This window comes from Acidimicrobiales bacterium (assembly GCA_035294085.1).
Taxonomy (GTDB): Bacteria; Actinomycetota; Acidimicrobiia; order Acidimicrobiales; family Bog-793; genus DATGLP01.
In genome coordinates, this window is record DATGLP010000010.1 from 1 (window position 1) to 52,436 (window position 52,436).

The 52,436-nt window shown below is 74.3% G+C and carries 52 protein-coding genes; 15 read left to right on the forward strand and 37 right to left on the reverse strand.

What is annotated here, in order from left to right; all coding sequences use genetic code 11:
- The 4 genes from groEL to VKV23_03855 all read left to right on the forward strand — a co-directional run.
- Positions 1–974: chaperonin GroEL (gene groEL / locus VKV23_03840; GenBank protein ID HLI15171.1), on the forward strand; the 974-nt coding region annotated here is incomplete at its 5' end.
- 88 nt (positions 975–1,062) lie between these two features.
- On the forward strand, positions 1,063–1,761 hold the full coding sequence (locus VKV23_03845) for a chlorite dismutase family protein (GenBank protein HLI15172.1): 699 nt from the start codon (positions 1,063–1,065) through the stop codon (positions 1,759–1,761).
- Positions 1,762–1,767: 6 nt separating this feature from the next.
- Complete coding sequence (larE, locus tag VKV23_03850) at positions 1,768–2,616, forward strand: ATP-dependent sacrificial sulfur transferase LarE (protein ID HLI15173.1); 849 nt, start codon at positions 1,768–1,770, stop codon at positions 2,614–2,616.
- Entirely contained in the window at positions 2,613–2,861 is a 249-nt protein-coding gene (locus tag VKV23_03855) for an NIL domain-containing protein (protein ID HLI15174.1), read from the forward strand. Before larE ends, VKV23_03855 begins: the two co-directional genes overlap by 4 nt.
- 291 nt (positions 2,862–3,152) lie before the next feature.
- Here VKV23_03855 and VKV23_03860 read toward each other — a convergent pair whose 3' ends face one another.
- Both VKV23_03860 and VKV23_03865 read right to left on the reverse strand, forming a co-directional pair.
- The gene (locus VKV23_03860; GenBank protein ID HLI15175.1) at positions 3,153–3,911 is read right to left on the reverse strand and encodes a hypothetical protein; all 759 of its coding nucleotides are present in this window, start codon (positions 3,909–3,911) and stop codon (positions 3,153–3,155) included.
- A 1,747-nt stretch (positions 3,912–5,658) separates the two neighbouring features.
- Positions 5,659–5,838 carry a hypothetical protein gene (locus VKV23_03865; GenBank protein ID HLI15176.1) on the reverse strand — a complete coding sequence of 60 codons (180 nt, stop codon included), beginning with the start codon at positions 5,836–5,838 and terminating at the stop codon, positions 5,659–5,661.
- 59 nt (positions 5,839–5,897) lie between these two features.
- On the opposite strand from VKV23_03865, the gene VKV23_03870 reads away from it, so the two are divergent.
- Positions 5,898–6,587, forward strand: coding sequence for an NUDIX hydrolase N-terminal domain-containing protein (locus tag VKV23_03870; GenBank protein HLI15177.1), 690 nt, complete (start codon positions 5,898–5,900; stop codon positions 6,585–6,587).
- Between the two features lie 25 nt (positions 6,588–6,612).
- On the opposite strand, the gene VKV23_03875 is transcribed toward VKV23_03870, so the two are convergent.
- Positions 6,613–7,497 (reverse strand): PAC2 family protein, encoded by an 885-nt coding sequence (locus tag VKV23_03875; protein HLI15178.1) that lies wholly within the window; start codon positions 7,495–7,497, stop codon positions 6,613–6,615.
- 84 nt (positions 7,498–7,581) lie between these two features.
- On the opposite strand from VKV23_03875, the gene VKV23_03880 reads away from it, so the two are divergent.
- The 6 genes from VKV23_03880 (at position 7,582) to VKV23_03905 (ending at position 13,189) form a co-directional block, all read left to right on the forward strand.
- Positions 7,582–8,028 carry a GNAT family N-acetyltransferase gene (locus tag VKV23_03880; GenBank protein HLI15179.1) on the forward strand — a complete coding sequence of 149 codons (447 nt, stop codon included), beginning with the start codon at positions 7,582–7,584 and terminating at the stop codon, positions 8,026–8,028.
- A gap of 144 nt (positions 8,029–8,172) precedes the next feature.
- Entirely contained in the window at positions 8,173–8,349 is a 177-nt protein-coding gene (locus VKV23_03885; GenBank protein HLI15180.1) for a hypothetical protein, read from the forward strand.
- A 56-nt stretch (positions 8,350–8,405) separates the two neighbouring features.
- Complete coding sequence (locus tag VKV23_03890; GenBank protein ID HLI15181.1) at positions 8,406–10,457, forward strand: MoaD/ThiS family protein; 2,052 nt, start codon at positions 8,406–8,408, stop codon at positions 10,455–10,457.
- Positions 10,458–10,469: 12 nt separating this feature from the next.
- Positions 10,470–11,282, forward strand: a complete 813-nt coding sequence (locus VKV23_03895; GenBank protein ID HLI15182.1) for a phosphoadenylyl-sulfate reductase — start codon at positions 10,470–10,472, stop codon at positions 11,280–11,282.
- Entirely contained in the window at positions 11,269–11,790 is a 522-nt protein-coding gene (locus tag VKV23_03900; protein HLI15183.1) for a hypothetical protein, read from the forward strand. The genes VKV23_03895 and VKV23_03900 overlap by 14 nt, the downstream gene beginning before the upstream one ends.
- A gap of 127 nt (positions 11,791–11,917) precedes the next feature.
- Entirely contained in the window at positions 11,918–13,189 is a 1,272-nt protein-coding gene (locus tag VKV23_03905) for a citrate synthase (GenBank protein HLI15184.1), read from the forward strand.
- 51 nt (positions 13,190–13,240) lie between these two features.
- Here VKV23_03905 and rlmB read toward each other — a convergent pair whose 3' ends face one another.
- The 8 genes from rlmB to VKV23_03945 all read right to left on the reverse strand — a co-directional run bounded on the left by rlmB (position 13,241) and on the right by VKV23_03945 (position 24,009).
- On the reverse strand, positions 13,241–14,125 hold the full coding sequence (gene rlmB / locus VKV23_03910; GenBank protein ID HLI15185.1) for a 23S rRNA (guanosine(2251)-2'-O)-methyltransferase RlmB: 885 nt from the start codon (positions 14,123–14,125) through the stop codon (positions 13,241–13,243).
- The gene (ispF, locus tag VKV23_03915; protein ID HLI15186.1) at positions 14,122–14,604 is read right to left on the reverse strand and encodes a 2-C-methyl-D-erythritol 2,4-cyclodiphosphate synthase; all 483 of its coding nucleotides are present in this window, start codon (positions 14,602–14,604) and stop codon (positions 14,122–14,124) included. Before ispF ends, rlmB begins: the two co-directional genes overlap by 4 nt.
- A complete protein-coding gene (gene ispD, locus VKV23_03920; protein ID HLI15187.1) occupies positions 14,601–15,257 on the reverse strand; it encodes a 2-C-methyl-D-erythritol 4-phosphate cytidylyltransferase in 657 nt (218 codons plus the stop codon). The genes ispF and ispD overlap by 4 nt, the downstream gene beginning before the upstream one ends.
- Before the next feature lie 10 nt (positions 15,258–15,267).
- A complete protein-coding gene (locus tag VKV23_03925; protein HLI15188.1) occupies positions 15,268–15,744 on the reverse strand; it encodes a CarD family transcriptional regulator in 477 nt (158 codons plus the stop codon).
- Positions 15,745–15,867: 123 nt separating this feature from the next.
- Complete coding sequence (gene disA / locus VKV23_03930) at positions 15,868–16,935, reverse strand: DNA integrity scanning diadenylate cyclase DisA (GenBank protein HLI15189.1); 1,068 nt, start codon at positions 16,933–16,935, stop codon at positions 15,868–15,870.
- A gap of 9 nt (positions 16,936–16,944) precedes the next feature.
- Entirely contained in the window at positions 16,945–18,294 is a 1,350-nt protein-coding gene (gene radA / locus VKV23_03935; protein HLI15190.1) for a DNA repair protein RadA, read from the reverse strand.
- 130 nt (positions 18,295–18,424) lie between these two features.
- Positions 18,425–21,319: an FAD-binding and (Fe-S)-binding domain-containing protein gene (locus tag VKV23_03940; protein HLI15191.1), complete on the reverse strand. Its 2,895-nt coding sequence runs from the start codon at positions 21,317–21,319 to the stop codon at positions 18,425–18,427.
- A gap of 233 nt (positions 21,320–21,552) precedes the next feature.
- Positions 21,553–24,009 carry an ATP-dependent Clp protease ATP-binding subunit gene (locus VKV23_03945; protein HLI15192.1) on the reverse strand — a complete coding sequence of 819 codons (2,457 nt, stop codon included), beginning with the start codon at positions 24,007–24,009 and terminating at the stop codon, positions 21,553–21,555.
- Positions 24,010–24,170: 161 nt separating this feature from the next.
- Here VKV23_03945 and VKV23_03950 point away from each other — a divergent pair, with 161 nt between their 5' ends.
- Positions 24,171–25,163 (forward strand): polyprenyl synthetase family protein, encoded by a 993-nt coding sequence (locus tag VKV23_03950; protein ID HLI15193.1) that lies wholly within the window; start codon positions 24,171–24,173, stop codon positions 25,161–25,163.
- A gap of 18 nt (positions 25,164–25,181) precedes the next feature.
- Here VKV23_03950 and VKV23_03955 read toward each other — a convergent pair whose 3' ends face one another.
- The 17 genes from VKV23_03955 to VKV23_04035 all read right to left on the reverse strand — a co-directional run bounded on the left by VKV23_03955 (position 25,182) and on the right by VKV23_04035 (position 38,271).
- Positions 25,182–25,520, reverse strand: coding sequence for a DUF3817 domain-containing protein (locus VKV23_03955; GenBank protein ID HLI15194.1), 339 nt, complete (start codon positions 25,518–25,520; stop codon positions 25,182–25,184).
- Complete coding sequence (locus VKV23_03960; protein HLI15195.1) at positions 25,517–25,897, reverse strand: hypothetical protein; 381 nt, start codon at positions 25,895–25,897, stop codon at positions 25,517–25,519. Before VKV23_03960 ends, VKV23_03955 begins: the two co-directional genes overlap by 4 nt.
- Positions 25,898–25,933: 36 nt before the next feature.
- Positions 25,934–27,349, reverse strand: a complete 1,416-nt coding sequence (lysS, locus tag VKV23_03965) for a lysine--tRNA ligase (protein ID HLI15196.1) — start codon at positions 27,347–27,349, stop codon at positions 25,934–25,936.
- A complete protein-coding gene (locus VKV23_03970) occupies positions 27,346–28,185 on the reverse strand; it encodes a type III pantothenate kinase (protein HLI15197.1) in 840 nt (279 codons plus the stop codon). Before VKV23_03970 ends, lysS begins: the two co-directional genes overlap by 4 nt.
- 53 nt (positions 28,186–28,238) lie before the next feature.
- Positions 28,239–29,132 carry a carboxylating nicotinate-nucleotide diphosphorylase gene (gene nadC, locus VKV23_03975; protein ID HLI15198.1) on the reverse strand — a complete coding sequence of 298 codons (894 nt, stop codon included), beginning with the start codon at positions 29,130–29,132 and terminating at the stop codon, positions 28,239–28,241.
- The gene (gene nadB, locus VKV23_03980) at positions 29,129–30,745 is read right to left on the reverse strand and encodes an L-aspartate oxidase (GenBank protein HLI15199.1); all 1,617 of its coding nucleotides are present in this window, start codon (positions 30,743–30,745) and stop codon (positions 29,129–29,131) included. The genes nadC and nadB overlap by 4 nt, the downstream gene beginning before the upstream one ends.
- Positions 30,745–31,596, reverse strand: coding sequence for a pantoate--beta-alanine ligase (gene panC, locus VKV23_03985; GenBank protein HLI15200.1), 852 nt, complete (start codon positions 31,594–31,596; stop codon positions 30,745–30,747). The genes nadB and panC overlap by 1 nt, the downstream gene beginning before the upstream one ends.
- Before the next feature lie 57 nt (positions 31,597–31,653).
- Complete coding sequence (folK, locus tag VKV23_03990) at positions 31,654–32,193, reverse strand: 2-amino-4-hydroxy-6-hydroxymethyldihydropteridine diphosphokinase (GenBank protein HLI15201.1); 540 nt, start codon at positions 32,191–32,193, stop codon at positions 31,654–31,656.
- A gap of 1 nt (position 32,194) precedes the next feature.
- Complete coding sequence (gene folB / locus VKV23_03995) at positions 32,195–32,578, reverse strand: dihydroneopterin aldolase (GenBank protein ID HLI15202.1); 384 nt, start codon at positions 32,576–32,578, stop codon at positions 32,195–32,197.
- Complete coding sequence (locus VKV23_04000; protein HLI15203.1) at positions 32,575–33,216, reverse strand: hypothetical protein; 642 nt, start codon at positions 33,214–33,216, stop codon at positions 32,575–32,577. Before VKV23_04000 ends, folB begins: the two co-directional genes overlap by 4 nt.
- Positions 33,213–34,022: a dihydropteroate synthase gene (gene folP / locus VKV23_04005; protein ID HLI15204.1), complete on the reverse strand. Its 810-nt coding sequence runs from the start codon at positions 34,020–34,022 to the stop codon at positions 33,213–33,215. Before folP ends, VKV23_04000 begins: the two co-directional genes overlap by 4 nt.
- A gap of 48 nt (positions 34,023–34,070) precedes the next feature.
- Positions 34,071–34,667 (reverse strand): GTP cyclohydrolase I FolE, encoded by a 597-nt coding sequence (gene folE, locus VKV23_04010; GenBank protein HLI15205.1) that lies wholly within the window; start codon positions 34,665–34,667, stop codon positions 34,071–34,073.
- Positions 34,664–35,221, reverse strand: coding sequence for a hypoxanthine phosphoribosyltransferase (gene hpt, locus VKV23_04015; GenBank protein HLI15206.1), 558 nt, complete (start codon positions 35,219–35,221; stop codon positions 34,664–34,666). The genes folE and hpt overlap by 4 nt, the downstream gene beginning before the upstream one ends.
- A gap of 90 nt (positions 35,222–35,311) precedes the next feature.
- Positions 35,312–36,205 (reverse strand): tRNA lysidine(34) synthetase TilS, encoded by an 894-nt coding sequence (gene tilS, locus VKV23_04020; GenBank protein ID HLI15207.1) that lies wholly within the window; start codon positions 36,203–36,205, stop codon positions 35,312–35,314.
- Between the two features lie 11 nt (positions 36,206–36,216).
- Positions 36,217–37,302: a zinc-dependent metalloprotease gene (locus tag VKV23_04025; GenBank protein ID HLI15208.1), complete on the reverse strand. Its 1,086-nt coding sequence runs from the start codon at positions 37,300–37,302 to the stop codon at positions 36,217–36,219.
- A 45-nt stretch (positions 37,303–37,347) separates the two neighbouring features.
- Entirely contained in the window at positions 37,348–37,620 is a 273-nt protein-coding gene (rsrA, locus tag VKV23_04030) for a mycothiol system anti-sigma-R factor (GenBank protein HLI15209.1), read from the reverse strand.
- A 78-nt stretch (positions 37,621–37,698) separates the two neighbouring features.
- Positions 37,699–38,271, reverse strand: coding sequence for a sigma-70 family RNA polymerase sigma factor (locus tag VKV23_04035; protein HLI15210.1), 573 nt, complete (start codon positions 38,269–38,271; stop codon positions 37,699–37,701).
- A 71-nt stretch (positions 38,272–38,342) separates the two neighbouring features.
- Here VKV23_04035 and VKV23_04040 point away from each other — a divergent pair, with 71 nt between their 5' ends.
- Positions 38,343–38,900 carry a hypothetical protein gene (locus tag VKV23_04040; GenBank protein HLI15211.1) on the forward strand — a complete coding sequence of 186 codons (558 nt, stop codon included), beginning with the start codon at positions 38,343–38,345 and terminating at the stop codon, positions 38,898–38,900.
- Here the strand turns inward: VKV23_04040 and VKV23_04045 are convergent.
- Both VKV23_04045 and VKV23_04050 read right to left on the reverse strand, forming a co-directional pair.
- Positions 38,828–39,715 carry a phytanoyl-CoA dioxygenase family protein gene (locus VKV23_04045; GenBank protein ID HLI15212.1) on the reverse strand — a complete coding sequence of 296 codons (888 nt, stop codon included), beginning with the start codon at positions 39,713–39,715 and terminating at the stop codon, positions 38,828–38,830. The two genes, VKV23_04040 and VKV23_04045, sit on opposite strands and share 73 nt — an antisense overlap.
- A gap of 18 nt (positions 39,716–39,733) precedes the next feature.
- Positions 39,734–40,333 carry a class I SAM-dependent methyltransferase gene (locus VKV23_04050; protein ID HLI15213.1) on the reverse strand — a complete coding sequence of 200 codons (600 nt, stop codon included), beginning with the start codon at positions 40,331–40,333 and terminating at the stop codon, positions 39,734–39,736.
- Between the two features lie 223 nt (positions 40,334–40,556).
- Here VKV23_04050 and VKV23_04055 point away from each other — a divergent pair, with 223 nt between their 5' ends.
- On the forward strand, positions 40,557–41,873 hold the full coding sequence (locus tag VKV23_04055; GenBank protein ID HLI15214.1) for a hypothetical protein: 1,317 nt from the start codon (positions 40,557–40,559) through the stop codon (positions 41,871–41,873).
- A gap of 172 nt (positions 41,874–42,045) precedes the next feature.
- Here VKV23_04055 and VKV23_04060 read toward each other — a convergent pair whose 3' ends face one another.
- From VKV23_04060 to VKV23_04090, 7 genes are all read right to left on the reverse strand, one after another.
- Positions 42,046–42,840 (reverse strand): ABC transporter ATP-binding protein, encoded by a 795-nt coding sequence (locus tag VKV23_04060; GenBank protein ID HLI15215.1) that lies wholly within the window; start codon positions 42,838–42,840, stop codon positions 42,046–42,048.
- Between the two features lie 8 nt (positions 42,841–42,848).
- A complete protein-coding gene (locus VKV23_04065) occupies positions 42,849–43,916 on the reverse strand; it encodes an ABC transporter substrate-binding protein (GenBank protein ID HLI15216.1) in 1,068 nt (355 codons plus the stop codon).
- A 162-nt stretch (positions 43,917–44,078) separates the two neighbouring features.
- Positions 44,079–44,954 (reverse strand): ABC transporter permease, encoded by an 876-nt coding sequence (locus VKV23_04070; GenBank protein ID HLI15217.1) that lies wholly within the window; start codon positions 44,952–44,954, stop codon positions 44,079–44,081.
- 36 nt (positions 44,955–44,990) lie between these two features.
- Positions 44,991–46,028 carry a phosphate acyltransferase gene (locus VKV23_04075; GenBank protein HLI15218.1) on the reverse strand — a complete coding sequence of 346 codons (1,038 nt, stop codon included), beginning with the start codon at positions 46,026–46,028 and terminating at the stop codon, positions 44,991–44,993.
- A 157-nt stretch (positions 46,029–46,185) separates the two neighbouring features.
- On the reverse strand, positions 46,186–47,925 hold the full coding sequence (xsc, locus tag VKV23_04080) for a sulfoacetaldehyde acetyltransferase (protein HLI15219.1): 1,740 nt from the start codon (positions 47,923–47,925) through the stop codon (positions 46,186–46,188).
- Between the two features lie 74 nt (positions 47,926–47,999).
- Positions 48,000–49,118, reverse strand: coding sequence for an alanine dehydrogenase (gene ald / locus VKV23_04085; GenBank protein ID HLI15220.1), 1,119 nt, complete (start codon positions 49,116–49,118; stop codon positions 48,000–48,002).
- 26 nt (positions 49,119–49,144) lie between these two features.
- On the reverse strand, positions 49,145–50,512 hold the full coding sequence (locus VKV23_04090; GenBank protein ID HLI15221.1) for an aspartate aminotransferase family protein: 1,368 nt from the start codon (positions 50,510–50,512) through the stop codon (positions 49,145–49,147).
- A gap of 143 nt (positions 50,513–50,655) precedes the next feature.
- Between VKV23_04090 and VKV23_04095 the strand changes: the two genes are divergently transcribed.
- Positions 50,656–52,158 (forward strand): PLP-dependent aminotransferase family protein, encoded by a 1,503-nt coding sequence (locus VKV23_04095; protein HLI15222.1) that lies wholly within the window; start codon positions 50,656–50,658, stop codon positions 52,156–52,158.
- Positions 52,159–52,436: the final 278 nt, after the last annotated feature.

Here is a 52,436-nt window from a genome sequence, read left to right on the forward strand (position 1 = left end):
TGTTCGTCGGCTCCAAGATCACCGCCGTCCGTGACCTGCTGCCCCTCCTCGAGAAGGTCATGCAGTCGGGCAAGGCCCTGGTCATCGTGGCCGAGGACGTCGAGGGCGAGGCCCTCGCCACCCTCGTCGTCAACAAGATCCGCGGCACCTTCAAGAGCGTCGCCGTCAAGGCTCCCGGCTTCGGCGAGCGCCGCAAGGCCATGCTCCAGGACATGGCAATCCTCACGGGCGGCCAGGTCATCTCCGAGGACGTCGGCCTCAAGCTCGAGAACGTCACGCTCGACCTGCTCGGCCGGGCCCGCAAGGTCGTCATCACGAAGGACGAGACGACGATCGTCGAGGGCGCCGGCAGCGAGGAGGAGATCAAGGGGCGGATCAACCAGATCAAGACCGAGATCGAGAACACCGACTCGGACTACGACCGGGAGAAGCTCCAGGAGCGCCTGGCGAAGCTCTCGGGCGGCGTCGCCGTCATCAAGGTCGGCGCGGCGACCGAGGTCGAGCTGAAGGAGAAGAAGCACCGCATCGAGGACGCGGTGTCGACGACGAAGGCGGCCATCGAGGAGGGCGTCGTCCCGGGTGGCGGCGTGGCGCTGCTGCGCTCGCAGCAGGCGATCCTCGACCTCGCCGAGAAGCTGGAGGGCGACGAGGCCACCGGCGCCCGCATCGTGGCGAGGGCGGTCGAGGAGCCGCTGAAGCAGATCGCCGTGAACGCAGGGCTCGAGGGCGGTGTCGTCGTCGACAAGGTGCGCCACCTCTCGAACCCCGCCGAGGGGCTGAACGCGGCGACGGGCGAGTACGAGAACCTCTTCGACGCCGGCGTCATCGACGCGGCCAAGGTCACGCGCTCCGCGCTGCAGAACGCGGCGTCGATCGCGGGCCTCTTCCTCACCACCGAGGCGGTCGTCGTCGACAAGCCGGAGGAGAAGCCCGCCACGCCGACGCCGGGCGGCGGCGGGATGGAGGACTTCTAGGCCGGCCGAGGCCGGGACCGCACGGCAGGGGGCGCCTCTGGGCGCCCCCTGCTCGCGCCGGGGACGAGGTCACCTAGACTCCGAAGCGATGGGAGCCGACGCGGTCCCGCAGGCACCCGAGCAGCCGGGCTGGGCGGTCCTCCACCTCTTCTGCCGGGTGCACCACGAGACGAGCGACGCGAGCGCGATCGAGGACGTCCTGAAGGGCTGCGAGGCGAGCGGCCACCAGGTGGTCACCGTCGCGTGCCTCGGGCACAAGGGCTCGCTCGGCGTGATGGCGCTCGGTCCGTCCTTCGAGCGCCTCCGGCTGCTCCAGAGCGGCCTCGAGCGCGCCGGCTGCGAGGTGGCCTCCTCGTACGTCTCGCTCACCGAGGTCTCCGAGTACGCCGCGGGCCTGCCCGAGGCCACGAAGCAGGCTCGTCTGCGCCCGGTGCTGCCACCCGAGGGCATGCCGGCCTTCTGCTTCTACCCGATGTCCAAGCGGCGCCTCGGCGCCGACAACTGGTACCGGCTGGGCTTCGAGGAGCGCCTCGAGCTGATGCGCGGCCACGGTGCCGTGGGGCGGCGCTTCCACGGGAGGGTCCTGCAGCTCGTGACCGGTTCGACCGGGCTGGACGACTTCGAGTGGGGGGTGACGCTCTTCGCTCGCACCCACGACGACCTCAAGGCCTGCGTCTACGCGATGCGCTACGACGAGGCCTCCGCCCGCTTCGCGGAGTTCGGCCCGTTCGTCACGGGTACGGTAGGCACGCCGTCCGAGGTGCTGCACCTCCTCGGGCTGGGCTGACCGGCCGTGGACACGGCCCGAGCCCGCGAGGCCGACGTGCCGGAGGACCTCGAGCGCCTCGCCGCCGTGCTCCGGCGGTACGGGCGCCTCGTCGTCGCCTTCTCGGGTGGGGCCGACTCGTCGCTCCTCGCCTACGTGGCGAGCACCACGCTCGGGCGCGAGGCCGTCCTGTGCGCCACGGCGGACTCCCCCTCGCTCGCCGCAGAGGAGCGGGCCGAGGTCCTCGAGCTCGCAGCCGAGTGGGGGCTGCGCCACGTCCTCGTCGAGACCGACGAGCTCGACAACCCCGCCTACGTGGCCAACGGCCTCGACCGCTGCTACCACTGCAAGCGCGAGCTCCTCGACGTCCTCGGGCCGCTCGCGAAGGCCGAGGGCGCGCGCGTCGCCCTCGGCGTGAACCTCGACGACCTCGCGGAGCACCGGCCTGGCCAGCGCGCCGCGGCGGAGCGCGGCGCTGTCTTCCCCCTCGTCGAGGCGGGGCTCTCGAAGGCGGCCGTGCGCGAGCTGTCACGCCGGCTCTCGCTGCGCACGTGGGACAAGCCGGCGGCAGCCTGCCTCGCCTCGCGCGTACCGCACGGCACCCCCGTCACCCTGGGCGTGCTCGAGGCCGTGGGGCGCGCCGAGTCGGCGCTGCGTCGCCTCGGGTTCTCGGAGCTGCGGGTGCGCCACCACGGCGAGTGCGCCCGCCTCGAGCTCGGTCCCAGCGAGCTCGAACGCGCTCTCGAGCTTCGCGAGGAGATCGTCGCCGGCGTGCGCGCCGCCGGCTACCGCTTCGTCGCGCTCGACCTCGAGGGGTTCCGATCGGGGAGCCTCACGCGCGCCGCGCTCGAGGCGGCTCGAGCGAGGGCACGGTGAACGACCGAGTCGCGGTGCGCGTTCGGCTCGTCTTCCCGGACCGCCTCGTCACCGAGCCGATCATCGCCCGGCTGGCACGCGAGCACGACGTGGAGCCGAACATCCGGCGCGCGAGCGTCGAGGAGCACTCAGGCTGGGTGGTCTGCGAGCTCGCCGGGCGCGCAGCAGCCGTCGAGGCAGCCACCCGCTGGCTCGCCGAGACCGGTGTCGAGGTCGAGCTGCTCGGCGACGTGGTCGAGGGCTAGGACCGCGTCGGGAACTCGCTGCGCCCACTCGAGTGGTACGACGCGCTTCGTTGTCCTTGTTGCGGTTGCGTCACGCGATGGAGCGGCGAATCATCGAGTTCTGCTCGTCGTGGCTCGGGTGGTCGGCGCCGTTGGGGCGAAGCAGTGCGCGAGCCTGACAGACAGGGGGCGTGGCGACGGATACCGCCGCCACTGCGAGCTGCGTCACGTCATCGTGGCCCGAGGAGGCCTTCGAAGGTGACTGCCATCGGCTGAGCCCGCGCTGACACGACGGCAGGGGCAACGATGCTCCTACTCGTCCGTTTCGTCGTCCTTCTTGCGTTGGTTGTTGGCATCAACTTGCTGTGCGCCGGATCCGAGACCTTGGCTCTGCTTCTCTCCGAAGAGCCGGCCGACTCGACCCCGCCACAACTTCTGTCGCGTTATCGCGCGCTGGGCTTTCTCGAATGACGGGTCAGTCTTAAACCGTGCGAAGCTATCGCTCAGATTTACTTTGATCTGCGTGAAGACAGCGTCGAAGGCAGAGAGAGGTACCTCACCTGACTGCGTCATCGCTTGCTGCGCCTCAGCTCTGAACTTCTTCAGTGTCGATCCCGGCAAGTTGAGGTCCCCAGATTCCACCAGTGCATGGAGCTCACGGGTGTCAGCGCCTCCGCCGCGTGCCTTCGCGCGTTGGTACCTGTCGTAGAAGTCCAAATTTTCGGTGGAGTATTCCTTCGTACAGTACTGCCTGAAGTGCTTCCACGCTGTCCGATTGTTCGCAAATTCGTCGATAACGTCCTCTGCCTTGTTCTGCGACCCGAAGATGCGGTCCAGCACGCCGCTAATGCTCAGCCGCTGGACGGTCGGCGTGGTTCGACCAGCCATTGCCAACGCGATGGCCCGGTTGCCAACCATCCGCTGCATCGTGAGGACCGCCCGTTCAGGAGCCTCCGGCGCCAAGCTGCCGGAACGTAGGTATCGCTCGACGCGCTCGTCCTCTCGCGCGGGACGTCGAGCCGGCACTCGGTCCTTCCACACGTCGTCTCTGAAGCGGTACGCACGATGCACGCCGACGACACTACGGCACCGATCCGTCGCCGCGGAAACGCCACCGCGGGCACCGCCGTGGCCCGAGTTCGACCGTGCCCGGGGCATGCGGTGGCCCGACCAGGCCGTTCACCAGGTGCGACGCGATGGGGGGCGGCGACGTGCAGTGCCGAGGCGGGCCGCTCGGCTCCACCGCGGGGCCTCGAAGCAGAGTCGATCTCGCGCACGAGCGGTGGCTCGGCGACGTCGAGCGCCTTGAAGATCTGCGTCTCCCGGCATGACGGTGGGTACCGGTGAGGGTCCCGCGAGCAAGGACCCGGAACCACGACTGGCAGCTCTTGCTGGAGGACGGAGGGGCGGCCGGCTCCACGTCGGCGTCACGGCGCTTCGTCCTCGGCCCGGCCGCCAGGCGCTCCACCTCGACCTCGACCCGCCGGCTGCTCGAGGCTCTCCTGCAGGCCGACGGAACAGCGTGCCGCAGGGCACGGCCAGGGTCGATCGTGGGGTGCCGCGCACGGGACCGTCTCCTCGGAGCTGCGCAGCGAGCCGAACGATCGACGGACGCCCGTGCGCCTCACCGTTGAACGGTCGCGCCTCCACGCCCGCCGGGGTCTGGGCTCGCGAGGTGGCCGTCGAGTCCACCGCGGCCGTGGTCACCGTCGTCCTCCGCCGTCGGCACCTCGTCTGGCCATCTCCTGCGCTGCGACTGCCACCCGCTACGACACCCGGCCGACGCCGTACCTGGCGGCACCTCGACCGCGGGATCTGGCGCCCGGAGGTCCGAGCGCCCGTCGTCCGGCTGCGCTGGCCCACCCACGGCGTCGAACCGAGGGGTCCTGTTCGCCCGGGCCGAGGCCCGCTCCGCCCGGGACGTCGAGGGCCTGGCCGGTTGCCTGCCACCACGGCGGACGAGACGAGCGTCGGGCGGACCATCACCGGGGTGACGGGCGAGCGGCTCGACCCAGCTCGGCTCGATCACCTCTTCCGTGTCGGCGTGGACGAACTCTCCTGGCGCGAGCAGGCCCGGTTCTCGACCCTGGTCTCGCAGGGCCGGAGGCGCTGCATCGTGTGGGGAGGCGGCCGGTGCGAGCGGCCCTCGAACGCTTCTTCACCGAGCTCGGGACCGAGCGCTCGACGCCGCTCGGTGCGGTCTCGATGGACAGCTCCGCCGACTGCGCCAGGTCCGTGAAGCAGGAGGGCCACGCTCCCCGAGTTGGGACCTGCTGCGACCCGCTCCGCCGACAGCGGTGCGCGACGATCCCCACTGCCCGAGGATTCCTCGCTTCCTGCCCGACGGTCCCACGGTGAACGGCGAGCGACGCGGCATCGACGCCCCCCTGGCGGCAGCCGAGCCGTCCGGAGGTCACATCGACGTACGAATCGGCAGGGCCACGAGCGACTGCCCGCCCATCACGCCCCGAGCGGACGAAGCGGACCCTCCCCGTTGCAGCCGGCTGACCTCGCCGTGCACCCGAAGGGCCCACCCGACGGCGCGCAGCGTGCCGTCAGCGCCTCGCGTGCCTCCCGTCGCGTCGCCTGGGCGCCGGTGCGTCGAGCGAGAGCGAACGACCACGGCCTCCCGGCCCGCGGCAAGCCCTCCTCGGCCTTCGGTCGGTGCTCGTGCTAGCGATGATCTCCGTCTCGCAGCACGCGAGAAGCGCCGCGGCCGTCCGACGTTCGGACGTCGAGGTCGAGCCCGGCATGCTCCACGCGCTCGTCGCGACCTCCGTCCCGGTCCGCGCCCGAGCCCGAAGGACGCACCGGCCGGTCAGCGCCGGTCGCCGACGATCCAGCCCGCGCTCGACGTCGAGCGCGGCTCGTAGAACACGCATCCCTCTGGGCAGGCGAAGGGCACGGCCTCGTTGGCGCCGAGACGGCAGCGCTCAAGACGCTCGCCGGTTCGCGTCGTCTGCATCACGTAGTGACGGCAGTCCTCGCGCACGGCCATGGCCCATCGTCGCGCGCGCGTCGCGGCAAGCCGGCGCGCCCCGACGGTAGGTTGGCGGCGTGGGACGCCCGGGCGACCCCGAGCTGCTGCGCTGGGGCGAGACGCTCGCCGCGATCGCTCGCACCGGCCTCGCCTTCTCGGCGAGCGTCTTCGAACGCGAGCGCTTCGAGGAGGTCCTGCGGGTGGCGGGCGACATCCTCGCCGCGGCCGACGGGAACGTGCGCAGCGACGAGCGCGTCGTCGAGTGGCTGCGGGGCGTGACCCCCGGGATGGCTGGCTACGTGACGCCGCGCGTCTCGGTGGGCGCGCTCGTCGGCAACGACGCCGGCGAGCTCCTCCTCGTGCGGCGCCCCGACTCGGGTGCCTGGCTCTACCCCACCGGCTGGGCGGACGTCGGCTACTCGGCCGCCGAGGTGGCGGTGAAGGAGGTGGCCGAGGAGACCGGGCTCGCCGTCGAGCCCGAGCGGCTCGTCATGGTGCTCGACGGGCTGCGCATCGGGCAGAACCGCTCCCCGATCTACTCCCTCGTGTTCCACTGCCGCCTCGTCGGCGGCGAGCTCGTCTCGCACCCCCTCGAGTGCCTCGACGCGGGCTTCTTCGCCCGCGACGCGCTGCCCGAGCCGCTCGCCGGGGCGGGCACGTGGGCCGACCACGCCTTCGCAGCGATCGCTGGCGAGCCCGTCGAGGTCCTCTTCGACCGTCCCCGCTCGCCCACCTGGCGGCGCCCCGAGCGGGCGCCGACCGCGTGAGCGACGTCGGCCTCCCTGCGCAGCCTCAGCTGCGCCCCTCGAGGAAGCGCTCGATCTCCTCGGCGAGGCGCTGCGAGAAGGCGTCGCCCGCGCCGAGCTCGTCCATCTCCTCGATGCGGGCGACGTAGGCGGCGAGGTTCTCGTCCCTCGCCACGAGCTCGTCCATGCGCCGCTCGTAGGCGCGCGCCTCGGCCTCGAGGTCGCTCGCGTCGACCTCGCAGCCGACGAGCTCGCTCGCCGTGCGCACGAGGGCGAGCGCCGCCTTCGCCGAGACGGGGGGGCCGTAGCAGGGGACGCTCGCCCACGCCGAGATGCACGGGACCCCGGCGGCAGCGAGCTCGGCGCCGAGCACGCCGACGATGCCCGTCGGACCCTCGTAGCGCGCCGGTGCCACGCCGGCGCGCCCGAGGCGCGAGTCGCTCGAGGTGGTCGTGACCGGGACGGCGCGGGAGTGGGTGACCTCGGCGAGGTGAGCGCCGAGGGTGACGACCGCCTCGACGCCGAGGGTGCGGACGAGCTCGAGGATCGCCGCGCAGTAGGCGCGCCAGCGCAGGTGCGGCTCGGGCCCCGAGAGGAGGAGGAGGTCGCGCCCGCCGGCGGCGCCGCGCGCGAGGCGTAGCGCGGTCGCCGGCCAGGCGATGCGCCGCTCGCCCGAGGGGCCGAGCAAGACCTCCGGCCGCTGCACGGTGAAGTCGAAGAACTCCTCCGCCTCGATCTCGCCGACGCGGTCGGCGCCGAGCGAACGCGACAGGAAGGAGACGGCCGTCGAGGCGGCCTCGCCGGCATCGTTCCAGCCGCTGAACGCCACGACCATGACGGGCCGGCGCACGTCGCGCGCTGCGAGGCGCACCAGCGGCGACCGCGTCGCCCGGCGCGCTGCGGCCCACCTCGCCAGCCGCTCGATCCTCACCGCACCTCCTCCGGCCCGATCCTACCGGCGCTCGCCGGGCCGCAGGCGGGCGACGGGCACCCCCGCCGCTACACTCACGGCCCGGTGAGCGGGGAGGTGGTCATCGAGGCCGTCGAGACCGTCACCGGCGAGCACGTCGCGGCGGTCGCCCGCCTGCTCCCCCAGCTCTCGTCGAGCCCGCCGCCCGGGCGGGCCGAGCTCGAAGCGATCGTCGCCCAGCGCGAGGCGACCCTCCTGCTCGCCCGCGGCGGCGCCGAGGGCGAGATCGTCGGCATGCTCACCCTGCTCGTCTACGCCATCCCGACGGGCCGGCGCGCGGTCATCGAGGACGTCGTCGTCGACGGTGCAGCCCGCGGCACGGGCGTGGGCGCCCGCCTGGTGACCGAGGCCCTCCGCCTCGCCGCCGCGCGCGGCGCCACGAGCGTCGACCTCACCTCCCGGCCGAGCCGGGAGGCGGCGAACCGCCTCTACCAGCGGCTCGGTTTCGAGCGGCGCGACACGAACGTCTACCGGTTCGACCTGGCGCACTGAGCCGGCACCCCCGGCGCGCCGGCCTGGCCCGGGCGAGCATGGCCTCGAGCGCGCCGGCGCGCCCGACGCGACGACCCGCGTCCGGCGCCGCGAGGCGCGGCCGATCGCGCCGTGCCGGCTCGTCGACCGCCTCGCCGCGCGAGCGTGCCCGAGCCTGCTCGCCCACGGCGCGACCCTCCCCGGATTCCCGACCTGATCGGCGTCGACCTGGGCGGAGGTCGCGCCATCGCCTCCCAAGACCCCTCGGCGAGGGCGCCCGACCTCGGCATCGGCGCCACCGAGCGCCGGCGCGCCGGCGACCGACAAATATATAAAAGTTGATCCAGATACTCAGCAATTGCTACCATCGCACCCGTCCGAGCAGGAAGGGCAGCGCCATGACGATCACGACGGATTCGAACAGCCAGCTCGGCGACACGGCGCGCCCGACGGGCGTCCCCGTTGGCGACGGGGGCGTCGGCCGGCGGGGCATCGGCCGGCCGGGCAGCGCCCGTGGGCACTCGAGCGGCCCGGGCCCCGAGCCGACCTGGGACCTCGTCGTCAAGCGCAACGCCATCGAGCGCCGAAAGCGCGAGAAGTTCCCCCTCGACATCATCGACGAGCTCCCCGAGATGATCGCCCGAGGCTACGAGGCCATCCCCGAGGAGGACATCGTCTTCCTGTCGTGGTGGGGCCTCATGCACGACAAGCCGAAGGTCGGCACCTTCATGGTGCGCGTCAAGGTGCCCGGTGGGCGCATCCTGCCGTCCCAGCTCGACGCGCTCGGACGCCTGTCTCGCGACTACGGCCGCAACTACGGCGAGCTCACCACCCGCCAGGGCATCCAGCTCCACTGGGTACGCCTCGACCAGCTGCCGGAGGTCCTCGGAGCCATCGAGGCGGCAGGGCTCACGACCGCCGGTGGCGAGGGGGACACCGTCCGGAACGTGACGAGCTGCCCGGTCGCCGGCATCGACCGCGCCGAGCTCTTCGACGTCTCGCCGCTCGTCGCCGAGGTGGCGCGCTTCTTCTCCGGCAACCGCGACTACTCGGACCTGCCGCGCAAGCACAAGTACACGATCAGCGCCTGCCCCGCGCAGTGCAACGCCCCCGAGATCCACGACGTCGCACTCGTCGGCACGCTGCGAGACGGCCGCCCCGGGTTCGGGGTGCGCGTCGGCGGCGGCCTCTCGGCGACCCCGCGCCTGTCACGCGACCTCAAGGTGTTCGTCCCGGCCGCGCCGACCGAGGGCGTCATCGAGGTGCTGCGGGCGATCACCGACGTCTGGCAGACGAACCTCCGCTACCGCGTCAGCCGCGTGAAGGCGCGCATCAAGTTCATGGTCGACGACTACGGCCCCGACGGCGTGCGCGCCCTCGTCGAGGAGCGCCTCGGGCGCCGCCTCGAGGACGGCGAGGCGCCGCCCGCGGCCTTCGACGACGACCACCTCGGCGTCCGGCCCCAGCGCCAGGAGGGACTCGCCTACGTCGGCGTGCCGGTGCCCATGGGCTGGGTGCGCGGGGACCAGCTCGTCGCCCTCGGGGACCTCCTCGGGTCCTTCGGCGGCGAGGCCCGCTTCACACGTGCGCAGAACCTCATCGTGGCGAACGTCCCCGAGGGGCGCGTGCCCTGGCTCGTTCGCGAGCTCGAGGCGATCGGCCTCGAGCCCAACCGCTCCAAGCTCTACGCCCGCTCGGTGGCCTGCACCGACCACCAGTTCTGCAACTACTCGGTGGCCGAGACGAAGGGGAAGCTGCGCGAGCTGCTCGCCGAGCTCGAGCGGCGCTTCGGCGCGGGGGCGGTCGAGGAGCTTCGCATCCACATGGACGGCTGCCCGCACGCGTGCGCACAGCACTGGATGGGCGACGTCGGCCTGCAGGGCACCACCGCGACCGACCCGGCCACCGGCCGACGGATCCAGGCCTACAACCTGCGCCTGCGCGGCGGGATGGGCACGAGGGCCGCGATCGGCGTGCCGGTCCTCCGGCGCATCCCCGAGGAGGAGGTGACCGAGGTCGTGGCGCGCCTCGTCGGCGCCTGGCTGGCCGAGCGCGACCGCTCGGGGGGGTCGCTCGACTTCGCCGAGTTCCTCGCGCGCCACGACGACGACGAGATCCGCACCATCTGCGCCGCGGGCGAGGACGAGCGGCCGGGCGAGACGGCGCGGCCCCGGGCGCAGGTCCGGGTGCCCGGCATGCTCATCGAGGCGACCGGCGGCGCCGACGTCGTCGACGTCGAACCCGCCACGATCGGTGCCGTCCTCGCCGAGCTCAAGGCCCGCTACCCGGCGCTCGTCGCGCAGGTCCTCGGCCCCGACGGGGAGGTGGCGGCCTCCATCAACCTCTTCATCGGCGAGGAGGACGTCCGCGCCCTCGGCGGCATGGACGCCAAGCTCGCCGCCGGCCAAGAGCTCACGATCCTGCCAGCCCTCTCGGGCGGCGCCTGGTAGCGAGGAGGGACGATGCACGCGCTCGCGTCCAGCGAGGAGGCGACCGACCGGGTCGTCTTCGACGACCTCGAGGTGGGCGAGCTCGCGATCGAGCTCGACCCCTGCGAGCCCGAGGAGGTGATCGCCTGGGCGCTCGAGACCTTCGCGCCCGAGCGGGTCGCCGTCGTGACGGCGCTGCAGGCCGAGGGCATGGCGATCCTCGACATGGCGGCCGCGATCCGCCCGGACGTGCGCGTCCTCACGGTCGACACCGGCATGCTGCCCGAGGCGAGCTATCGGGTGATGGACGAGGTGCGCGCCCGCTACCCCTCGGCGCGCTTCGAGGTGCACCGACCCGACGAGGCCGAGGTCGCGGCCCTCGTCGCCGAGCACGGCGAGGACCTCTTCTACCGGTCGGTGCCCCTGCGGCTGCGCTGCTGCGAGGTTCGCAAGGTCCGCCCGCTCGTCCGGGCGCTCGAGCACCTCGACTGCTGGATCACCGGGCTGCGGCGCGACCAGTGGGCCTCGCGCGCGGCGATCCGCAAGGTCGAGCTCGACCACGACCACCTCGGGATCGTGAAGCTCAACCCCCTCGCCGACTGGACGAAGGAGGAGGTCTGGGCCTACCTCGCCGCGAGCGGGGCGCCCGTGCACCCCCTCTACGCCGAGGGCTACACGAGCATCGGCTGCGCTCCCTGCACCCGCCCGATCCGTCCCGGCGAGGACGAGCGCGCCGGGCGCTGGTGGTGGGAGGAGAACGCCCCGAAGGAGTGCGGGATCCACTGCCCCATCGAGACCGGCGGCTTCGAGCACGAGGCGAGCGCCATCATCGGTGACCGGCACTGAGGGGTCCGGCGGCGGGGAGCCCGCGAGGGCCCCGGGCGGGTCGGGCGCGCCGACCGGTGGCCCCCTGCTCCTCGACGAGGAGGAGGCAGAGCTCGTGACGGTCGAGGCCGAGGCGGCCGCGCGCGTCCTCCCCGAGCCGCGCCGGAGCGAGGCGGCGCGCATCGCCGAGGCGGCGCGCCGGGGCGAGGTGCCCGCGGCCCTCGGCGCGGCGCTCGGCGAGCTGCTCGAGGCGTCGCTCGCGGGCGGCCGGGCCCGCCGGCTCCACCTCGCCGAGGGCGAGCGGGTGCTCACCGGAGTGCTCCGGCGCACCCCGGTGGGCCGCGCCCTCGCCGAGCGCCTCGAGGAGCTCAACGAGGCGCTCGGCGCACTCGTCGGCAGGCGCCTCGAGGCGGTCGCCGCCGGCATGCGCACGGCGGGGCACTACACGCTCACGATCCGCTGCGACGGGGTGGGCGTGACACTCGCCGTCGGCCCCCGCGGCGTCGAGCTCGAGCACCTCAGCGCCTAGCCCGAGCGCGCCCTCGCCGGGCGCCTGCAGCGGGGCCCCCGGTTGGGACTGGGGCGGGACCGCCTTCTAGGATCGTCCCGTCGGGGCATCGAGTGTCGGGGACCCCGCCCCAGGGGAAGGCGCAGTCGTGGCTGAGAGCATCACCATCACGGACAACCGGACCGGCCAGTCCATCGAGGTGCCGATCGTCGACGGCGGCGTCTCGGCGGCTGAGTTCTCGAAGCTCCTGCCGGGGATCTGGTTCTACGACCCGGGCTTCTCGGCCACGGCCGAGTGCGAGAGCGCGATCACCTTCATCGACGGCGACGCGGGCATCCTCCGCTACCGCGGCTACCCGATCGAGCAGCTCGCGGAGCGCTCGACCTACCTCGAGGTCGCCTACCTCCTCCTCAACGGGGACCTGCCGACGCGCGAGCAGTACGACGCCTGGGTGCGCGAGATCACCTACCACACCTTCATCCACGAGAACGTGCGCAAGCGCTTCCTCGAGGGCTTCCACTACGACGCGCACCCGATGGGCATGCTCGTCTCGGCGGTCGCCGCGCTCTCCACCTTCTACCCCGAGGCGAAGAACATCTTCGACCCCGAGTCGCGCCACAAGCAGATCGTCCGGCTCATCGCGAAGATGCCGACCCTCGCGGCAGCCACCCACCGCTTCAGCGTCGGCATGCCCTTCGTCTACCCGGACAACTCGCTCGGGTTCGCCGAGAACTTCCTGTCGATGATGTGGAAGGTCGCCGAGCCGCGCTTCGAGGCCAACCCGGTGCTGGCACGGGCCATCGACGTCCTGTTCATCCTGCACGCCGACCACGAGCAGAACTGCTCGACGACGACGATGCGCGTCGTCGGCTCCTCGCACGCCGACCCGTACTCGTCGTGCGCCGCGGCGACCGCCGCCCTCTACGGGCCGCGCCACGGCGGGGCGAACGAGGCCGTGCTGCGCATGCTCACGAGCATCGCCTCGATCGACAACGTGCCGGCCTTCATCCAGGCGGTGAAGGAGGGCAAGGGTCGCCTGCAGGGCTTCGGGCATCGCGTCTACAAGAACTACGACCCGCGGGCGAAGATCATCCGTCGCATCGCCTACGAGGTCTTCGAGGTCACCGGCAAGAACCCCCTCCTCGACATCGCCCTCAAGCTCGAGGAGGCGGCGCTCGCCGACGAGTACTTCACCTCGCGCAAGCTCTACCCGAACGTGGACTTCTACTCCGGCCTCATCTACCAGGCGATGGGCTTCCCCGTCGAGATGTTCCCCGTGCTCTTCGCCATTCCCCGCACGTCCGGGTGGCTCGCCCACTGGGTCGAGATGCTCGACAAGAACACGAAGCTCGCCCGGCCGCGCCAGATCTACAACGGGAGCCCCGAGCGACCCTACGTCCCGATCGAGCAGCGCTCCTAGCGCGCCGGCCAGGGGCGCGGCGCGATCGCTGGCGCCTATGGCGCCGATGCGCTAGACAGATCGGACGCCGCGCGAAGGGCGCGGCAGGGATCGGGGGGGATCCGCGCGACGGCCCGCCGCCTCGGCGTGCGGGCCGTCGCCGCGTGCGCCGCCCCGGCGGCGGGCCGCCTCGAAGCAGGCGATCGCCGCAGCGGCGGCGACGTTCAGCGAGGGGATCGGCCCCGCGAGGGGGATGCGGACGAGGAGGTCGCAGCGGGCCCGCGTGAGAGGGGCGAGGCCGCGGCCCTCGGCGCCGAGCACGACGGCGAGCGGCTCGGCGAGCACCTCGACGTCCCAGAGCGAGCGGTCCCCCGACGCGTCGAGCCCGACGACCCACACCCCGGCCGCCCGCAGCGCGCGAAGCGCGGCGGGGATCCCCGCCACGAGGGCGATCGGCAGGTGCTCGACGGCTCCCGCGGCGGCCTTCGCCGCGCTCGGCGTGACGTGGGCACCCCGCCGACGGGCGAGGACGGCGCCGGTCGCCCCGGCGCACAGGGCGCTGCGCAGGACGGCACCGAGGTTCCCCGGGTCGGTGACCGAGTCGAGCACGACGAGGAAGGGCGGGTCGCCACGCTCGCCGGGCGCCGCGAGGTCGGCGAGCGGCGCCGGCACGAGGGGGGCGGCGAGGGCCACGACCCCCTGGTGCGCCTCGGAGCGGGCTCGGCGCGCGAGCTCGGGCGCGCCGACGCGCCGCACCGGGACGCCGGCCGCGCCCGCCAGGGCGAGCAGCTCCCGGACCGGCCCCGCCCCGTCGCGTCCCGCCGCGACGAGGACCTCGTGCACCGGCCGCCGGCCGGCGACGAGCAGCTCGCGCACCGCCTGCAGCCCCTCGACCTGCTCGCCGCCGAGCCGCCCGGGCGCGTCCGGCGAACCCCGTCGGCGCGCCCGGGGCGTCACCGCTCGAGGAGGGCGACGGCGAGGCAGGCGAGGCCCTCGAGCCGGCCGAGGCTGCCGAGGCGCTCGGCGCGCGTCGCCTTCACGTGGACGGGCCCCCCCGCCGCAGCCGACAGCCGCGCCGCCATCTCGGCGCGCGCCGGGGCGAGGCGCGGCGCCTCGGCGACGACCGTGCAGTCGGCGTTCACGAGGCGCCAGCCGTCGCGTCCCAGGAGGCGGGCGCAGGCGCCGAGGAGCTGGAGGCTGTCGGCGCCCCGCCAGGCCTCGTCGGTGTCGGGGAAGTGACTCCCGATGTCGCCGAGGCCGGCAGCGCCGAGCAGCGCGTCGGCGAGCGCGTGGGCGAGGGCGTCGGCGTCGCTGTGCCCCGAGAGGCCGCGCTCCTCGGCGAAGCAGACGCCGCCGAGGACGAGCGGGCGGGGGGCCTCGCCCTCGGCGAGGAAGCGGTGGAGGTCGACCCCCAGGCCGATCCGCTGCTCGCTCACGGCACGCCGCCGCAGCCAGCGAGGGCGGCGGCGCGCTCGAGGTCGCCCGCCTCGGTGAGCTTCAGGTTGCGTGCCTCGCCGGGCACGACGACGACGCGTCCGCCCACGCCCTCGACGAGGCAGGCGTCGTCCGTGCCCTCGCCCCCGCCGGCGTGCGCGAGCCGCAGGACCGCCGCGGCGAAGGCCTGGGGGGTCTGCACGGCGACGAGCTCGTCGCGTGCGAGCGTCTCGACCACCTCGCCCCCGCGCACCCGCTTCACCGTGTCGGCGAGGGCGAGGCCCGGGACGGCGCCGTCGGCCCCGGCGCGCACCGCGGCGACGACGGCACGGAACAGCGACGGCGAGGCGAGGGGGCGCGCCGCGTCGTGCACGACGACCACCTCGGCCTCGGCGGGCACGAGGGCGAGGCCGGCGCGGACGCTCGCGGCACGCGTGGCGCCGCCGGGGACGACGAGGCGGCAGCCCGCGTGGCGGGCCGGCTCGCCGAGCGCCTCGGGCGGCAGCACGAGGACGACCTCGTCAGCGACGCTTCGAGCCGCCTCGACCGCCCACTCGAGCACGGCTCGCCCCTTGAGCGAGGAGAACTGCTTCGGGCGCCCGAAGCGCCGGCCGGAGCCGGCGGCGACGACGATCGCCCAGACGCCGCCCGGCACGGACGGGCCGCTAGGGCAGGGCGGCGTTCAGCCGCTCCTCGGCCTCCGCCTCGCTCACGCCGATGGCGAAGGTGAGCTCGGACACGAGGATCTGACGGGCGCGGTTCAGCATCCGCTTCTCCCCGGCCGACAGCCCCTTGTCCTTGTCGCGAATCGAGAGGTTCCGCACGACCTCGGCGACCTGGTAGATGTCCCCCGACTTCAGCTTCTCGACGTGGTTCTTGTAGCGCCGGGACCAGTTCGTCGGCATCCGCGCCTCCTTCTTGCGGAGGACGGCGAACACCTCCTCGACCTCCTCGTCGTTGATCACCTCCCGCAGGCCGACCTCGTCGGTGTTGTCGGCCGGCACCATCAACGTGAGGTCCCCGTAGGCGAGGCGCAGGACGAGGTACTCGCGCTTCTCGCCGAACGCCTCGCGCACCTCCCGCCGCTCGACCACCGCGGCGCCGTGGTGGGGGTAGACGACCTTGTCGCCAACGTCGAACACTGCGCGGCTCCTTCGACTACGGGCGGGAAGCAGGCACCGCCCAGGCGGCGCGCCGAGCAACGAGGAGTGCCGGCGCAGCCGCTCCAGTGTACCGCCTCGGCGAGCGCCCCCTCGCCACCTGCGCTAGGCGAGGTGGTCGAGGATGCTCGTCTCGGTGAGGCGGGCGATGCCGCTCTTCACCGCGCGCGCCCGATCCTCGCTCATCCCCGCCGCCACGGCGAGGTCCCCGACCGGGGCGCGCACGAGGCCGTGGAGGTCGCCGAAGCGCCCGACGAGGCCGCGCACCTCGTCGCTCGAGAGCTGGGGCAGGCGGTGCAGGAAGCGCAGCCCCCGCGGGGAGACCGGGGCGTCCAGCGCCACGGGGGCACCCGGCGGCGCGAGGACGGCGGCGACCCGCTCGAGCGAGGCGAGGTCGTCGGTCCCCATGTCGGCGAGGCGCTCCAGCACCTCGTCGACGCTCGGGCCACTGGACGGGAGGTAGTCCTCGAGGAGCAGGCGCCGCTCGCCGTACACCCCGGTCGCGAGCTCGTCGAGCTGGATCTGCACCAGGCGGCCGTGCGGGCCGAGCTCCTCGAGCAGGTCGCCGATCTCCCCCGCGACGCGCAGCACCATCTCCATCTGCTGGAGCACGCCCGCCACCTCGCCGACGGTGACGACGTCCTCGACCTCGCAGCGCCCGAGCGTGGCGCGCTCCTCGTCGAGGCGGGCCTTGAAGCGCTCGAGGGTGCGCAGGAGGTGGCTCGAGCGGGCGATGAGGAGCTCGGGCGGCTGCAGCTGGCGCCGGGCGTCGCGCCGGTAGAGGGTGATCGTGCCCATCTCCTCGGACACCGCGATCACCGGCACGTCGAGCGCCCGCGCGACGCGCTCGGCGGTGCGATGGCGCGTCCCGGTCTCGCTCGTCGGCGTCGAGGGGTCGGGCACGAGGTGGACGTTGGCCCAGGCGATGCGCGTGCCACGGCGGTCGAGGATGATGGCGCCGTCCATCTTGGCGAGCTCCGAGAGCCGCTGGGGGCTGAGCTCGGCGTCGATGTGGAAGCCGCCCGAGGACACGGCGAGCACCTCCGGCCCGTCGCCGAGGACGATGAGCGCCCCCATCCTCGCGGCGAGGATGCGCTCGAGCCCCTCGCGCATCTTCGACCCAGGCACCACCTGGGCGAGCAGCTCGCGCAGCGCGCCGTCCGGGCGGTCCACCCGCCCAGCCTACCCAGGCGCCGGGGCGCAGCCCGCCGCGGCGATCGCCTCGGCGAGCGTGGCGGCACGCACGAGCTCGATCGCCCCGCACGGCGCGGGCGTCGACGCCGGCACGACGGCCCGGCAGAAGCCGCGGCGCGCCGCCTCGGCGAGGCGGCGCTGCACGTGGGTGACCTGCCGCAGCTCGCCGCCGAGGCCGACCTCCCCGAAGGCGACGAGGTCGCCGCCGAGGACCGCGCCCGCGGCGGCCGAGGCGAGCGCGAGGGCGAGGGCGAGGTCGACCGCCGGCTCGGCGACGCGCAGGCCGCCGACGACCGACGTGAACACGTCCGCACCCGACAGCGCCACGCCGGCGCGCTGCTCGAGCACGGCGAGCACGAGGGCGAGGCGCCCCCCCGGCAGACCTCCCGCGACGCGCCGGGGGAGCGCGAGCTGGCTCGGGGTGACGAGCGCCTGCAGCTCGACGAGCAGCGGCCGGTGCCCCTCGAGCACCGGGACGACGACGCTGCCCGGCACCGACGGGAGGCGGTCGGCGAGCAGGTGCGCGCTCGGGTCCGCCACGCCCTCGAGGCCGGCCCCCGTGAGCTCGAACACGCCGACCTCGCCCGCCGGGCCGAAGCGGTGCTTGAGGACGTGGAGCACCCGGAGGGCGTGGTGGCGGTCCCCCTCGAAGCGCAGGACGGTGTCGACGAGGTGCTCGAGCGCGCGCGGCCCCGCGAGGGCGCCGTCCTTCGTCACGTGGCCGACGAGGATGGTCGCGGTGCCCGACGCCTTCGCGTGGGCCGCGAGGCGCGCCGCGCACTCGCGCACCTGCGCCACGCTCCCGGCACCCGCCGCCGCGGCGGGATCGGCGACGGTCTGGATCGAGTCGACGACGAGGAGGTCGGGGCGCAGCTCCTCGGCGACCTCGAGCGCCGCGGCGAGCGAGGTGGTCTCGAGCAGGTGGAGGCCGGCGACCACCGCCCCGAGGCGCGCCGCCCTGCGACGCACCTGCTCGGCAGACTCCTCCGCGGAGACGATGAGGCAGCGCCGCCCCTGGGCGGCGAGCGCCGCAGCGCCCTGCAGGAGCAGCGTCGACTTGCCGATCCCCGGCTCGCCGCTCAGCAGGCTCACCGAGCCGGGCACGAGGCCGCCGCCGAGCGCCCGGTCGAGCTCGCCGAGGCCGGTCGCGTACGGCTCGCCGGCGCCGCACGGGATCGCCTCGATCGGCACCGCCTGCGCCGCGAGACCGACCGCGCGGCGACGGCCGGCGTGCTCGAGGACGAGCGTCCCCCAGCTCGCGCACTGCGGGCACCGCCCGGACCAGCGGGCGAAGCTCCCGCCGCAGGCGCTGCAGCGGTGCTGCGTCCGGTCGCGCACGCCCGGCACCTAGGCGCCCGGCCCGCGTCGAGCGCCGCCTCGGGCGCGCCGAACGCCCAGCCACGACGAGACGTCCTGCACCCGCGCGACGCTACGGCCGAGGTGTCTCGCCCCCCGACCGGCGCAGCGCTCAGCGAGCCGACACGCGCGGAGGGCGGGCGAGGGGCAGGAGGAGCTCGGCGAGGCTCGTCCCCGGCGACGCCGCGAGCTGCGCCGCCTGCGTGCGGCAGGAGAAGCCGTCGATGACGAGGTGCTCGTCCTCCCCGAGCGAGCGGAGGGCGGGGAGGAACTTGGCGGCCGCGATCTCGCGAGAGAGGCCGTCGTGCTCGGCCCGGAAGCCGAACGACCCGGCGAGGCCGCAGCACCCCGCGTCGAGGACCTCGACCGAGAAGCCGGCCCGAGCGAGCAGGCGCCGCTCGGCCTCCATCCCGACCGCGGCGCGCTGGTGGCAGTGGGGGTGGACGACGACTCGGCCGCCGCCGACCGGCGCGTCCGGCGACCAGCCGATGGCTTCGAGGTGCTCGGCGAGGGTGCGGGCGCTCGCCGCGAGGCGCGCGGCCCGCTCGTCGTCGGGCAGGAGCTGCACGAGCTCGTCCTTGAACGCGGCGAGACAGCTCGGCTCGACGACGACGACGGGCAGCGAGGCGGCGAGGTGCCCGTCGAGCACGTCGAGGACCTGGCCGAGCATGCGGCGTGCCAGGCCGAGCATGCCGACGTCGTAGAGCGGCCGGGCGCAGCAGGCCCAGCGGCGTGGCAGCGCGACCCGCTCGCCTGCCGCCTCGAGGAGCTCGAGCGCCGCCTGGGCGCGCGCCGGGAGGTAGGCGTCGGAGAAGGTGTCGGGCCACAGCACGACCGTCGGCGAGGCAGCGCGCGCCGCGGCGCGCGCCGCCGGCGAGCGACGGAAGCTCGTCCGGGCGAAGGCAGGCACGGGGCGCTGCGCCGACAGTCCGGCGAGGCGGCGCAGCGCGCGGCCGGGGAAGGGGTCGGCGAGGAGGGCGTTGGCCGCCCGGGGGGCGCGCGTCGCCGCCCGGGCGAGGAAGGGGACGAGGCCGAGCGCGTACGCGGCGCGCGGGCGCAGCCGGCCGGCGTAGTAGTGGGAGAGGAACTCCGCCTTGTAGGCCGCCATGTCGACGTGCGTCGGGCAGTCGACGGCGCAGCCCTTGCACGACAGGCACAGCTCGAGCGCCGCGCGCACGTCCTCGTTGCGCCACGTCTCCGGGGTGACCTCCCCCTGGAAGAGTTCGGCGAGCAGCTTGGCGCGCCCTCTCGTCGAGTGGAGCTCGTCACGGGTGGCGCGGTACGAGGGGCACATCACGCCGACGTCGTCGCGCCGGCAGCGCCCGACGCCCACGCAGCGCTCCACCGCGAGCTGGAGGCTGCCGCCGTCGCTGGCGAAGGCGAAGTGCGTCGGGCGCAGCCGCGCCGCTCGGTAGGAGGCGCCGTAGCGCAGGTCGGCGTCGAGGGGGTTGGCGTCGACGAGCTTGCCCGGGTTCATGCGGCCGTCGGGGTCGAAGGCCGCCTTGAGGCGGCGGAAGGCGACGAGGAGCTCGGGTCCGAACATCTTCCCGAGCAGCTCGCCGCGGGCCTGGCCGTCCCCGTGCTCGCCCGACAGCGAGCCGCCGAGCTCGACGCAGAGGTCCGCGGCGCGCTCGACGTAGGCGCGAAAGCGCGCCCGGCCCTCGGGCGAGCGGAAGTCGAAGTCGTTGCGGGTGTGGGCGCAGCCCTGACCGAAGTGCCCGTACCACATCCCGGTGTAGCCGAACTCCTCCCACAGGGCGCGGATCCCGCGCAGGTAGGCGCCGAGCCGCTCGGGCGCCACCGCGGCGTCCTCCCAGCCCTCGTGGTTCGGCGGCGCCCCCGGGGGGTGAGCCGCGGCGGCGAGCGCCGAGTCCCGGACGCGCCAGACCGCGGCCTGCTCGCCGGCGTCGCGGTAGGCGGTGGCGACCGCGCCCTCGGGGAGGTCGGCGAGCAGGTCGGCGAGGCGGCCGTCGGCCTCGTCGGGGTCGTCGGCGCCGACCTCGGCGAGCAGCCAGCCTCGCCCCTCGGGCAGCAGCTCGAGCTCGGCGAGGTTGAGGCGCAGCGCCCGCATCTGGCGCACGAGGATCTCGTCGAGGCCCTCCAGCCCGAGCAGCTGGTGCCGAAGGAGGTGCGGCACGGCGTCCGCCGCCTCGTAGACGTCGGGGAAGCCGAGCACGACGAGGCGGCGCAGGCGCGGGCTCGCGACGAGGCGCAGCGTCGCGCCGAGCACGACGACGAGGGTCGACTCGGAGCCGACGAGGGCCCGCGCGACGTGCGGCCCGCGCTCGGGCAGGAGCTCGTCGAGGTTGTAGCCGGACACGCGGCGCGGGATGTCCGGGTAGCGGGCGCGCACGAGGTCGCCGTAGTCGGCGGCGATCGAGCGCAGCGTGCCGTAGATGCGGCCGGTCTCGCCCGGCGCGCTGGCCAGCTCGTCGAGCTGTGCCGACGTGAGCGACCCGACGTCGAGGAGCGTGCCGCCGTAGGTGAGGACACGGAGGCGCTCGACGTTGTCGACGGTCTTGCCCGCGTACAGGGCGTGCGTGCCGCACGAGTTGTTCCCGATCATCCCGCCGATCGTGCACCAGGCGTGCGTCGCCGGGTCGGGACCGAAGGTGAGGCCGTGCGGGGCGGCGGCCGCGCGCAGGTCGTCGAGGACGACGCCGGGCTCGACGACGGCGATACGGCGGTCGGGGTCGAGCTCGAGGATGCGGTTCATGTGCCGGCTCAGGTCGAGGACGACCGCGACGTTGCACGCCTGGCCCGCGAGGCTCGTGCCCGCCCCGCGGGCGAGGACGGGGACGCCGAACTCCCGGCACAGCGCGACCGCCTCGACGACGTCGGCCACGTCGCGGGGGAAGACGACGCCGAGAGGCACCTGGCGGTAGTTCGAGGAGTCGGTGGCGAAGACCGCGCGGGTGGCGGCGTCGAAGCAGACCTCGCCGCGCACGGCCGCGGCGAGCGCACGCGAGAGGGCGGCGCCTGCTCCCGCCTGCGCGCGCCGGCTCACCGGAGCGCGCCCTGCGCCTCGTCGGGACGGGCACGCACCCGACGGGCCGTCCCATCGCGCACGTCCGGCATGCCGGCGAGGATAGGCGATGGGCTCGCGCGCACCGGGCCCCTGCGCGCCCTAGGGGGAGGGGCAGGCGTCAGGGGCCCGGGCACCCGCGAAACCACCGGCGGGCAGCCCTCACTCCTCGAGCCGTACACGCGCCCGACGATCCTCTCGCGGGCGCTCGTCGCTCAGGAGTCCGCGCCGGCCCCCGCGAGCTCGACCGGCGGCGGCTCGAGGCCCTCCACGGCCCGGAAGACGATGGCGCCGTCCTCGGCGTCGACGATGACCGTCTCCCCGACCCGGAACTCCTTCCAGAGGAGCTTCTCCGACAGCGGGTCCTCGACGAGCTGCTGGATCGCCCGCCGCAGGGGACGGGCGCCTAGGGTCGGCTCGTAGCCCTTCCTCGCCACGAGCTCCTTCGCGGCCCGGGTCAGCTCGAGGCCGATGCCCTGGCCCTCGAGCTGGTCGCGCACGCGCTGGACCATGAGGTCGACGATCTGCACGACCTCGTCGAGGTGCAGCTCGTGGAAGACGATCACCTCGTCGATGCGGTTCAGGAACTCGGGCCGGAAGTGCGCCTTGAGCGCCTCGTGCACCTTCTCCTTCATCCGCTCGTAGGTGACCGCCTCGCTCGTCCTCGAGAAGCCGACCGCGACCTTGCGCAGGTCGGCGGTCCCGAGGTTCGAGGTCATGATGAGGACCGTGTTCTTGAAGTCGACCGTCCGGCCCTGGGCATCGGTGAGCCGCCCGTCCTCGAGGATCTGGAGGAGCGCGTTGAACACGTCTGGGTGCGCCTTCTCGATCTCGTCGAAGAGCACCACCGAGAAGGGCTTGCGCCGCACCGCCTCGGTCAGCTGGCCGCCCTCCTCGTAGCCGACGTAGCCCGGCGGCGAGCCGACGAGCCGGCTCACCGTGTGCTTCTCCATGTACTCGCTCATGTCGAGCTGGATGAGCGAGCTCTCGTCGCCGAAGAGGAACTCCGCCAGCGCCTTGGCGAGCTCGGTCTTGCCGACGCCCGTCGGGCCGAGGAAGATGAACGACCCCGAGGGGCGCTTGGGGTCCTTGAGCCCGGCACGCGTCCGCCGGATCGCCCGCGACAGCGCCTTGATGGCGTCCTCCTGGCCGACGATCCGCTTGTGGAGCTCCTCCTCCATGCGCAGGAGCTTGGCCGTCTCCTCCTCGGTCAGCTTGTAGACGGGGATGCCCGTCCAGTTGGCGAGCACCTCGGCGATGACGTCCTCGTCGACGACGTCGAAGAGCTCGACGCCCTCTGCCCGCCACTCCTGCTCCATCGCCGTCTTGCGCTCGAGCTTGGCCTGCTCCTGGTCCGCGAGCTTCTTCGCCAGCTCGAAGTTCTGGCGGTCGAGGGCAGCCTCCTTCTCGGCGCGCAGCCGGACGAGGTCCTGCTCGAGCCGGCGGTACTCGGGCGGCGTCGACATCCGCCGGATGCGCAGCCGGCTGCCCGCCTCGTCGATCAGGTCGATCGCCTTGTCCGGCAGGAACCGGTCCGAGATGTAGCGGTCGGCGAGGTTCGCCGCGGCCACGAGCGCCTGGTCGGTGATGGTGACCTGGTGGTGCTGCTCGTAGCGGTCGCGCAGGCCCTTCAGGATCTCGATCGTGTGCGCGAGCGACGGCTCCTCGACCTTGATCGGCTGGAAGCGCCGCTCGAGCGCGGCGTCCTTCTCGAGGTGCTTGCGGTACTCGTCGAGGGTCGTCGCGCCGATCGTCTGCAGCTCGCCGCGAGCGAGCATCGGCTTCAGGATCGAGGCGGCGTCGATCGCCCCCTCGGCCGCGCCGGCGCCGACGAGCGTGTGCAGCTCGTCGATGAACAGGATCGTGTCGCCGCGCGTGCGGATCTCCTTCAGCACCTTCTTCAGGCGCTCCTCGAAGTCGCCCCGGTAGCGGCTCCCGGCGACGAGCGCGCCGAGGTCGAGCGTGTACAGCTGCTTGCCCTTCAGCGTGTCGGGGACCTCGTTGGCGACGATCTGCTGCGACAGCCCCTCGACGATCGCCGTCTTGCCCACGCCCGGCTCGCCGATCAGCACCGGGTTGTTCTTCGTGCGGCGCGACAGCACCTGCATGAGGCGCTCGATCTCGCGGTCACGCCCGATCACCGGGTCCAGCTTGTGCTCGCGCGCGAGCTGCGTCAGGTTGCGCCCGAACTGGTCGAGCACGGGGGAGCCGCTCGGCGCCTGCTCGCCCGAGGACCCGCCCGTGGTCGCGCCGGCGGTCTCGCGGCCCTGGTAGCCGGAGAGGAGCTGGATCACCTGCTGGCGCACGCGCGGCAGGTCGGCGCCGAGGCTCTGGAGGACCTGCGCGGCCACCCCCTCGCCCTCGCGCACGAGGCCGAGCAGCATGTGCTCGGTGCCGATGTAGTTGTGCCCGAGCTGCAGCGCCTCGCGCAGCGACAGCTCGAGCACCTTCTTCGCGCGCGGCGTGAACGGCGGGGACCCCGTCGGGGCGGAGCCGGCCGTCCCGATCGTCTCCTCGACCTTCTCGCGCACGGCCTCGAGGGAGATGCCGAGCGACTCGAGGGCCTTCGCCGCGAGACCCTCGCCCTCGTGGATCAGCCCGAGCAGGATGTGCTCGGTGCCGATGAAGCTGTGGTTGAGGAGGCGCGCCTCCTCCTGTGCGAGGACGAGCACCCTCCGTGCCCTGTCGGTGAATCGCTCGAACAACGCCTGCTCCCTCACGCGCCTGCGATGCGACGCAGTCTATCGGCCGGGCGCCCTCCACCGGCTGTCGCTCGGGCCCGGCGAGGGCCTCGTTGTCGGGACGTCCGGCGCGTGGCCTATGGTGCGTAGCAGTGAACGCGCCGGAGCGCTTCGCGCTTCCCGTCGACGACGCCGACCTCGAGCGGCTCGAGGAGACGCTGCGGCGCGTCGTCATCCAGGACGACCCCTTCCTCGACGAGATCGCCACGCACCTCATCTCGGCGGGAGGCAAGCGCCTGCGCCCGGCCCTCGCCATCGCGGCCGCGCGCCTGCGCGGCGAGGCGGGCGAGGACACCCTGCTCGGCGGCGTCGCCGTCGAGCTCGTCCACCTCGCCTCGCTCTACCACGACGACGTCATGGACGAGGCCGTGCGCCGCCGCAACGTCGTCAGCGTGAACGCCCGCTGGGGCAACCTCCTCGCCGTCGTGGTGGGCGACTTCCTCCTCGCGCGTTCCGCGGAGATCGCCGCGTCGCTGGGGACCGAGGTCGCCGGCCTGCTGGCGACCACGCTCGCTCGCCTGTGCGCCGGGCAGGTGGCCGAGGTGCGCGCCGCCTACCGCCTCGACCGCAGCGAAGCCGAGTACCTCCAGGCGATCTCCGACAAGACCGGCGCGCTCATGGGCACCGCCTGTCGCATCGGCGGGATCACGGCCGGGCTGCGCCCGGACCAGCTGCACGCCCTCACCACCTTCGGCGAGTGCCTCGGCATGGTCTTCCAGATCCGCGACGACGTCTTCGACGTCGTCGCGACCGAGGGCGAGCTCGGCAAGCCGCCCGGCCAGGACCTCGCCGAGGGCGTCTACACCCTGCCCGTGCAGCGAGCGCTTCGCGACCCGGCCGTCGGGGCCGAGCTGCGCGAGCTGCTCGGCACGCCGCTGTCGGCCGACGAGCTCGGCACCGCTCGGGCGCTCGTCGCGGCGTCGGTCGGGATCTCCGCCGCGGCAGCCGTGGCCCGCCGCTACGCCGACGAGGCCTGCGACGCCATCCGGCTCCTCGGCAGCGGTCCGGTGCCCGAGGGACTCGAGCAGCTGACGCTCGGCCTGCTCGAGGACCTCGAGCGCTCGACGCGCGCCCTCGCCAGCTGAGACCGCCGGGCACGCCCCCTAGCGCCGCGGCACAGCGCCCTCGGGCGCCGACGGTGCGCCGAGGCCTGCGAGCGCGCGGGCGCGGACCCAGCGCTCGACGAAGAAGGCGAGGAAGGGCAGCAGCCCCGACGCCGCGATGGCGAGGAGGTAGCCGAGGCCGAGGCGTGCGCGCCGCGTCACGTCGTAGCCGACGACGAGGTAGACGAGGTAGCACACGCCGTGGATCGGCCCGACGACGGCGACGACACCGGGCCGTCCGGCCGCGTACTGCAGCGGCACGCCGACCAGGACGAGGACGATGAGCAGCGTCCCGACGACGTAGGCCATCGCCCGAAGGCGCGCCAGCGCCGCGCTCACCGTCGGCCCGCCGCGTCCCGCCGGGCGAGCTCGGCGAGGTAGTCGTTGTAGGCCGCGAGCGCCGCGTCCTCCTCCTCCGGGCGGCGCTCGAGCGCCCCGAGACCGGGGCGGTCCGGCGCGGCGCGCAGCCGCCGCAGCGCCCGAGCGCCGGTCGCCTCGGGGTCGTCGTGGACGAGGTTCCACCACACGACGACGCCGAACACGGCGAACAGCGGCCACTCGACCGAGTAGAGGTAGCCGAGCCGGTCGCCCGCCAGGGCCACGGTCACCTGCCACCACATCGCCACGAGGCAGCCGGGCACCCACACCACGAGCGCGAGCGAGCCGAGGAGCGCCCGCCTCGTGCGGTAGCGGGACGGGAGCCTTCCAGTCGACACCGACGCGAGCGTAGGGCGCGACGGCGCCCGACGCGCTCAGCCTCGCGACTCGGGCCGCAGCGCCGGGAAGAGGATCACCTCGCGGATGTTCGCCCGGTCGGCGAGCAGCATCACGAGGCGGTCGACGCCGAGCCCGATGCCACCCGTCGGCGGCATGCCGTGCTCGAGGGCCCGCAGGAAGTCCTCGTCGAGCGCCATGGCCTCCTCGTCGCCGGCCGCCCGGCGCGCGGCCTGCGCCAGGAGGCGGGCGCGCTGGTCGTCCGGGTCGACGAGCTCGCTGTAGGCCTCGGCGACCTCGCGCCCCGCGACCACCGACGTCAGCCGCTCGGCGAGCGCGCCGTCGCGCCGGTGGCGGCGCGCGAGCGGCGAGACCTCCGCCGGGTAGTCGAGGACGTGGACGGGCTCCCACAGCGCCTGCTCGGTCGTCTTCTCGTAGATCTCGGCGAGGACCTGGCCCGCTCCCCAGCCCGGCTGGACCTCGACGCCGAGGCGCGCGGCCGCCGCGGCGAGGGCGTCGCGGCCCAGCTCGAGGCGGCACTCGACGCCCGTCACCTCGGCCACCGCCTCGGCCAGGGTCACGCGCCGCCACGGCGGGGTGAGGTCGAGGGGGCGACCCTGGTGCGTGAGGTGCAGCGTGCCGAGGACCTCGAGGGCCACCGAGGAGACGAGGCCCTCGACGAGGCCCGCCATGTCGAGGTAGTCGGCGTAGGCCTGGTAGGCCTCGAGCATCGTGAACTCGGGGTTGTGCCGAGGCGAGAGCCCCTCGTTGCGGAAGTCCTTGCCGAGCTCGAAGACGCGCTCGAAGCCGCCGACGACGAGGCGCTTCAGGTAGAGCTCGGTGGCGATGCGCAGGTAGTAGTCGGCGTGCATCGCGTGGTAGTGCGTGACGAAGGGCCGGGCGTTCGCGCCGCCGGGGACGGGCTGGAGGACGGGCGTCTCGACCTCGACGAAGCCGCGCGCCTCGAGGTGCCGGCGCAGCGCCGAGACGGCGCGCGAGCGCAGGAGGAACACCTCGCGCACCCCCTCGTTCGCCCACAGGTCCACCTCGCGCTGGCGGTGGCGGACCTCCACGTCGTGGACGCCCCGCCACTTGTCGCCGAAGCCGCGGCGGGCCTTCGCGAGCAGCGTGAAGCGCTCGACCCGCACCGACAGCTCCCCCCGCTTCGTGCGCACGACCTCGCCGCTCGCGCCGACCCAGTCGCCGAGCGCGAGCCGGCTGAAGCCCTCGAAGTCCTCCGTCGTCGCCTCGAGCGCGAAGAGCTGGATCGAGCCGGTCCAGTCCCGCAGGTCGGCGAAGGCGAGGCGCCCCTGGGGGCGGTGCCGCATGACGCGACCCGCGACGGCGACGACCTCGCCGGAGGATCCGCCCGCGGCGAGGCCGGCGTGGCGCGCCACGACGGCGGCCGTCGCCTGCGTCCCGGGGAAGCGGTAGGGGGGCTCGGGGGTGCTCACCGCCCCTCGCCGACGTTGCGGGCGAAGAGCAGGCGCAGGCCGTGCAGCGTGAGCCAGGGCTCGACGTGGCGCACGGCTCGGCAGTGCGGCGCGATGAGGTCGGCGAGGCCGCCGGTCGCCACGACCGTGGCAGCGCCCAGCTCAGCGAGGAGGCGGGCGCACAGGCCGTCGACGAGCGCGGCGTGCCCGTAGACGGCGCCGACCTGCATCGACTGGACGGTCGAGCGGCCGATCACGTGCTCGGGGGCGCTGAGGGCGACGCGCGGGAGCGCGGCGGCGTGGGCGAAGAGCGCGTCCATCGAGATCTCGAGGCCGGGCGCGATCGCCCCGCCGAGGTACTCGCCGTCGGCGGAGATGGCGTCGAAGGTCGTCGCGGTGCCGAGGTCGACGACGACCGCCGGACCGCCGAAGAGGTCGACGGCCCCGACGGCGTTCACGATCCGGTCGGCGCCGACCTCGCGCGGGTTGTCGTAGAGGATCGCCATGCCCGTCTTGATGCCGGGCTCGACGACGACGAGGGGGACGTCGAGCCAGCGCCGGACCATCTCCCGCAGCGCGGCGGTCACGGCCGGCACCGACGAGGCGCACACGATCCCCTCGATGCGCCCGCCGCCTGCCCGGGCCGCGCCGGGCGCCAGCGCGATGCCGGCGAGGCCGAGGAGCTCGGAGAGCAGGAGCGCGTGCTCGTCGGCCGTCCGCTCGGCGAGCGTCGAGACCCGCCAGCTGCGGCGGAGCCCGGTGATCTCGCCCGGCCGGCGTCCGGCGGCCGACGGCACCGGCGGGTCGAAGACGCCGACCACGGTCTGGGTGTTGCCGACGTCGAGGGCGAGGAGCATGCCCATGGTCTACCCGATGGCAGGCAGGCGGCCGAGCGGGAGCCGTGCGTGCGTCACGGCTCGAGGTCGAGGCCGATGTCGAGGATCGGCGCCGAGTGGGTGAGCGCCCCGACCGAGATGACGTCCGCGCCGGCGGCCGCGTACGCGGCGACGTTGTCGAGCGTGATGCCGCCCGACGCCTCGACGAGCACGCTGCCGGCGGCGGCGCGGGGGTGCGCGCGCACGATCCCGACGGCCTCGGCGACCTGCTCGGGGGTCATGTTGTCGCACAGCACGAGCGTGGCGCCGGCCTCGAGCGCCTCGACGACCTGGTCGAGGCGCTCGCACTCGACCTCGAGCATGCGCCCCGGCCAGCGCAGGCGGGCGAGGCGGACCGCCTCGGCGATGGACACGCCGCCGAGGTGGTTGTCCTTCACGATGACCGCTTCGGACAGGCTCGCCCGATGGTTCGTGCCGCCCCCGGCGCGCACCGCCGCCTTCTCGAGCGCCCGCAGGCCGGGCGTCGTCTTGCGGGTGTCCCAGATGCGCACCGACGGGTTCGCGCGCCCGGCGCGCTCGACGAAGCGCCGGGTCAACGTGGCGACGCCGGACAGGTGGCAGAGGAAGTTGAGCGCCGTGCGCTCGGCGCCGAGCAGGGACCGCAAGGGGCCCTCGACCCGGGCGATGACGCCCCCCGCGCCCACCTCGTCGCCGTCGACGAGGCGCAGCTCGACGCGAAGCGCCGGGTCGACCTGGTCGAACGCCTCGACGACGCAGTCCGTGCCGGCCACGACGCCCGGCGCGCGCGCGACGAAGCAGGCGCGCCCGACCGAGTCGGCGGGGAGCAGCGCCGAGGTGAGGTCGCCGAGGGGCAGGAGGTCCTCGGCGAGGGCCAGGGCGACCGCCTGGCGCACGGCGAGCGCCGGCGGGCGCACGTCGAGCGGGGAGGCGTCGCGAGACCCGCTCACGAGGCGAGCCCCCCGACGCCGGGCAGCCGCCCCGCGGCGGCGAGCCGCCCGTGCACGAGGCGCAGACGGAAGCGCGGATCGTCGCGTTCGGGGAAGTCTCGCCGCGTGTGCGACCCTCGGGTCTCCTCGCGCGCCAGGGCGGCAGCCGCGACGGCCGCGGCCACGGTGAGGAGGTTCGCGAGCTCGGCCCCGGCGACGCCGCCACCCACGCCGCCGGCCCCGAGGTCGGCGATGCGCCGGGCGAGGAGCTCGAGCCCCTCGCGCCAGCGCACGACGCCGGCGAGCTCGCCCATCGAGCGGGCGAGCGCCCGGCGCGCCCCAGCCGGCGACCGCCGGCGGCGCGCCGGCGCGCCCGGCGCCACGGTGGCGACCGGCGGGAGCTGCCGCCCCGGGACGCCCGCGGGCGCGCCCGACAGGGCGCCGAGGGCCCCGCTCGCGCTCGGGCCGGCGCCGGCGAGGGCCGCCTCGGCGGCACGTGCCCCGAAGACGAGCCCCTCGAGCAGGGAGTTCGAGGCCAGCCGGTTGGCGCCGTGGACCCCGGTGCACGCCACCTCGCCCGCCGCGTACAGGCCGGGGAGTGCGCTCGCGCCGGCGAGGTCGGTGAGCACCCCGCCGCACAGGTAGTGGGCCGCTGGCGCGACGGGGACCGGCTCGCGCGCCGGGTCGAGGCCGGCACCTGCGAGCACGCGAGCGAGAGAGGCGAAGCGCTCGGCGAAGCCCGCCACCGGCCGCACGTCGAGGTAGACGTGGGCGGACCTCTCCTCCGCCATGCGGGCGGCGATCGCCCGGCACACGACGTCGCGCGGTGCCAGCTCGTCGACGAAGCGCTCGCCGTCGGCACCGACGAGCAGCGCCCCCTGCCCCCGCAGCGCCTCGCTGAGCAGCGGGCGCGGCGCGATCGGGACGGCGAGCGCCGTCGGGTGGAACTGGACGAACTCCACGTCGGCGACCGGCACGCCGGCGCGAAGCGCCATCGCGACGCCGTCGCCGGTCGCTCCGGGCGGGTTCGTGGTCACGTCGAAGAGCTGGCCCGCGCCGCCAGAGGCGAGCACGACCGAGTCGGCGAGCGCCTCGAGGGCCGAGCCCGCGGGGTCGAGCGCCAGGACCCCGGCGCAGCGCCCGCCCTCCACGAGCAGGTCGAGGGCGAAGGTCCGCTCGAGGAGCTCGACGGGGCTCGAGCGCAGCGCGCCGACGAGGGCGCGCTCGACCTCGGCGCCGGTGGCGGCTCCCCCGGCGTGCACGACCCGGCGCCTCGAGTGGCCGCCCTCGAGCGAGCGCTCGAGCGAGCCGCCCGCGCCCCGGTCGAGCACCGCCCCGAGCGCGACGAGCTCCTCGACCCGTCGCGGGCCCTCGCTCGCGAGGACGCGCGCGGCGTCCTCGTCGCACAGGCCGGCCCCGGCGGCCACGGTGTCCGCGAGGTGCAGCTCGGCGGAGTCGTCCTCGCCGAGGGCGGCAGCGATGCCACCCTGGGCCCACTCGGTCGTCGACGTCCCGAGGGAGCCCTTCGTCAGGAGCCCGACGCGCCGCCCGCCCTCGGCGAGCTTGAGCGCCGCGAAGCACCCGGCGACGCCGCCGCCGACGACGACGGCGTCGAAGCGTCGGCGCCCGGCCATCAGCAGGCCACCCCCAGGTTGTCGATGAGCCTCGTCGACCCGACCCTCGCCGCCACGAGGAGGCGCACCCGCCCCTCGAGGGTGTCGACCTCCTCGAGGTCGGCCTCGAGCCGGGCCGCGGCGTACTCGAGCCGGGCGAGCGGCTCGGCGCCCACCACCGCCGCCATGGCCGCCTCGAGCTCGCACCGGCGTCGCTCGCCGGCTTCTGCCGCCGCCGCGCCCGCCTGGAGCGCCCGGTACAGCACCGGCGCGGCGCGGCGCTCCGCGGGCGACAGCCGGACGTTCCGGCTCGACAGCGCGAGCCCGTCGGGCTCGCGCACGGTCGGGCAGCCGACGACCTCGACGGGCAGGGAGAGGTCGAGCGCCATCCGCCGCACGACGACGAGCTGCTGGTAGTCCTTCTCGCCGAAGTACGCACGCGTCGGCGCGACGAGGGCGAAGAGCTTCGCGACGACCGTCGCCACGCCCCGCAGGTGCCCGGGGCGTGCGGCGCCTTCGAGCACGTCGCCGAGCGGGCCCGGGTCCACGCTGACCTGGGGAGGGCAGCCGCCCGGGTACAGCTCGTCGACGCTCGGGGCGAAGCAGATGGTGGCGCCCGCTCCGGCCGCCTTGGCGACGTCGCCGTCCAGGTCGACCGGGTAGCGCGCCAGGTCGTCGGGGTCGTCGAACTGGAGGGGGTTGACGAAGATCGAGCAGACGACGACCTCCTGCTGCGCGCGCGCCGCCGCGACGAGCGCGAGGTGCCCGGCGTGGAGCGCGCCCATCGTCGGCACGAGGCCCACCCCCTGGTCGCGCGGCGCGGCCCCGAGGAGGCGGCTGAGCTCGCGGCGGGTCCGTACCAGCTCGGCCACGACCGCCTCAGGCGTCGGCGAGCCAGGCGCCCCGCAGCGGCACCCGTCGCGCGCTCGTCATCGCCTCGCTCCCTCGGACCGCTCGCCGTCTGTGCCCTCCGCCGGAGGGTCCGGGGAGGATAGCAAGTCGCCGAGGCACACCGCCGCGGCCGCGACGGCGGCGGTGCCGCCCAGCCGGTCGCGCCAGCCGGCGGGCACGAGGTCGGGGTCCAGGTCCTCGAGCGGCGCGAGGACGAAGGCGCGCTCGTACATCCGCGGGTGCGGCAGCGTGAGCGCCGGGTCGTCGCTCGTCACCCCCTCGACGAGCAGGACGTCCACGTCGAGGGTGCGGGGACCGAAGCGCTCGGCGCGCACCCGGCCCGCCGCCGCCTCGAGGCGCTGGCCGAAGGCGAGGAGCTCGGCCGGCGACAGGGCCGCCTCGAGGCGGACGACGCAGTTGAGGTAGGGCGGCTGGCCGGGCGGTCCGCCCACCGGCGCCGTCTCGTAGACGGGCGAGACGGCGAGACGCGCATCGAGGGTCCGGAGGGCGTCCACCGCCCGGGCGAGCTCGCCGAGGCGATCGGACAGGTTCGAGCCGAGGCCGAGCCAGGCGCGCACGCTAGCGCGCCCCCCCGTCGGCCTCGCGCCGGCGCGTGATGCGCACCCCGACGCTCGCGAGGTCGGCCGCGAGGGGCGGACGGAGCTTGCGCAGTGCGACCGTGACCGCGCCGACGCGCCCGTCGGCGAGGAGGGCGCCGGCGACGGCCTCGGCGAGCGCCTCGAGGAGGTGGAAGCGCGTCCTCTCGACGACCTCGCGCGCCCGATCGACGAGCTGGCCGTAGTCGACGGCGCGAGCCAGCTCGTCGCTCGCCGCGGCCGGCGAGAGGTCCGCCTCGACGACGAGGTCGAGCTCGAAGGGCTGCGGCCGGTCCTGCTCGCCGGGCAGCGCGCCGTGGGTGCCGAGGAGGCGCAGCCCGAGGATCTCGATGGCGTCGCCGCTCACCGGCCGTCGTGCCCCTGACGAGCGCGTTCCCGCCCACCAGCGCTGCGCGCGCTGCGGCGCTCCGGCCCCTCGGCGTGCCCGCCGAGCTCGGCGAGCACGCCGGGCGCGCGGGGCGCGTCCGCGGCGCGCGCCGCGGGGGGCGGGGCGAGGTCGGTGGCGAGCGCGGCGATCGCTCGGCCCGGCGAGCCGAGCTGGCGGCGCGTGAGCTGCTCCACCGCGGAGATCGCCTGGGGTGGCTCCGGCAGCAGGCGAGCCCAGCACAGGAAGCCGGCGGCGACGCCAGCGACGCGGTCGCCGAGCTCCTCCTCGTGGAGGAGCACGACCTCCCCGGAGCGCAGCCAGGCGTAGAGGGCCGGGTAGAGGGCGCTGACGACCTCGAGCGGGTCGTCGCGCACCCCGAAGGGGAAGTGGGCCGCGGCAATGCCGGCCTGCTCGTAGGCGTGGAGGTTGTGGGTCGAGGCGAGGAGGGAGACGATGCGCGTGAACCCCTGGGCCCGGATCCACAGCAGCTCCTCCCGACGCCGGACCGGCCGGTGGTGCGGGGCGTAGCCGCCGGGGCGCTCGCACAGCGCGAGGCGGTCCTTGATGACCCAGGCGAAGTTGCGGGGGACGATCCCCGCTGCCCAGCGGCCCTTCACCGCCGTGCAGCACCCAGCCGACGCGCCGCCCGACCGACGAGGCGCGCGGCGTGCACCGTCGGGGCGACGTCGTGCACGCGGACCATGGCCACGCCGGCCGCCATCGCCCACACCGCCGAGGCGAGCGAGCCCTCGAAGCGCTCCGCAGGTGGCAGCGGCGCAGCCCCAGGAGGCGCGAGGACGCGGCCGATGAACGACTTGCGGCTCGTGCCGACGAGGACGGGCTCGCCGGCGGCGACGAGCTCGGGCAGGGCGCCCAGCAGGGCGAGGTTGTGCTCGAGCGTCTTGCCGAAGCCGATGCCCGGATCGACGTAGACCTCCTCGACGCCCGCCGCGCGCGCCGCGGCGGCCCCGGCGCGCAAGGCGCCGTGCACCTCGCGGACGACGTCCTCGTAGCGCGGGTCGTCCTGCATCGTCTTCGGCGTGCCCTGCATGTGCATGACGACGAGGCCGACGCCCGCGGCGGCGGCGACGGAGGCCAGGCTGGCGGAGACGTCGTTCACGAGGGTGGCGCCCGCGTCGACCGCCGCGGCCGCGACGGACGGCTTCATCGTGTCGATCGACACCCGTGCGAGCTTGGCCAACGCCGCGACGACGGGCAGGACGCGCCGCAGCTCCTCGGCCTCGTCGACCGGATCGGCCCCTGGCCGGGTCGACTCGCCTCCCACGTCGATGACGTCGGCGCCCTCCGCCACCATCTGTCGACCGCGTGCGATCGCAGCGTCGCGGTCGAAGTAGCGACCGCCGTCGAAGAACGAGTCGGGCGTCACGTTCAGCACGCCCATCACGAGGGGCCGCGCCTGCACGGGGCCAGCCTAGGGCGCAGGCGGTCCTGCGCCGCGGGCGGAGCGATCCTAGCGGTCGCCGCGCACGAAGGCCATCGCCTCGGCTCGCGTCGCCACGTCGGTGCGGAACAGCCCGCGCACCGCGGACGTGATGGTCAGCGCGCCGGGCTTGCGCACGCCGCGCATCGTCATGCACAGGTGCTCCGCCTCGAGGACGACGAGCGTGCCGCGCGGCTCGAGCGCCGCGTCGAGGGAGTCGGCGATCTGCGTCGTGAGGCGCTCTTGCACCTGGAGGCGCCGGGCGTAGGCGTCGACGAGCCGGGCGATCTTCGACAGGCCGGTGATGCGGCCGTCGTCGCTCGGGATGTAGGCCACGTGGGCCTTGCCGATGAAGGGGATGAGGTGGTGCTCGCACAGCGAGGCGAAGGGGATGTCCCGCACCATCACCATCTCGTCGTGCTCGGCGGCGAAGGTGACCTCGAGGTGGCGCGCCGGGTCCTCGAACTGCCCGGAGAGCAGCTCGCGGTACATCGAGGCGACCCGCTCGGGCGTGGCGACGAGCCCCTCGCGCTCGGGGTCCTCGCCGAGCGCGCCGAGCAGCTCGCGCACCGCGGCCGCGGCCTGCTTCGCGTCGAAGGCGCCGTCGTCGCTCGCGAACGCCGTCACGCCCGCCTCGGCTCCTCGACGACCCGGATGTCGGTCAGGTTGCGGTAGCGCTCGGCGACGTCGAGGCCGTAGCCGACGACGAAGGCGGGGGGGATCTCGAACCCGACGTAGGCGAGGTCGAGCCGGGCGCGCTGCTGGCCCTTCTTCACGAGGAGCGCGCAGATCTCGAGGCTGGCGGGCGAGCGCGCCAGCAGACCCTTCCGCAGGTACGACAGGGTGAGGCCGCTGTCGACGATGTCCTCGACAACGAGGACGTGCCGACCGGTCAGGTCGGTGTCGAGGTCCTTCACGATGCGCACGATGCCGCTCGTCTTCGTCGCCGTGCCGTACGAGGACACCGCCATGAAGTCGACCTCGACGGGCAGGCGGATGGCTCGAGCGAGGTCCGCCATGAAGACGAAGGCGCCCTTCAGCACGCCGACGAGGAGCGGTGGCCGCCCGGCGTAGTCGCGGGTGATCTCGGCCCCGAGGGCGTCGACTCGGCGTCGCAGCGTCACCTCGTCGATGAGCACCTCGGCCGCCGCCGGCAGCGCAGCCACCTCGACCCCGCGCACGTGGCGACCTTACCTTCGCACCGCACGGCGTGCCGTCCCGCCGAGGCGCGAGCGAGGGGTCCCCGCCGGCGACGGCGCGCCGGGCGCGGCTCAGTGCTCGGCGGCAGCTCGGTGCTCGGCGACGAGGCGCCCGGCGCGCCGCACGACGCGCCAGCCTCCCGGGAGCTCGCAGGCGCGCACCTCGCCGCGCGCGACGGCGAGGACGCGCTCGACCGCCGCCGCACTCGGTGGGTGCCCGCCGGGCAGCCGCCCCCGCAGCCAACGCCGCAGCGCCCGGCGCGCGAGCGGCAGCGGCGCGGCGCGCAGCGCCGCGGTGCTCGTCGGGTCGACCGCCTCGGCGAGCCGGTCGAGGAGCGCGGCGTCCTCGGCGAGCAGCTCCGCCTCTCGCGCCAGCAGGCCGGCGACGTCGCGCCCGGCGATCTCGTCGGCGAGCGGGAGGAGCTCACGGCGCACCCGGTTGCGCCGGAAGGCACCGTCCTCGTTCGAGGGGTCGTGCACCGTCTCGAGGCCGAGGGAGGCCACGAGCCGTGCCGTCTCGTGCCGACGCAGCCCGAGGATCGGGTGGCGCCACCCCCGCCGCATCCCGGCGAGCCCGTCGAGGCCGGAGCCCCGCAGCAGGTTGAGCAGGACGGTCTCGGCCTGATCGTCGGCCGTGTGCCCGGTCGCTACCCCGTCGGGGAGCGCGGCGAGCCGCAGCGCGCGCGCTCGCGCCTCGAGGTTCGGGCCTGGCGGGCACTCGACGCGCAGCGCGACGAAGCCGGCACCGAGGCGCGCCGCGGCGCGCGCCACGACCTCCGCCTCGAGCGCCGAGCCCGCTCGCAGGCCGTGGTCGACGTGGTACGCGGTCGCGTCGAGGCCCGCCGCGACGGCGAGCGCGAGCAGCGCGAGCGAGTCGGCACCGCCGGAGACGGCGCAGGCGATGGCTGCACCCCGGGGCGGGAAGTCGCAGCGGGGCAGCAGCTCGGCAGCGAGCGCCGATCGCACGCCCGCTCCGGCTAGGTCGCAGCGCGCGCCGTGCCGCCGACTCGCGCGACCCAGCGGCTCGGGTCGCGGATCTCGTCGAGGGTCGGCAGCATCTCCGGCCCGCTCCACACGAGCGCCAGGAGCTCGGCGCCGCCGGCCCGCTCGACGGCCTCGACGAACGCCTCGCCCTCCCGGTACTGACGGAGCTTGGCCTCGATCCCCGCCACCTGCTGGAGGAGCCGCACGAGGCCGCTCGCGCTGGCGCGGCGCTCGGCGAGCACGTCGTGGAAGCGCCTCGCCGAGGGCACCGCAGCGGCCCCGGCGCGCGACATCACGACGTCGCTGTGCCCCTCGAGGAGCGTCATCAGCGCCTGCGCCTCCCGCAGCGTGGCGAGCTGCTCGGAGCTGGCGAGCAGCCCGGCCACGCCCGCCTCGGCGAGCGGGTTGCGCCCGGCCCGGATCTCCTGCGCAGCCCGCCACAGCGCCTCGAGGATCGCACGCCCGTCGGGGACGGCGAGCTCGGTGCCGCGCTCGACGAGGCCGAGGAAGTACGGGCGCAGCCAGTCGACGGCGGTGAACTGCGTCCGGTGGGTGACCTCGTGCAGGGCGATCCACAGGCGGAACTCGTCGGGGGGGAAGCCGTGGCGGTGCTCGAGGGCCGCGATGTTCGGCGCCACGTAGTACACGACGCCGCCGGCCTCGGACGCGAGGAGGTCGTACTGGCCGAGGACCCGAGTCGACATCCAGGTGAGGAGCAGGCCGATCTCGACGCCCGCAGCGGTCCTCGCGGCCGGGTTCAGCGCCCGGCGCGTCGCCGGTCGGCGCGCGAGGCGCGCACCGACCGGCCGCAGCAGCTGCCGGAAGGAGCCGACGTTGGCGGACACCCAGCCGGCGCGATCGGTGACCCGAGCCACGGCGGGGCCGGCGTTCGACACGAGGCCCGTCTCTGCCTCCACGAGTCGCTCGGCGCGCGCCGTGGCGTCCGCGAGGTCGCTCGCCAGGTCGGCCTGCACCCCCGCGCCCGGCGCGGCGAGCGCGCGCAGGGCCTGGGTGGCGACGCGCTCGGCGACGTCCCAGGCGACGAGATCGGGCCCCGACGGCGCAGCTCGACGTGGCACAGGGGCAGCCTACGGCGACAGGGCTGGCGACGGGTCCTCGCCGGCTCAGTCGTGCTCCTCGCCGAGCGCGCGCGCGATCCGCTCCCGCAGCTCCGCGGGCGGGTGGTCGCGGCAGCGGCTGGCGAGCATCCTGCGCAGCTCGACCTCGAAGCCGAAGGCCTCGATGCACGGCCCGCAGTGGTCGAGGTGGCGCTGGATCGCCAGCCGGCGCTCCTCGGTCAGCTCGCCGTCGAGGTACTCGTAGAGGGTGCGCACCGCCTCCTCGCAGTCGGCGTACCCCGGCGCGGCACCGAAGGGATCCGCGACCTCGTCGCTCATCGCCGCCGGCCTCCCCCCTCGGGCGGTGCGCCCGAGCACCGCAGCCGCCTCGTCATCGCTCTCGCCGCCTCATCGCTCCTACCGGGGCTGCGCGGCCACGAGGCCCCGCGACAGCCCGAAGTCAGCCAACGCCTTCTGGAGGGCCCTTCTTCCACGATGGAGCCTGCTCATCACCGTGCCGATCGGCACGTCCATGATGTCGGCGATCTCGCGGTAGGAGAAGCCCTCGACGTCGGCGAGGAGCACGGTCATGCGGAAGCTCTCGGGGAGCGACTCGAGCGCCGCCTTCACCTCGTCGTCGGTGAAGCGGTCGAGCGCCACCTCCTCGGCGCTGCGCCCCGCGGCGGCGCCGTCCCGTCCGACCAGGCGGTGGTAGAGGTAGAGGTCCTCGACGTCTTCGACCTCGGCCTCCTCGGGGCGACGGCGCCTGGACCGGTACTGGTTGATGAACGTGTTCGTGAGGATCTTGTAGAGCCACGCCTTCAGGTTCGTCCCCTCGGTGAAGCTCTCGTAGGCGCGGTACGCCCGCAGGTAGGTCTCCTGGACGAGGTCCTCGGCGTCGGCCCGATTGCGCGTCATGCGCAGCGCCGCCGTGTACAGCGACGGCATGAAGCCCATCGCATCCTCGACGAAGCGCGCGCGGTCGGCCACCTCGCCGAGCGTAGCCACGCCGTCGCCGACCCGCCCGCCGACCCCGCGCCGCGGCGTAGGGTCGATGCGACGTGGGCGCTGCACCGGAGGACCCCTGCCCGGAGCCGTCCTTCGCCGAGCTCGGCCGGCGGCTCGCCGACGCGCTCGACGCCACGCTGGCCGGCTTCGTCGAGGGCTGCGTCCTCGCCCGCCTCGCCGAGGCCGGCCGGCCCGTCGACGAGGCGGCGCGCGACCGGGCGCGCCGGGCCGGACGCGCCGCTGCCGAGGCCGTCCTGCCTCGGCTCCACGAGCTCCTCGCTGCGGACGCCGCCTCGCAGGCGACGACGCCGCTCGCCCTCGTGCGGCGGGCGATCCCCTTCGCCACGGCCGCCCTCGCCGACCTCGAGGTCGAGCCGGTGCCGCGCGACCCGTTCCGGCGCGCGCGCTTTCCCGAGGACCACTACGACCTCGTGCCGGGCAGCATGGCGGCGCTCGGCGCCGAGGTGGGCGAGCTCGCGATCGCCTGGGGGGCGGCGAAGGCCCGGGTGCACCGCTGCCGGCAGGCCGGGAGCGATCCTCATCCCCCCTCGGGCGGACGTGCGAAGCCCGGGTCGAACGGGACGACCTCGAGCGGCAGGCCCTCCCAGTAGCGGTGCCACCGGTCGTCGCCCAGGCACCGGCTGAGCTCGTCCCACGGCAGGTCAGGGTCCTCGCGCAGCGCCGCCTCGCAGATCGGGTCGCCGGCGCGCTGGTAGCGGCAGTCGATGGAGAGGCGGATCTGCCCGCTCGCGTTCGCGAGCGCCTTGTGCACGGTGAGGCCGTGGAAGACGACGACGTCGCCGACGCGGCAGCTCGCCGTCACGAACGTGCCGGCGATCGGCGCCTCCTCGCACGCGAGGACGCGAGCGCCGGGGAGGGCGCGATGCGCTCGCAGCCCGCCACGATGCGAGCCCTCGGCGAACGCGAGGGGGCCGAGACGAGGCGGGCAGTCGACGAGCGGGATCCAGGCCGTGAGGGTCGCCGGGCACCCCTGCAGGTTGGCGTGGTCCTGGTGGGCCGGGGTCGGGCGGTCGGCACCGGGGAGGGCGGCGGGGAGGACGATCCGGCAGGCCGGCTTTGGGTGGACGAGGAGGGCGTCGCGCTCGACCTCGAGGAGCGCGGCCATCAGCTCGAGCAGGCGCGGGTGGTGCGGAAGCTCGTGCACCGCCGGCTGCACGTAGCAGCGCAGGTAGAGCCGGCGCGCCTCGCGCGGTCCGGGGGCGGCTGCGAGGGCGACGCACCCGGAGGTCGGCTCGAGCCAGCCCTCCTCGGCGAGGACGGTGCGAATCGCGGATCGCGCCGGCTCGAGCGCGCGCCGGTCGAGCAGGCCCCGCAGGAGGAGGTAGCCGCAGCGCTCGAGCCCGGCCCGCAGTGCCTCGGGCCGCCCGAGGAGGGACGCCGCATCCGGCGCTTCGAGCGAGGCCACGAGCGTGCGCTGCCTCGGTCAGCCCGAGGGCCGCGCGCCGGCCGGCGCTCGGTGGACCGAGACGGCGTAGTCGTCGCCCTCGCGAAACGGGTGCCGCTCCCAGGTGGCGTGGCGGGCGGCGAGCTCGAGCGAGCAGCTCCTCGCGAGGCCGTCGTAGGTCGCGAGGTCGAGCCGACCGGTGGTGAGGCTGAACCCGGCGACGAGCAGGCCCCCCGGCTCGAGGTGGCGGGCGAGGTTGGCGACGACGCGCCCCTCGCTGCCGGGGGCGAGGAAGACCATCACGTTGCCCGCCAGCACGATCGCCTCGAAACGGCGTCCGAGGTCGACGTCCGCCAGGTCCGCCTCGATCCACTCGATCGACGGCGCCTTCGCCCGGGCTCGCTCGAGCATGCACGCGTCGAGGTCGACCCCCACGACCTCGAGGCCGCGCCTGGCCAGCTCGATCGCCACGCGCCCGGTGCCGCACCCAGCGTCGAGCACGCGGCGCACGCCGAGCGATTCGACGTAGCTCGCCTCGCCGTGCACGTCGACGCCGGACGCCGCGAGCGCGGCGAAGCGGGCGTCGTAGGCCGCGCCTCGCGCGATGCCCGCCTCGAACCAGGGGCCCGCACACGCCACCGGATCCAGTGTCCCCCGTCTCCGTCGCCCTCGCTGCGAGCTCGATCCGGCCGGCCTCCGACAGCGGGACGCGCCCGGTGGCGCGACCAGCGAGCCCTCGTCGCGGCCACGCTAGTGGCCCGGTCCGGCTCGCGACGTCCGAGGACCGGCACCGGCGCACGGGGGAGTGCGTCGGGGCGCTCGGACCAGGTGCCGGGGCGCCCGTGTTCAGTAAGCTCCCGCCGTGCTCGGCAGGCCCAGCCGCGTCGCGCGCGAGCGCGCCCTCGCGCCGGCCCGCCCTGGGGGCGCCTCGCGCCCCGGGGCGCTGGCGCGGGGCGCGAGCAGGTTCGTCGCGGCGGGCACGCTCGGCGCCCTCCTCGCCACGGCGGGCGGCTCGCCGGCTCGCGCGGGCGCGAGCATCGGCTCGGACCACTCGCGGATCGCCCAGCTCGAACGGCGCATCGCCGCCGAGGGGAGCCGCATCCAGACGCTCGTCACCCGCTACGACGAGGTCCAGGCCGAGCTCGCCCTCATCGACGCGCAGGTTGCCCGGGACCGCGCCGCCCTGAGCGCCGACCGGCGCGCCGAGGCGCGGACCCGCACGCGGCTGCGCCGCGTCGCGGTCGACGCCTACGTGAACGCCGCCACGGGCAGCTCGTCCCCGTTCAGCGCGTACACGAATACCTCGAGCGGCGTCGTCCTCGCCGAGCAGCAGGTCTACCTCGGGGTGGCGAGCAACCAGCTCGACTCGGCGATGAACGCCCTCCAGCTCGCCGAGCACCGGACGGCGATCGACGAGGCCACGCTCCGCAGCCGCGAGGCAGCGGCGCGCCAGGCGCTCGACCAGCTCGCCGTGGACCGGAGCGCTGCCCAGGCCGGCGTCGCGGCGGAGCAGGCGACGCTCGCCCGGGTGAACGCGAACCTCCTCGCGCTCGTCACGGCGGCGCGCCTTCGCGAGCAGCAGCGCCAGGACGCCGCCGCCGAGCAGGCGCTCGCCGCGCAGGCAGCTGCGCAGGCCTCGGCGAGCCCGCAGAACGCCCCGCCGAGGCCGGCGCCGGTGGCCAGCGCCCCACCCGCGCCGGCCGGCTACGCGAACCCGCTGCGAGCGCTGCAGGGTCTCGCCAGCGAGCGCATCGACCAGGGCGTCGACTACGCGGGGTTCGGTCCGATCTACGCGCTCGGCGACGGGATCGTCCTCAGTACCTACAACGGCGGGTGGCCCGGTGGGACCTTCATCACCTACCGGCTCACCGACGGCCCGGCCGCCGGCCTCATCGTCTACGCGGCCGAAGACATCGACCCTTCGGTGTCGATCGGCGAGCGCGTGACGCCGCGCACCGTCCTCGGCCAGGTCTACGAGGGCTCCACGGGCATCGAGGTCGGCTGGGCGGCCTCGACCGACGGCGTGACGATGGCCGCCGCCTACGGCCAGTACGCCTCTGGCGGGTCGACCGCCTTCGGCTACAACTTCTCCCAGCTGCTCCAGTCGCTCGGGGCGCCCGGCGGCATCCCTCAGACGGGCCCGATCGGGAGCCTCCCGCCCACCTGGCCGCAGTGGTGACGAGCGCCCGGTCGCGCCGGCTCGATCGAGGTGCGGCTCGTCCGCCACGTGACGGGGCGACGGTCCACGGGCGACGGCCCCGCGGGAGCGACGCCTGCGCCGCGCGCGAGGGAGGCAGCCGCCCCGGCTCGCGAGCCGGCCGCGCGGCTGCCTCGACTCCCTCGCGGCTGCCCTAGCTCGCCTGCACCCGGATGCCGGCGGCGCCGAGGGAGACCTCTCGCAACGTGTCGAGGGCCCGGCGCCGCAGCTCGATGAAGGCGGGCGAGAGCGTCGTCGCCTCGTCACGCGGCCTCGACAGCTTCACGTCGAGCTCGAGGGCGATCCGACCCGGCCGGGCGCCCATCACGAGGATCCGGTCCCCGAGCAGGATCGCCTCCTCGATGTCGTGCGTGATGAAGACGACGGCGACGTCGAGCTCCTCCCAGAGCTTGAGGAGGAACTCCTGCAGCTGATGGCGGGTCTGCGCGTCCAGGGCCCCGAAGGGCTCGTCCATGAGCAGGATCTTCGGCGACATCACGAGGGCACGGGCGAGCGCGACGCGCTGCTGCATGCCGCCGGAGAGCTCGTAGGGGGCGTGCCGCTCGAAGCCCGCGAGCCCGACGACGGCGATCATCGAGTCGACCTTGTCCCAGTCCACCTTGCGGCGGCCGGCGAGGCTGAGCCCGAAGGCCACGTTCTCGCGAACGCTCAGCCACGGGTACAGCCAGGGCTGCTGGAACACGACGACGCGGTCCGAGCCGGGCTCGCGAACCGGCCGGCCCTGGAGCTCGATCCGGCCGCCGACCGGGTGGGCGAAGCCGGCGATCAGGTGGAGCAGGGTCGTCTTGCCGCAGCCGCTAGGGCCGATCACGACGAGGAACTCACGCTCGCTCAGGTCGAACGAGATGTCCTCGAGCACGACCTGCGTGCTCGAGGACTCCCGTCCGCCGTAGCGCATCGTGACGCCCTGGACGGTCAGCAGCGCCATCGACCGAGCTACCTGAGCGCCCGAGCCGCCGGGAGCGGGTCGATGTACCGGGCCATCTTCGCCGGCGAGGGGGGCGGCGAGGTGATGAAGCCCTGCCGGTAGAGCTCCTTCCAGTTGTTCACGAAGGAGATGGTCGTCCCTGCCGAGCGCACGCGCGCGCCGCTCCCGAGCACCTTCTGCGTGACCTGGTCAGCGAGCGAGTAGATCTCGTAGCCGGCCAGCTCCTTCCTCGCCACCTGCGTGGTGATGCCGGCGCTCGTCGCCATGATCGCCAAGGCCTTCGCCGGGTGCGAGTGCATGTAGTTGACGCCGAGCGCCATCGCCCTGGCGAAGGCGGTCGCGGCCGCCGGGTCGCTCGTCACGAACGGCCTGTTGGCGACGCAGATGTTGAAGGAGCTCGCGCTCGGCGGGAGGCTCGCGTCCGTCGCGAGGATCCGCCCGCCGTGGCTCGCCAGGTAGTCGAACACCGGGTCCCACACCGCGGCGGCGTTGATCTGGCCCGTCGCCCAGGCGCTCTGCATCTGCGGCGGGCTCATGTTGAGCTGGTGCACCGCCGAGAGCGGGACGCCCTTCTGCGCGAGCAGGGTCGGCAGCTCGAACGAGGACTCGGACCCCGTCACGAGCGCGATCGTCTTGCCCCGCAGCCCGGCCAGCGACTTGATGCCCGTGCTCGCCCGTACGACGATGCCGGCGTCTCGCGTGTAGCGCTCCTGGTTCCAGACGACGACCAGGGGGACGCCGCGCTCGATCGCCGAGATCACCGGCGGCAGGCCGAGGCCGCACATGAACTTGAGCGCACCCGAGGCGAGCGCCGAGAGCGCGGCCGGACCCGAGCTGAACAGGTCGAGGTGCACGTTCGGGCCCAGCTCGTGCTGGAAGTAGTGGTTGGCGATCGTGATCATCGACGGGTCGGCGCCGTTGTTCTCGTAGCCGATGACGATCGAGACCGCCGGACGGTGCGGTCGGCCCGTGGCCCCGGCCGCCAGCGCCGGGACGAGCGCGAGGCCGCCGGCCAGGCTCGCCGCGATGACCAGGCGGCGGGCCCGTCGTCGTCCGAGACGACCACCGACCGCCACGAGTCGCTGCTTCGCATTGGACATTGCTGTCTCCCCCCTCTGACCGGGCCGACGTCGAGGCCCCGGTCGTCCGTACCGGTGAGTGCCTGGTGCTGCCTTGCCTACCTCTGCCTCATGTCCCCCCTTCTCCCCACTGCCACGGCGTGCGCGGCGGGTGCGCCGCTAGACGTGCCCCCGCCACGGGATGACGACTCGCTCGGCGATGCGGATGCCGAGCTCCATGAGGTAGCCGAGGATGCCGATCACGATGATCGTCCCGATCACGATCCCGGTCTGCAGCTGCGTCGCCGCCTGCTCGACGAGCCAGCCGAGGCCCACGCTCGCCGCGATGAGCTCGGCTGCGACGAGGGTGCTCCAGGCGATCCCGATCCCGACGCGCATCCCGGTGAAGATGTCCGGCAGGATGGAGCGCAGGATGACCCGCACGAAGATCTGCCGGCGGTTCGCCCCGAGGCAGCGGGCCACGTTGATGCGCTCCTGCGGGACGTTTCGCACCCCCCCGATCGTGTTGATGATGATGATCGGGATGGTTCCCACCAGGATCAGCAGGACCTTCGGCAGCTCGCCGAGGCCGAACCAGACCACGAACAGCGGGATGTAGGCGAGCGGCGGGACGGGCCGACCGAGCTGGAGGAACGGGTCGATGACGCGGTGGACGGGATCGAACTCGGCCATGAGCAGCCCGATCGGAACGCCGAGGACGACGGCGCCGACGAAGCCGACCGTCACCCGCAGCACGCTGTAGAGCACGTCCTTGCCGAGCGTCTCGCCGAGGTAGCCCACCGTCGCCGTGTGGACGAAGGCGTGGTAGACGTCGATCGGAGCGGGCAGCGCGACGCTCGGGAAGACCTGCAGGCTGGTGACGGCCTGCCAGATCCCGATCGCCGCGGCGAGGACGACGAGCAGGCTGACCTGCCGGTTGTGCCGTCTCCACCAGCCCCGAGCCAGGCGGGTGCGCCGGCGGCCCGTCTCGAGCCGAGGCAGCGCCGTCGGCGACGGCTCGATGCCCCGGTCCAGGACCCTCGTCGCGTCGGCCATCGGTGGTTGGCTCCTCCTCTGCCTGTCCCCCAGGACCTACCCAGGTGGGGCGGCGACGGCGACGCGATCGGTCGCCGGCCGCCTCGGTCGCGGGTCGGCCCTCGCCTGCAGGGCGGCGATCTGCGCCAGCGCGACGACCTCCTCGGTCCGGCAGCCGCGTGACAGGTCGTGCATGGGCGCGGCGAGCCCCTGCAGGACCGGCCCGATCGCGCGCGCCCCGCCGAGGCGCTCCGTGAGCTTGTACCCGATGTTCCCGGCATGCAGGTTCGGGAAGACGAGGACGTTGGCGCGCCCGGCGACGGGCGAGCCCGGCGCCTTGACCGCGGCCACCGCCTCGTCGAGGGCCGCGTCCGCCTGGAGCTCGCCGTCGACGCGCAGGTGCGGGGCGCGAGCGCGCAGGAGCTCCACCGCCTCGCGTACGACGTCGAGGCTGCGGTGCTGGGCGCTCCCCCTCGTGCTGAAAGCGAGCAGGGCCACCGCGGGCGTCTCCCCCGTCAGCAGCTCGTGGCTCCGGCTCGTCTCGAGGGCGATCTCCGCGAGCTGGCGCGCATCCGGCTCGGGCACGACGGCGCAGTCGGCGAACGACAGCACCCGCCCGTCGGCGAGCAGCATGAGGAAGCTGCTCGTGACGGTCGTCGAGCCGTCGCGCAGCCCGACGATCCCGAGCGCGGCCCGGATCACCTCGGCGCTCGGGCGCGTCGCGCCGCCGACGCACGCCTCGACGACGCCGGCCCGCAGCGCGGACGCGCCGACGTAGAGCGGGTCGTCGAGCTGGGCGGCGCGCTCGGCCGGCGGCACGCCCCGGCGATCGGCTGCCTCGTCGTAGGCGGCCCGGACCGCCTCGTGCGCGGCGAGCTCGCGTGCCGCGAGCACCTCGATGGGCGGCGGAAGTGCGCCGCTGGCCGGCGCGACGGCCGCGTCGCGCGCCAGGAGCAGCACGGGCACGACGGCCCCCGCCGTGGCGAGCTCGCGCGCCGCCGCGACGACGCGATCGTCGGCGCCGTCCGCGAACGCGACGCGCACAGGCCGGCCGGCCGTCGTGCGGCGCAGGCGCGTCTCGATGCGCCCGAGCATCCCGCCGGCAGGCTCGGGTCCGGGCGCGAGAGCACCCGGGCGTTTGAGCCGGGCGCTCGTCACCGGCGTACCCGTCCGGGCAACGGCTCGCCGGGCGGCCCGCCCGACGCGCTGCGCCGTGCGCACGCGGCGGCCCTCGACCTCGTCACGCCCGCTCTCAGGAGGCCGCGTTCAGCGCGGCGTACTTCTCGAGCAGCCGCCGCGGCGGCAGGAGCGCGTCCCGGCGGAACGGCTCGGCGAGCTCGGACGGGTCGGTCGCGACGTTGATCACCGTCGGCCGGTTCGATTCGAACGCCTCGGTGATCGCGTACGACAGCTCCGCCTCCTTCTCGACGGAGATGCCGTTCGCGCCCATGGCCTTCGCGACCTGCGCGAAGTCGGGGTTCGCGAGGTTCGTGCCGACGAAGCGGTTGCCGTAGTACTCGATCTGGTTCTTCTTCTCCGCACCCCACTGGCCGTTGTTCCAGACGACCGCCACGACGGGGATCTCCTCGCGCACGGCGGTCAGCACCTCCGCGAGGCTCATGCCCCACGCCCCGTCGCCGACGTGGGCGAGCACGGGAGTGTCCGGGCACGCCAGCTTGGCACCGAGCGCGGCGGGGTAGGAGTAGCCGCAGTTGCCGAAGCTCATCGCGGCGAGGAACTTCCTCGGCTGCTCGAAGTGGACGTAGCTGTTGGCGACCGAGGAGATGTTGCCGATGTCGGTCGTCACGATGGCGCCCGCGGGCAGCGTGTCGCGGATGATCGCGAGCGCGCGCCGGGGGCTGATCGGCTGGCCCTGCCTCGAGGAGAGCGCGTCGAGCTCCTTCGCCCAGCGGAGGCGCTCCTCGGCTACCTGCGCGATGCGGACCTCGTCGCGCCGGCGCGCCGGATCGATGGCGCGCAGCGACTCGAGGAGGGCGCTCGCCGCGGCCCGGGCGTCGCCGCAGATCCCGACGCTGATCCGCTTCGTCAGGCCGAGCACCTTGTGGTCGACGTCGACCTGGACGATGCGCGCCTCCCTCGGCCAGTAGTCGAAGCCGTACTGGGGGAGCGTGCCGAACGGTCCGAGCCTGCACCCGAGGGCGAGGACGACGTCGGCCCGGCTGACGAGCGTCATGGCCGCCTTCGAGCCGAGGTAGCCGAGGGGGCCGGCGGCCAGCTCGTGGCTGGACGGGAAGGAATCCGGGTGGAGGTAGGAGCTGACGACCGGCGCGCTGAGGTACTCGGCGAGGCGCGCCGTCTCCGCGACGGCGTCGGCCTGCACGACGCCGCCGCCCGAGACGATCACCGGGAAGCGGGCGGCGGCGAGCAGTCGCGCCGCCTCGGCGATCGCGGCGGGATCGCCAGCTCCTCGGGCCACGGTCGCCGAGGGGTAGATCTCGTACGTGCCCTCGCCGTAGAAGTAGTCGCGGGGGATGTCGACCTGCACGGGGCCGTGCTCGGCCTTCGCCAGGTAGAACGCCCGCCGGAGCAGCTCGGCCACGCGCTCGGGCCGGTTCACCTGGACCTGCCATCGCGTGATCTTCGAGAAGATCGGGAGCTGCTCGGTCTCCTGGAAGCCGCCCAGCCCGACGCCGAGGCTGCCTGCCGACGGCGTGACGAACACGAGCGGCGTGTGCGCCCAGTAGGCGGCGGCGACGGCGGTGACGAAGTTCGTGATGCCGGGCCCGTTCTGCGCGATGGCGAACGACGGGCGGTTGGACGCGCGGGCGTACCCGTCGGCCATGTGCACGGCGTTCTGCTCGTGCGCCACGGACACGAAGCGGATCCCCGCGACCGGGAAGAGGTCGAGCGCGTCCATGTACGCGGAGCCGACGATGCCGAACGCCGTCGAGATCCCTTCAGCGACGAGGGTCTCGACGAACGCCTCGCTCGCCATCATCTTCGCTGAGTAGCCGAGACGCTGGTCTTCCATGGCCATCTCCTGTCGCTAGAGCTCGCTCGCCCCCGCGCCGACCCGCCGGGCCCGCCCCCGTCGCCCGCGCGCCCTCACGCCGCCATCGCCTCCTCGAGGTCGGCGCACGGCAAGCCGTGCGCCTCGGCGACACCGGGATGGACGACGCGCCCGGAGATCACGTTGACCCCGCCACGCAGCGCCGGATCGGCCAGCACGGCCTGCTCGAGGCCGTTGTTCGCGATCTCGAGCACGTACGGGAGCGTGGCGTTCGTCAGCGCGAAGGTCGACGTGTTCGGGACGGCGCCCGGCATGTTCGCGACGCAGTAGAAGAGCGTGTCGTGGACCGCGAAGACCGGATCGGAGTGTGTCGTCGGCCGGCTGTCGGCGAAGCAGCCGCCCTGGTCGATCGAGATGTCGACGAGGACCGCCCCCCGCCGCATGCGCCGGACGAGGTCGTTGTCCACGAGCTTCGGCGCCTTGTTGCCCGGAATGAGCACGGCTCCGATCACGAGATCGGCCTCCCCGACCGCGCGCTCGATCTCGTAGCGACTCGCGGCCAGGGTGCGCAGGCCTCCCCGGTAGGTCGCGTCGAGCCGGCGGAGCTTGCGCACGTCGCGGTCGATGACGGTGGTCCTCGCGCCCATCCCGGCGCTCACGGCGGCCGCGTTCGTGCCGGCGACCCCGGCACCGAGGATCACCACCTCGGCCGCGGGGACGCCGGGGACGCCGCCGAGGAGCACGCCCCTCCCGCCGGCCTCCCGCTCCAGCCAGTGCGCGCCGACCTGGGGCGCCATGCGCCCGGCCACCTCCGACATCGGGTAGAGCAGCGGCAGCGTGCCGTCGGCGAGCGCGACCGTCTCGTAGGCCACTGCTGCCGTGCCCGACGCGAGCAGGGCTTGGGTGCACTCGAGCGAGGCGGCGAGGTGCAGGTAGGTGAAGAGGATCTGGCCGGCGTGCAGGAAGGGGTACTCGCTCGGGACGGGCTCTTTGACCTTGAGCAGCAGGTCCGCGTCGGCCCAGACCTCGTCGGCCGTCGCGAGGATCTTCGCCCCCTCGGCGGCGAACTCCTCGTCGGGAATCGACGACCCCGCGCCCGCGCCGGCCTGCACGAGCACCTCGTGGCCGGCGCGCACGAGCTCGCGCACGCCCGCTGGGGTGAGCGCGACGCGGTACTCGTCGACCTTCACCTCCGCCGGGACACCGATGCGCACCGCAGCCCCCCGCCGCACCCGTCCCGTCAGCGCTGGAGCGCCCGGGTGGCGCCGTCGAGCACGGCGTCCAGCTGGCCGATGAGCTCGTCGAGCACGTCGCGGTCCGCCACGAGGGGCGGTGCGAGCATCAGCATCGTCGCACCCCGATCGTCCGGTCGCGTGAGCAGGCCGACGCGGCGCATGAGGGCCGGCAGCTCGCGCTGCACGAGCAGGGCGGACTGCTCGGGCGTGAGCTCCGCGCCGCCGTCGCGGTCGCGCATCAGCTCGAGCGCGTAGAAGTAGCCGGTCCCCCGGACCTCCTTCACGATCGCGTGGCGCTGCGCGAGCGACTCCAGCCCGGCTCGCAGGTACGGAGCGTTCTCGGTCACGTTCGCGAGCACGGCCTCGTCGCGAAGCGCCGTGATGTTGGCGATGGCCGTCGCCGTCGCCACCGGGTGCCCACCCCAGGTCGCCCCGTGCGAGAACATCGCGTCCGGTGAGTCGAGGAGCTGCTCGACGAGCGAGCGGCGCACGATGAATCCGCCGAGCGGCGCGTACCCCGAGGTCGATCCCTTGGCGAAGGTGAGGAGGTCGGGGACGACGCCCTCTCGGACGACGCCGAACCAGGTGCCGAGGCGACCGAAGGCGTTGATCACCTCGTCGGCGACGAGCAGGATGCCGTAGCGATCCGCGATGGCGCGCAGCTCGCGCCAGTAGCCCGGCGGCGGCACGAGCGCGCCACGGCTGTTCTGGACTGGCTCGGCGAAGATCGCCGCGATCGTCTCGGGGCCCTCGCGCTCGATCACCTCCACGATGGCCCGGACGCACCCGAGGTCGGCCGCGCTGCCACCCGGCGGGACCTCGGCCCCGAGGGTGTGCGGCACGTGGAAGACGCCCTCGAGCAGCGGTCCGAACGGGGCCCGGTACTTCGGGATGCCCGTGAGCGACAGGGCGCCGAGCGTCGTGCCGTGATACGCCATGTCGCGTGCGATGATCTTGGTGCGCGCCGTGAAGCCTCTCGCCAGGTGGTACTGGCGGACGAACTTGACCGCGGACTCGACGGCCTCCGAGCCGGAGCTGACGAAGAAGACGTGGTCGAGGTCGCCGGGAGCGAGGCCGGCGATGAGCTCGGCCGCCTCGATCGCCGAGGGGTGCGCCGCCGACCAGTTGGTGGCGTAGGCGAGCGTCTGCATCTGCTTCGCCGCGGCAGCGGCGATGTCGCTGCGGCCGTGCCCGATGTTCACGCAGAACAGGCCCGACAGGCCGTCGAGGAAGCGCCGTCCCCGGTCGTCGTAGACGTAGCAGCCCTCGCCTCGCACGATCACCGGAAGCTCCGGGCTGCGCCAGGTCGCGGCGCGGGTGAAGTGCAGCAGCAGGTGCTCCTGCGAGGAGAGACGCACCTTCTCGTGTCCCATGGACGACCCCCGTCCCGGCCGAGACCCCCCCGGACCGGCCCGTGGCTCATCGTACGGAGCAACTGATACCATCACAAGAGCCAGACTTCCTAATTGATTTGGTACCAGTTGCCGGGAAGGTCGGCACGGGGAGGGGCTGGACGGTGACGACGCTGGCCTCGGTCGAGGCGATCTCCTTCGAGCTCGACCGAGGATCGAAGGAGCCCCTCTACCGCCAGCTGCGGCGGCTTCTCGAGCAGCGCTTGCTCTCGGGGGAGTACGCGCGCGGCGCCCGCCTGCCCTCCTCGAGGGAGCTCGCGCTCGAGCTCGGCCTGTCCCGCAACACCGTCAATACCGCCTACCAGGAGCTCGTCGCCGAGGGGTTCCTCGTCGCACGGCCGCGCTCGGGCCTGTACCTGAACGACGAGGTTTCGCTGTCACAGGCCACCGCGAAGGCCGGGCGCGGCGTCCCACCGGCGTCGCTGGCGTGGAGCGGACGCCTCCGGGCCGAGCCCGACGCGGGGATGCCCGAGATCGAGAAGATCTCCGACTGGCAGCACTTCCCCTACCCCTTCATCGCCGGCCAGGTCGAGGTGCGCTCGTTCCCCGTCGCGGCCTGGACGCGGGCGCTGCGCGACGCGCTGGACCCACCGCACCTCCACTACAGCCTGCGCGACGCCATCTCCGCGGACGACCCCCTGCTCGTCGAGATGCTCTGCCGTCACATCCTCCCGGCGCGCGGCATCGAGGCGGACCCCGAGGAGGTTCTCGTCACCGTCGGGTCGCAGCAGGGGCTCTCCTTCCTCGCCCGTGCGCTCCTCGCCCCGGGGACCAAGGTGGCCGTCGAGGACCCCGGCTACCTCGACGCACGCCACATCTTCGTCCGCAGCCAGGCACAGCTCGTGCCGCTCCCGATCGACCAGTCGGGAGTGGTACCCCCACCGGACCTCGCCGGCGTGGGCCTGCTCTACCTCACGCCGAGCCACCAGCACCCGACCAACGCCACCCTGTCCATCGGCCGCCGCCAGCAGCTGCTCCACCTCGCCAGCGAAGCCGACACGCTCGTGCTCGAGGACGACTACGACAGCGAGCTGCGCTACCTCGGCAACCCGAGCCCGTCGCTCAAGTCGCTCGACCGGAGCGACCGCGTGGTCTACATGGGCACCTTCTCGAAGTTCCTCGCGCCCGGCCTGCGGCTCGGCTACCTCGTGGGAGCACGCGAGCTCATCGAGCACCTGCGCGCCGAGCGCCGCTACAGCATCCGGCACCCTGCCGGCCAGATCCAGCGGGCGATGGGCCTGTTCATCCAGTCGGGCCAGTACCACCGGGCCGTCCGTCGACACCGCGCGCTCCTGCGGCGCAAGTGGGAGGCGATGGCCTCGGCGATCGATCGCCACTTCCCCTGGCCGGTCCCGTTGCCGGCCGGCGGCGTCACGGTGTGGGTCGAGAGCCCCGAGCCGCTCGACGGTGCGAAGCTGGCGCGAGAGGCACAGCGCCATGGCGTCATCATCGAGCGGGGCGACATCTTCTTCGCCGACCCACGGGCGGGACGCCACTGCTTCCGGCTCGGCTACTCGGCGATCCCACTCGAGGCGATCGAGCCGGGGATCCGTGTCCTCGGACAGCTCCTGCGCGAGCAGCGACGCACGCGGCGCGCCGAGAGCTGAGGCTCACCCGCCGGCGGCGAGCAGCCGCGGCTCGCGATCGGCCGCGCGGCCGGCGAGCGCCGGTGCGAGTGACCGGGTCCCCGTGCCGGAGTTCCGCAGCACGTAGATACGCGGATGGGCAGAAAGGGCGCGTGAGTAGGGACTTCGTCTCGCAGGCCTCGAGAGCGCGTGTTACTACGCGGCCCGGTTCGTCTCAGCTGGCCTCGCCGAGCTCCGGGGCGGGGGTGAAGTCGTAGAAGCGGGGCGGCTCGGCCACCTCGAGCGCCGAGAGGATGGAC

What these genes read in the sequence shown, in the direction of transcription:
- VKV23_04090 (HLI15221.1), bottom strand. Translation starts at nt 50,512, where the DNA reads ATGGGACACGAGAAGGTGCGTCTCTCCTCGCAGGAGCACCTGCTGCTG.
- rsrA (HLI15209.1), bottom strand. Translation starts at nt 37,620, where the DNA reads ATGAGCGACGAGGTCGCGGATCCCTTCGGTGCCGCGCCGGGGTACGCC.
- VKV23_04060 (HLI15215.1), bottom strand. Translation starts at nt 42,840, where the DNA reads ATGGCGCTGCTGACCGTCCAGGGCGTCACGATGCGCTACGGCGGACGG.
- VKV23_03895 (HLI15182.1), top strand. Translation starts at nt 10,470, where the DNA reads ATGCACGCGCTCGCGTCCAGCGAGGAGGCGACCGACCGGGTCGTCTTC.
- VKV23_04075 (HLI15218.1), bottom strand. Translation starts at nt 46,028, where the DNA reads ATGCTCGGGCGCATCGAGACGCGCCTGCGCCGCACGACGGCCGGCCGG.
- xsc (HLI15219.1), bottom strand. Translation starts at nt 47,925, where the DNA reads ATGGAAGACCAGCGTCTCGGCTACTCAGCGAAGATGATGGCGAGCGAG.
- nadB (HLI15199.1), bottom strand. Translation starts at nt 30,745, where the DNA reads ATGGCCGGGCGCCGACGCTTCGACGCCGTCGTCGTCGGCGGCGGCGTC.
- VKV23_03890 (HLI15181.1), top strand. Translation starts at nt 8,406, where the DNA reads ATGACGATCACGACGGATTCGAACAGCCAGCTCGGCGACACGGCGCGC.
- VKV23_04070 (HLI15217.1), bottom strand. Translation starts at nt 44,954, where the DNA reads ATGGCCGACGCGACGAGGGTCCTGGACCGGGGCATCGAGCCGTCGCCG.
- VKV23_03970 (HLI15197.1), bottom strand. Translation starts at nt 28,185, where the DNA reads ATGCTCCTCGCCCTCGACGTCGGCAACACCCAGACCGTGGTCGGCGTC.
- VKV23_03845 (HLI15172.1), top strand. Translation starts at nt 1,063, where the DNA reads ATGGGAGCCGACGCGGTCCCGCAGGCACCCGAGCAGCCGGGCTGGGCG.
- VKV23_03865 (HLI15176.1), bottom strand. Translation starts at nt 5,838, where the DNA reads ATGGCCGTGCGCGAGGACTGCCGTCACTACGTGATGCAGACGACGCGA.